This window comes from Microcoleus sp. S13_B4 (genome assembly GCF_036700885.1).
Classification (GTDB): domain Bacteria; phylum Cyanobacteriota; class Cyanobacteriia; order Cyanobacteriales; family Microcoleaceae; genus Microcoleus.
In genome coordinates this window covers 1-47,265 of sequence record NZ_JAUBPU010000045.1, presented here as the reverse complement: position 1 = coordinate 47,265, position 47,265 = coordinate 1, and the positions used below count along the sequence as shown (strand labels likewise).

The window sequence follows — 47,265 nt, the reverse complement described above, 5'->3', positions numbered from 1 at the left end:
GGTTTTTAGCTGGCATTTTTGTAGAGATTGACTAAACTCATTTTTTATTATACCCTATTTAAAGGCACAACAGCTTACTGTTTTGGTAGCGATCGACAATTCAGAGCTTGCAGAACGGGTTTTGCAAGTTGTAGGACAATTTCAGCTAGAACCGACGGCAAAGGTGATTTTAGTTCATGTTGTGAGTTCTGGTACCTCGGATTTTGACGCGGTTGTCGATCGACCTCACGCTCAGGGAAATGAGATTGCTTACCGAGAAGTGGAGAAGTTGCTGCAATCTTATCAGGAAAAGTTGCCTTGCGAAAGCGAATTGGAGATTGTGTCCGGGGAGCCAGCGCCGGAAATTTTGCGTTTGGCTAATATTTATAAGGCGGATTTAATTGCGATCGGCTGTCGGGGTTTGACTGGTTTAAAGCGGATTTTGGAGGGTTCGGTGAGTGCGGAGGTTGTGGCTGAGGCTCCTTGTTCGGTGTTGGTGGTGCGCGCGAGATGACGGGGAAAACCGCATAACCGCTGCAATCGGTAGAGTAAATATTAACCCTATTGCTGCAATCCCTTACTGTGCAAATTCTCCTCGATGTGCTCCATATCCTTCATATCCTCACCAGCAATTATCCCGTAAATTTCCGTGTAGATTTTCCCGTATTTAACCTTCTCTAAAGCCGACAAGATTATCAAGTCCTTGCGATCGAGTTCTGGTTTCAGCGTGACAAGAATCGATTCCAAAGTCCCATCCATTCGCCAGTTACTGGAATATTGAGCCACCTCCTTTCCCAGCCCCAGTAAGGTATGGCGCTGTAAGCAAAGCGGAGTGGAGCCATTAACTCGGAAATTGGCATCAATGGCATAAAACTGTCCCTCAGAGTCTTCCAGCACGTCGAAGCCAATAACGCCGAAATAACCCTGTTGGTGAGCATATTTACCAATAGCCGCAATCATCTCAAAAAACCTACTCATGTCGGTTTCGCGGTAGTGAATCAGTCCCCCTAAATAGCTGCCCTCTGGGGTGACAAGTTGGCTGGTAGTGCCGATGAGCGTGATATTTCCCGTTTTGCTTACATAGAACTGCACGCAATAGTTCTGCACTTCATTCTTGACAAATTCCGAGACAATAATCGTATCCAGCAACTTAATATCGAGATATTTCTTCACTTCCTGCAAGCAGTAGTTCAGATCGCTGGCGCTTTTGATAATATAAGTGCCTTCTCCAGAAAGTCCGTGGGATGTTTTAATCAAGTAGGGGAATTGCTCTGGTAACTGAATGCTTTCGAGATTGACTTCGTGCAGATTGTAGCTTTCGTATTTCGGACATTGCACGCCTAATTCTGCTAGCGTTGGTTTGCTGAGCAAGTGGTAGTGGATGTCGGGATGGACGGCGTGTTTTTCTGGTTTGAGATTGTCGAAGGGAAATAGAGTCAGGAGTTTGTCAAAGCGATCGCTTACGCTGAGATCTTCGAGATAAGTTGAGCAGTCTATCATCTCCATACTGCTGTTGCTGAAGCCCAAATGCTCCCGCCAATAGTCAATCAGCGAGTTCGGCGGCTGATTAATCACAATTCCTGGGATGGCATCGCCTAACACTGCCAGATTTTTCCAAGGTTCCTTCTGGCCAATCTTGTCGAAAGAAGTTTTGGTGGCTTCACTGCTGCCGTCTTGAATAAAGTATTTTTCCCTGTTGGGGTAAGCAGCCCAACTGGCAGTTGCAGGGTAATTTAGGATGAACGCATAACGTGCATCTGTGATGTCTGGAGCAAACAAATGGGAAAGAGAATTACCCTGAAAGTAAGGAAAGTCGTAGGTTGAGTTCATAAGAAACCTTCAAGTCGAGTTTGAATTGAATTGTTTTCCCGGCAAGTAAGTAGCTCGACATAATTAAACGTAGGGTGGGCAATGCCCGCCCTACAAATTGAAAGACTGTTTATTGATGTCAAGCTACTTAATACCTAGGAAATAAGATATTAGTTGAGGAATTTTAACTCTCTCCAACTAGAGAGAATGCAGCCTCAATAATTGCAATGATGGACGAGTTGTTTTTTCTTAGTGAACACAGCCACCTTGTCCATTTCTGAGGTTCTAAGCTGATACGCAGCTAGATTGTATAATATAAATATAGAATAAGCGCTCATTAGTTATAATGTATGCCAGCCAAAAACCATCTATCTCAAAATCAAAAACAGAGACTCGTTAAACTACTAAAAGAGTCTGACGATAATTACGTGAGGGAAAAGGTTCTAATTTTATTGCTAATAAATGACGGAAAAACTTATCGAGAAATTAGTGAATTTATGGAGATTGCTTACACAACAGTAGCTTATTGGTCAGTTCATGGCGACCCAGATAATTTGGAGAGCTTGTTAGATAAAAGAAGCCCAGGAAATTTTCGCAAAGTCACTCCAGAGTATGAAAAAATATTGATAGATACAATCGACAAAGATCCTGAAGAATATGGATATGAATTTGGGAGATGGACAGCAGCCAGGCTAGCAACATATTTAGAAAAAGTCACAGGAATTAAATTGAGTAGTTCCCAAATATCTAGGATACTACATAAAAAAAAATACGTTTATATTTGGGCTAAATATAGTTTAGAGGATAAACAAAATCAAATTGAAAGAGAAGCATTTAAACAGAAGCTATCGGAGTATTTAAGAATAACTAAACAAACACCAGAGCTTTTACAGGTATGGTTTTGGGATGAGAGTGGATTTAGCTTGAGAGTGATAAGAAGAAAAACTTGGGGTAAAAAAGGTAGTAGAAAAAAAATCACAGGTCAAAGGAGAAGAGGCAGAGTAAATATCATGGGTGGATTGAGATATCATGACAAAAAAAGGTTAAATTTTGTCATAAAGAAAGGAGACTCGAATACGTTTTATGAGCAAATTAATGCCTTAAATGATTCGCTAGTTCAAGAATGGAGAGAACTGGGTAATCAAGCTGAAACTTTTGCCGCATCAGGAATAAAGATTGTAATTATTTTAGACAATGCTAGTTTTCATAAAAAGAAAGATATTCTGAACCAAATATCAGCCGAAATGCCTCATATTATTTTAGAATTTTTGCCACCTTACAGCCCCGATTATAATTTGATTGAATTGGTCTGGCATTCAGCGAAAGAATATATAGCACATCGACTGTTTAAGTCAGTAGAAGAATTGTCAGAATTACTACATAGATTATTAAATGAAGGAGAAATGGTTATCAAATGGGAGCGAAAAATCAAAAATAAAGGCAATGCTATTTTATCCGGTTTAGCTGCGTAGCAGCTTATAAGCACAAGCCATGTCGGTTGAGTTATGCGCCCAGCCAACCCGCCCTTTAGGGTCTATGAGGATGCAGCCAGCTTCTCCTGCCACCTTAGATGCCAGAGTCTCAATTGCCATCTTCGCTGCTTCGTCTGGGTGCTTGCCGGAGGCTAGAAAGTCGATCGCCGTCTTAGCTAGAACTACTGGCATAATGGACTCGCCATCACCTGTGGTCGAGCAAGCGCCCTGTTGACTGTCAGCAAACAAGCCTGAGCCGATAATGGCGCTGTCGCCGACGCGACCGGCGGGCTTATTCATAGTGCCGCCTGTTGAGGTACCGGCCACTAAGGTGCCACTACTATCCAAAGCTACACAACCAACGGTATTGGGACGGTCAATAACTTCTTTTTCCTCCTCCCACTCTTCCTGTTGCTCGTCAGCGATTAAGTCTTCTTTTGCAGACATCTCGGCTCCATTTTCTGCTGCAAAATGTTCTGCGTGATCCGCTACTAAGAACATGGGTTTTTTATCCATAATCTTTCGCGCCACAGAGATGGGATGGCGCACGCCTTGAACATTTGCGAGCGCTCCCCAAGCTAATGAACCGCCTTCCATGATCGCTGCGTCTAGCTCTACTTCTCCCTGGTTGTTGAGAACCGATCCAAAGCCTGCGTTGAATGTCTGGTCAGCTTCCAGAACCCGGATAGCTGCCTCAACAGCTTCTGCTGCGGAACCCCCGCTTGTGAGCACTGCCCAACCCGCTTCTGCTGCTGCGGTACAGCCTGCATTGTTGGCTGCAACCTTCTCTTCTGTGATGGTTTTTGCTCCACCGTGAACAATAATGCTTAGTACCATAAATTTCCTTTTTTTAATCTTAATATCTACTTAAAAACTTCTTACATTAATCAATTTTTAAGTAGTTTTTTCTCCCTCATAGTTTTATAGATTAGCGGTGTTTAATTATGGGTTCTTCTATCTTCAGAGATAATTATTTTTGTCGAGCTTGGTGTTCCTTCAGACCTAGCTATTTACGAATTATTAATAAATATCTGAGCAAAGTTATGTCAATAGTGTGAGGCAATTTGGCTTCGAGTTAGTTAAAGAAATTGAAAGAGTTAGGGAGTAAAGAGGGGGTAAAATTTAAGGCGAGGCACTACACATTAACAGGCAAAATGGGTAAACCTGAAGAATGAGACTTTGAGAGAAAATAAGTGCGATCGCGCTTCACATCAGTCTGAGCCTTTATGCTTATCCGCCAAAAACTCCCGCAGCCGCCACAAACTAGCCGTTTGCCCCAAATTCAGTGGCAGCAGCCACACTCCCTCCAACCGAGACTGCACCCAACCGTCGCCCCAATACCACTGGTGACAAATGAAAATGATCTGCCCCTCAAAGAATGTAGCGATCGAGCTTTGGACTTTTATGATTAATCTAAATTGTGTGGCCGGTCTTTGATTTTTGTGCGATTTCTTAAAGTAGACTGACAGCGTTCCCAATAAATTTTAGAGACGGCATCGCCCGGATTCTGACGCCAACACTCGGCAAACAGCCGCGCCGCTTCAGCCAACTTGCCTTCCGAGTAAATGGCCAAAGCTTCGGCAAACAATTCTAGCGTCGCTAACTTGCCCTCTTTAATTTCTAGTGGGTCAACATAAAACACCTTATCTAGGTCACCTAACAGCCATTCCATCAATCATAGCTGACTGAATAATTGTATAAGCCTCTACCCAAGCTTTTTCAGTTTCAGGTGTCCACTCTAAACCCATCTGCGTCTTCAGGGCTTGAATGAGGGCCTTAGCGACAACAGGATAATGTTCTACTACAACGCCATATTTGGCATGAGTTGCACCTAATCCTTTAGCCAAAACATTAATTAACTTAGGTTTTCGTAAATTTTCAATAATTACTTCTAAGCTTTGCCAAATTTTTTCTTTTTGGTGTGCCATATTTGTATTCATAAAAAGAGTCTTAATCTGAGAAGAATTATTGAAAAGTATTTCATAAAAATTACTGACAAATTCATCAGAGTGAGGCTTAATTAATACTAAAGTTCTCTCTAATAGATCGATGTTTAAAGTTATAGTTTTTTGTTCACACCAGTCTAAATAAATTTGGGCAACTTGATCGGAAGGGCAGAAGCTTAAACATTGAACAAAAAATTCTGTAGCTTCGATAAATTTTTGTTGGCGGTATAAGCTTAAACCTCGATCAAATAAATTTTTTGTTGCTAATTTGCCTCGCTTTGTTTCAGGAAGATCTGCATCAAAAACTTCATAAATTGTAGATAACTTTACTTTTCCCTTAACACTAATTTGGGCAATCATCCGCATAGCATAATTGCTAGGATTAGCTAATTTGTTAAAAGTTTGCTGTGTAATCAGTAAAGCAACACCATAATTTTTTGTTAATCCTTCCACACGAGAAGCTAAATTCACTGCATCACTAATTACCGTCGTATCCATGCGATTTTGTCCGCCCACCGTGCCTAACATTAAATTCCCAGTATTAATGCCAATGCCAATCTTAATCGGGGCATAACCATAATTAACCCGCTCTTGATTGTATACTTGAAGTTGATTCAGCATGGCAATACTGGCATTTACTGCATTATCAGCATTACCGCTAAATAGGGCCATAATCGCATCACCAATATATTTATCAATAAACCCATAATTTTCAATAATCGCTGATTCCATCCGAGATAAATAAGCATTAATAAATTGAAAATTGTCCTCCGGAGTCATACTTTCCGAAAGCGTGGTGAAGTCGCGAATGTCGGAAAATAGCACCGACATTTCTAACTGCACTTGGTCGCCCAATTCGACATCGACAATGCTTGATTTCTCTAAAAAATGGAGAAACTGATTGGGGACGAAGCGCTCGTAAGCTTTGTTGAGTTGAAAAAGTTCATTGGTGAACCTGATCTGCTCTGTTTCGGCTTTTTTGCGATCGGTTATATCTTGAAATGCTGCTATGCCGTAGGCAATATTGTTCTGATTATCATAGATAGGCGTTCCCCAAACTTCGAGGGGTACAACCTTGTCAGTCTGGTAGATTTCCATATCATTAACAGTGGAACTTTCACCATTTAATGCCCGCACTCCAGGCATTTTTTCAGCAGGATACGGATTGGAAGTGTCCGCAGCATAAACTTGATAAACCTCTGCCAATTGCTCGCGTGTGGCATCAGGCGCAACTCCTTTTCCCAGAAGCTGCTGCGCCTTCTGATTAACGTAGTAAGGTGTACCAGTGGGTTTGAGTACAACTATCCCTACTGGCATAGCTTCTAGGAATTGAGTCAGCCTCGTTTCATTTTGGCGTACTTCTGTATAGAGTTGAGAATTTTGAAGTGAGATAGCCGCTTGTCCAGATAACACTTTTAATAGTTCCACTCTTTCTGGAGTAAAAGCTCCGGCAGTCAGATTGTTTTCTAGATAAACAATACTAACGATTTGAGATTGGTTAATCAGCGGCACACATAAAATTGATTTGGGCTGATTTTTTCGGATGTAGGGGTCGTTGGTAAATTGTCCCGATCGGGCAGCATCATCTAGTACCACGCTTTCTTGAGTGCGGGCGACATAATTAACAATTGCCGAGGAAAGTTCTTGACAATCTTCAACGGGGAGTGACTGCAACACGGTGATTTGTTCGGAGTTTATGACTCCTTCAGCTTCAACCAGTAGCTTTCCCTGACTTGATAAAATGAGATAGCCTCTTTGCGCCCCCGCATTCTCCATCAAAATTTTCATCAAGCTAGACAGTAGCTTATCTAGCATTATTTGACCTGAAATCGCCTGAGAAGCTTTCATTACTGTGCTGATATCTAAGTGATTCACCAAACCCGTAGTCGTCACGGTTGCGGTAGTTTTAGTGTTTTTTATTCCCGCTTGAATTGGTCTTAATAACTGGGGATATCGCGTTTCTAAATCTTTTACCTTAGCAGTGGCTCCCCATTGGATATAACAATAATACGCCTCAATCATGTATAGTTGGGCAAATTTTTCTTTATCCCATTCTCGGTAAAATTTGGCTGCTAGTTCATTAGCTAATGCTTCTTCGTTGAGGAATTGATTCTCTTTTGCTCCAGCAATGGCGCGATCGTACATTTCAATCGCCTCAGCTTTATTGCCCAAAACTCGATAGCGTTCTGCCTCCACTAAATACCATTTATGTAGATGATTCATGGGAGCATTTTGCGCCCACTGTTGCAGCGTGCTTTGATGGGTTTCCACCTCAGCAAGAATGGAAGCTTGCTCCAGCTCTGGGTGGGTGGGAAAAAGTGCTAGGTGTGTCAGGGCTGCATAGAAATGGAAAATGGGAACAAAAACCGATCCCGATACTCCCATCAAATAGGGCTTGACTTGGGCAATGTAGTCTAGGGCAGCCCTGTAATTACTAAAGTAGTAAGCAAGCAGCAGTTTGTAGATGTAAGCACGGGCGATCGCCGAGAGGTAATTATCCTGCTTGTGCTTTGGAAGCATCACTGTTTCATCGTAGGCAGTTCCAATTAAGCAATATGGTTGACTTATTATGGTTGCTTTCAAGTTCTGCACTATCTGGTGCTTCATATCCAAATAAATCTGGGCAGTATATTGCTTTACCTTTGCCATAACAGCGCTGTATACTGCTATTTCGGCTTCGTAAGTCTCTAGTTCTACCCCACTGAAAAAGTTGGCAGTAAAGTAAGCATCTATGCTGTAACCAGCAGATAGAAAATCGCCAGTTTCCATGCCAGCGGTAAAGCCATCTTTCTGCTTCGGTATCGCTGCCCTCAGAGCTTCTTGGCGATGCTGAATAAAGGCCCCAAATACGAATAAAATTCTGGACTTTAATTCCCGCAAATTAAACTGATCTAGTAAGTTTAGTGCTAATTTACCAAAGCCATAGCCAGTTTCAACATCTCCCAAAAAGGCACACAGCACTATACCATGAATTGCATACCCCAGTGTCGATGCGGGTGCATTCCCAAAACGGAGCGATAAACTCACCATTGTAGAGCTAAGGAGAGGCAATAAACCGGGGATTCCCTGAAAAATGGGTGCACATAGCATTCCTAACAGTTGCATGGCTGCCTGAGTCTGGGCATTGGTCATCACAGGCAGCTCAACCAGTTTCTCAATCTGTCTACCCTGGAGTTGGTTGGCAAGGTTTTGTAACGCTTTGCCAATTAAAGCTTCGTCAGGTTCAGTGGGGAGTCCAACCCCTAATTGTTCTAGTGCCTTTCTACCAACTGCGATCGCCGCCAACATCTTGCCCTGGGCTGTCTGGGCGGCGATTTTAATTTCGTAAATTTTAATTTTGTCTAAAATCGTCTGAGCATTCTGCAATACCTGTGCTGCCATCTGTTCCATACCCTCAAGGTCAGCATTCAAATAGGCAGCTTCGGCAGCAGCAATATAGAGATTCAGGGTCAACTCATACTGAAGAAGCCAGCAGTTGGCTGTCAGTAGCTCAATCCCTGTTTGCAGATAGACCATTGCGGCTGCGTAGGCGGTAGAATTTCTTGCCTTACCTCCCGCTTCTAAGTTGAGTAGGGCTAAGGCTTCTCGTTCGCTTAATTGATTGATTAACTCAATTCCTTGATTTAAATGCCCCACAATCTCAAAGAGTTTTTCCTCTCTTTCTAGTTCCGAATATTTTTGTAGGAGTAACTGTCCGATTTTGAGATGGCTGGCTTGTTTTTGGTTTTCACGAATTAGGGAATAAGACGCTTGCTGGACGCGATCGTGCAGAAACCGATAAGCTGGATTAGCAATAGAATAATTGGGAGATTGAACATCTGTTTGAATGAGGTCATAGCCGGTTGTAATCTGTAAAATAAGTCCTTCTTGCAAAGCTTTCTGTAATGCTGCTGCTGTTTGTTCGGGTAATTCTTCGCTGACTACTGCCAATGTATCTAAATCAAACTGCGCTCCAATGCAAGCGGCAAGCTTGACGATATCCTGAGTTTTTATAGGCAACTTCTGCAATTGCGCCGCCATAAACTCCACCACATCCGAGGCGTGCGTAAGTCTAACTTGGGCAATATCGCACTGCCAATACCCTACATCCCAGTTAAAAATAATTTGACCATCTTCATACAACGCCTTGAGGAATTGAGTTGAGAAAAAGGGATTACCTTGGGTTTTTTGATAAACCAACTCAGTCAAAGGTTGAGCCAAGGATAAATTACAAATCAGCGTATCTGCCACCAACTGATTCATATCTGCTAAACTCAACGGTTGCAGGTTAATAGTATTTACCACTGCCCCAGACTTAATAATCTCATTCACTGTCAACATAAACGGATGAACAGGGGAAACTTCATTATCCCGATAAGCACCCAGTACCAACAGATGCCCCCTATCTTCCATCAACAGTTCTAGCAATTTCAGCGAGGCTGAATCTGCCCACTGCAAATCGTCCAAAAATATCACTAATGGATGTTCGGCGGTGGTAAATACTTGCACGAATTTCTGCATCAACAGATTGAATCGATTCTGGGCCGCACTCCCCGAAAGTTCTAGTGCAGCCGGTTGAGCGCCAATGATGCCTTCTAATTCAGGAATTACCTCAATTAGCACTTGCCCGCTATCACCCAATGCTGTCATAATTTGGGTTTTCCAGGTTTGTACCTGAGCATCACTTTCTGATAATAATTGCCCCATCAATTCCCGAAATGCTTGCACAAACGCACTGAAAGGAATATTGCGCTGGAATTGGTCGTATTTGCCTTTTATAAAATAGCTCCGCTGTCTGGCTATAGGCTTGTGGACTTCGTTAACTACGGCGGTTTTACCAATCCCAGATAAGCCAGCCACCAGCATCATTTCGGCGCTACCTGTACTCACTCGTTCAAAGGCTGCTAATAGATGATCAACTTCAGTTTCTCTGCCGTAGAGTTTTTCGGGAATCAGGAAACGGTCTGTAATATCCCGCGTTCCCAAAGCAAACGGCTCAATGTTAGCCGTTCCTTGTAATTGAACCAGACAACTCTCCAAATCGTGCTTTAGCCCCCCCGCCGTTTGATAGCGGTTTTCGGCATTCTTCCCCATCAGCTTGCTGACAATTTGCGAGAGAATTAGGGGAATTTCTGGATTGATTTCATGCGGTGAAAGTGGGTGTCTGGCAATGTGGCCGTGAACCAGTTCTAAAGCATCTTCTGTCTCAAAAGGTAGTTTTCCTGTCAGCAATTCGTAGAAGGTGACACCGAGGGAGTAAAAGTCAGTGCGGTAATCGAGAGTGCGATTCATTCTCCCCGTTTGTTCGGGTGAAATATACGCTAATGTGGCTTCTAAAATATTCGGGTTTTTTAGGGTTGGCGTTTCTCGCGTTAACTGGGTAGAAATGCCAAAGTCGATAATTTTTAATTGTTTCGTTTCCGGGTTGTAAACAATATTTGAGGGGTTAATATCTTTGTGGATGATGTTGGCGCTGTGAATTTTTCCTAAAACTTTAGTGGTAGCGATCGCAATTTGTAAAAATTCCTCCAGAGTAAACTTTCGCTGCTGCATCCAAATTGTCAAGGATTCGCCGCCAAAGTCCTCCACAAACATCACGAGGCTGTTTTGGTATTTTTGCAAGTCATAAACCCGCACGACTCCTGGCTCTTTTAGCTCTTGGGTGATGCGGTATTCGGTGCGGTAGCGCACCAATTCTTGAGGTGTGGGGTAGCTTTCTTTGAGGAGTTTGAGGATAATCGGCTGGTTATTTGCTTCCCGAATCGCCCGGTAAACCAGAGAGTTGACACTTTCGTAAAGCAGCGTCTGGACAGCAACGCCTGGAATAGAGAGCATATTGATTTTTATGGTAAAAATTAACGCTAAGTCAAAAGGCACCAGCTTTGTCTAGAGCATAGCGCGTTAGAAAGGAAAAAATTTTGTTTTTGTAACAAATGTTGAGTTTTTCCGGTAGTAGCCTGCAAATACTTTGTGGTAGCCCCGATCGTGATCGCCTAATTTGTATGGTGTACCAACACTCGATCGCACTTTTGCTGTGATTTTCAGCCCACATTACGCAGCCTGGGGTGTAACACAGCATAATTACGCAGAAAACTCTATTTTTAAAATAATAAATTATCGCTTTAAAACGTTTTTTATCAGTCAATATACGGTATAAAACTATAAATTATAGCTTTATTGCTGGATAAAAGTAAGTAAAAACCGATTGTGGCAGTTGAGGGTGCGGAATGTGGGTTTCAGGTAAAGCAACCACCCTGATGGTGACGAGGTTCTTAATCGCTAAGTCAGTGTCGCAGTTGACCGCACTGAGCAGCCAATACCTTAAAGTTATAATTGTCAGATACGTGATCGGCCAGCTAAAAGCTAATGAAACTAGCCTTCTTTTCTATACAGGGTGCTGCAATGCTAGCGATCGCAGCCACTATTTTGAGTACAGGGGTGGTACAAGGACAACCCATTGTTCCCGCACCCGATCGCACTGGCACTACTGTCACACCCGACGGCGATCGCTTGAATATTACAGGCGGTCAAACTTCTAGAGATGGAGTGAATCTTTTCCACAGTTTTCAACAGTTTGGCCTTACCGAAGGGCAGAGTGCTAATTTTATTTCTAATCCCGCTATTCGCAACATTCTGGGTCGGGTAGTAGGCGGCAATCCTTCTATTATTAATGGTTTAATTCAAGTAAGTGGCGGCAATTCCAACCTGTTTTTAATAAATCCTTCGGGCATTATCTTTGGCCCTAATGCGAGCTTGAATCTTCCTGCTGCATTTACAGCTACTACTGCTACTAACATCGGTTTTGATTCCGGTTTGTTCAATATGGCTGGAGCGAATGATTACAGTAAGCTGATAGGAACTCCGAACACTTTTTACTTTAATCTCAGCCAAGCGGGAAGTATTCTCAATGCAGGTAATTTAGCTGTTGTGCCGGGACAAAGTATAACTTTAATTGGCGGCACAGTTGTCAGCACGGGTTCCCTTCATGCTCCCCAAGGTAATATTATTGTCGCTGCTGTCCCCGGTAAAAATGCTTTTCGTATTAGTCAAGAAGGACATTTATTAAGTTTAGAAATAGGGGCTATTGACGGGGAATTTTTGGCACAGAATGGGCAATTATCTCTGCCTTTGTCTCTTCCGCAATTGCTTGCTGGCGCAGGTGAGAACTCTGCTACTGGTATCTCCGTTAACGGTGCAGGAGAAGTAGTTTTGACGGCGGGTTTGAGGGTGGAAAGCGGAGATGTGGCGATCGCTAGTTCTACTGTTAATAGTCAGAATGCTACACTCTCGGCAGCACGTAATCTCACTTTGGTAGAAAGCCAGCTACTTACTGAGAACAATTTGTTTCTGTTGGCAGGAGATACTGTGCGGGTGAGGGATGGAAGTTATCCTTTCAGGGCGATCGCAGGCGGCAATCTTACTATACAAGGTAATCAAAATATTGATATCTTCGCCCTAAATTACCCTAGCCCTGCATTCCAATCCTCCGGGGATATCACATTATTGAGCAATGGCACTGTTTCCGGTGATGCTCACTTCGCTGCGAGTGGTAATTTTTCTATTCTCACATTGTCTGGCAACGGCGGCAGTTTTGTGAGTTTGTTCGACCCGATTATTAGCTCCGAGGGAGATGTGAGATTTGGGGATTATACTGGAACCTCACTTAAGGTAGAAGCAAAAGGCGCGATCGCGGCGGGAGATATTACTATCACTGGGCCAGATACTACTTTGTCAGGTTCCGTCGATCCAGATGCGGCGGTGCTTTCAGGTAGTGCAGCTTTAATTCTGCGATCGGGCGTTGCGAGTCTGGCGAATCCTGCGAATCTGCCGCCGAATGTCACCGCAGGGGAGACATTTTTTGCTTCTGGGGGTGTTGCTTCGGGCAATAACATCGGAGTGGGAGCGATTTCGACAGCAGGCGGGCCTGTGATTTTGGAATCAGCAGGGGACATTGCGCTGGATGCGATCGCCACTTCTGGGGGTAATATTACTCTCCAAGCTGCCAGCGACATCGCCGTTACAGGCACTCTTCAGTCTACTGGCGGGACTATTGACCTCACGGCTGGCAATCTTCTCACAGTCAGCGGCACTTTTACAGATAGTAACGGTGTAAATGCGAGCATTTCCAGCGCTAATAATGGCACGCGTGGCGGCGCTATTACTATTCGCCACGCGGGGAGCACGACTACACCCTTTATTGTCGGCGATGCGACAACGAATGGGACGACGGGAGCCATTACATCAGGTTCCGAGACAATTTCGCCACAGTTTGCGGTGCCAGTGTCGCCCAGCAGTTACACTCAGGGCAATATTGCGCTCAGTTCTGCCGCGCCATCTCCAACGCCGGAACCGACACCAACACCGGAACCGACGCCGGAACCAACGCCGGAACCAACGCCGGAACCAACACCACAACCAACACCACCACCAACACCACCACCAACACCACCAACACCACCAACACCACCAACACCATCTCCAACACCACAACCAACACCATCTCCAACCCCACAACCAACACCACAACCAACACCACAACCGACACCATCTCCAACCCCACAACCGACACCATCTCCAACCCCACAACCAGCGCCGGAACCTACACCACCACCAACCCCACAACCAACGCCGGAACCTACACCACCACCAACCCCACAACCAACGCCGGAACCACCAACACCATCTCCAACACCACCACCAACACCGGAACCTACACCACCACCAATATCAGAACAAACGACATTACCGGATATCTCAATTACCAATGCGATCGCCCAATCTGACAACCTGAATATCATTAATAGAATTGAATCTCTTTTTAACTACAGATCCGATTGGGTAAGCGAAGTTGTCCAAACGGCATCGCCTCTAAATATAGTTAGCCTTAGCGATATCACACGACTGATCGATAAAGGCGATATCCCACAAGCCACTTTCTTTATCGATATCTTCTATAGCGAAAAAGTGGGGTCATACATTAACCAGGAAATCAGCCGGGACTTGCAATCTTTTACGGCCATACAGCAAAGAACTAGAATCATCGCCAGCCAAACTGGTAAAAAACCAGCCATTATCTACGCCTTATCCCGCCCTGAACAATTAGACCTGATCGTAGTCCCCCCTAGCGGCATCCCTATTCATAAAGCCATCCCCGCAGCTAAGCGCAAAGCTTTGATGCAAGTTGTCGCCAAATTGAGGGATGAACTCCTTAATCTCAGAAATATCAATACTGAGAGCTATTTGCCAGCATCCCAACAACTTTACCAGTGGATAATTGCGCCCTTGGAAGCTGATTTGAAAGCTCAGGGCATCGATACGCTAGTTTTTAGTATGGATGCGGGGTTGCGATTGCTTCCCTTAGCCGCCCTCCATGACGGTTCCCAATTTCTAGTAGAAAAGTACAGCCTGGGACTCATTCCCAGCGTCAACTTAACCGATACTAGCTATGCAAGTGTTAAAAATGCTGAAGTTTTAGCAATGGGAGCCTCACAATTTACTAATAACCCACCCTTGCTAGCAGTGCCTGCAGAACTTAACGCTATTGCCTCCGAATGGAAAGGCAAATCCTTCCTCAACCAAACCTTTACTCTCAACAATCTTAGGTCACAGCGCCAAGACAGACCCTATCGGATTATTCACCTCGCTACTCACGGATACTTTAAGCCAGGATCACCAAGTAATTCTTACATTCAGTTATCAGATAGCAGGTTAACACTCGATCGCGTGCGCCAACTAGGGTGGAATCAGCCGCCTAAAGTTGAGCTATTGGTGTTGAGCGCTTGTAAAACTGCTGTGGGTGATGATGACACCGAATTAGGTTTTGCGGGGTTAGCTGTGCAAGCGGGGGTGAAGTCAGTTTTGGCGAGTCTTTGGAACGTCAGCGATGAAGGTACTTTAGGGTTAATGGCTGAATTTTACGATCAGTTAAAAGTCGCGCCTATTAAAGCTGAAGCTTTGCGACAGGCTCAAATTGCTATGCTCAGAGGTCAAGTTCGCATTGAAAATGGTCGTTTAATTTTGTCAAACTCAAATAAGGATTTAGAATTGCCGCCAGAATTAGGTAAACTGACTAATGAAAACCTCTCCCACCCTTATTATTGGTCGGGCTTTACGATGATTGGGAGTCCTTGGTAATGTCATTGTGAGGGAAGCGAAGCAATCTCAAAATCTGGCGATTGCTTCGTTCCTCGCAATGACAGAAAATTGCTTTGTTCCTCGTAATGACATAGTAGTAAGTGCATAAATACTCACCAAGTCATTCGAGCGAAGCGAAGCAATCGCAATGACTTTAGGCGTGACTCGCAATCAGATGCTAGTAAGTGCATAAGTGCTATTTGAGTGATACATATAAACTTTGAAAAGTAAAGAGGTTGCATAATGATACAGCAAAAATTTGTTTCAACTCTAGTTTTTATTGACTCAAATGTTGAAGATTACCAGAGTTTAATTAGCGGCGTTTACCCAAATGCTGAAGTAATTATCCTAGAGGAAACGCGGGATGGTATTGAGCAAATTACCGAAAGGTTAGCAATTGAAAAAAATATAGAAGCAATCCACATCATCTCTCATGGGAGTCCAGGTGCTGTACAACTCGGTGCAAATACACTTAATAGCAGCAATATAGAAAGTTTTAGCCCTCAACTCAAACAGTGGCGCAAAGCATTAACAAACGGTGCAGATATTCTCCTTTATGGGTGTAATGTCGCCGCCGATGTATCGGTGAAAATTGACAGCCTCGACATTTCCCACATTCCCCACATTCACCACATCCGCCAGGGGTTAAAACCCCTGTCTCATAGCTTAAGTCGGTTGAAACCGACTGAAGACAATCAAGACAATTCATTTATTCAGTCCTTGACCGAGGACTTTCGCTATCAGACGGGGGTTTTAACCTCCGGCGGGACTGGTGTTAAGCCGACTGGTGTTAAGCCCACAAAACCTAACCAATTCCTCCAACACCTGAGTGAATTAACAGGTGCCAACATCGCCGCCTCCGCCAACCTTACTGGCAATGCCACACTAGGGGGAGACTGGGAACTGGAAGTACAAACAGGCCACATCGAAACACTCATACCCTTTAATGCCAAGGCCCTCAAAACCTACAGCGGCGTACTAGGACTCGCCCCCCAAGTCACCTTCCCTACTGGCAGTGGCCCCAAAAGCGTCAGCATCGGTGACTTCAACGGTGACGGTTCACCTGACTTAGCAACGGCGAACTACACCAGTTACACCACCTCCATCCTGCTCAACACCACCCCCGCTCTCGCCGCCACCCCCACTTTCGCCACCAAAGTTGACTTCCCTACTGGCGTTAATCCCTACTCCATCAGCATCGGCGATATCAACGGCGACGGGAAACCTGACTTAGCAACGGCGAACCGCGGCAGCAACACCGCCTCCATCCTACTCAACACCACCGCCACCAACGCCACCACCCCCACTTTCGCCACAAAAGTTGACTTTCCTACTGGCGTTAATCCCGGCTCCGTCAGCATGGGCGACATCAACGGCGACGGCAAACCTGATTTAGCTGTGGCGAACAGCGGCCTTAGCAGTGACACCGCCTCCATCCTGCTCAACACCACCGCCACCAACGCCACCATCCCCACTTTCGCCCCCAAAGTAGACTTCCCTACTGGCAGTGTGCCCGGCTCCGTCAGCATGGGCGACATCAACGGCGACGGCAAACCTGATTTAGCTGTGGGGAATGCCGGCAGTGACACCGCCTCCATCCTGCTCAACATCACAGCCACCAACGCCGCCACCCCCGCTTTCGCCACCAAAGTAGACTTCCCTACTGGCAGTGGGCCCAACTCCGTCAGCATGGGCGACATCAACGGCGACGGCAAACCTGATTTAGCTGTGGCGAACGCCGGCAGTGACACCGCCTCCATCCTGCTCAACATCACAGCCACCAACGCCGCCACCCCCGCTTTCGCCACCAAAGTAGACTTCCCTACTGGCAGTGGGCCCAACTCCGTCAGCATGGGCGACATCAACGGCGACGGCAAACCTGATTTAGCTGTGGCGAACCGCGACAGCAGCAACGCCTCCATCCTGCTCAACATCACAGCCACCAACGCCGCCACCCCCGCTTTCGCCACCAAAGTTGATTTCTATGCTGGCAGTGTTTATCCCTACTCTGTCAGCATCGGCGACTTCAACGGCGACGGCCTCCCTGACTTAGCAACGGCGAACTTTAGCAACAGCCCTTTCATCAAGGGCAATGATGTCTCCATCCTGCTCAACACCACGATCAAAGTTATTGCTGTCACCGCCACCACCCCTGACGGCAGCTACGGCATTGGTGCCACCATCGCCATTACCGTCACCTTCGATCAAGCCGTCACCGTCACCGGCACACCCCAACTGCAACTAGAAACCGGTACAAATGACCAATTTGCCAACTACGCCTCTGGTAGTGGCACTACAGCCCTCACCTTCAACTATGTAGTCCAAGCCGGAGACACTTCCGGTGACTTAGAATACCTCGCCACCACCGCCCTCACCCTCAACGGTGGCACAATTCAAGATAATTTGGCTGTGAATGCCATCTTGACCCTCCCCGCTACCGCTTCAGCTAACTCCCTCGGCGGTAGCAAAGCCATAGTTATTGATGGCATTGCACCCACAGTTGCCTTAACATCCCCATCAGCAACAACAGTAAATGGTTTATTTAGCGTAACTGCTACCTTTAGTGAAAATATCACCGGGTTTGATAATACTGATATCACCATTGCCAATGCTACTGTCAGTAACTTTGTCACAGTTGATGCCAAAACCTACACCTTTGATGTCACTCCCACTGCTGATGGTAATGTCACAGTTGATGTACTTGCGACTAAAGCTACGGATACGGCAAGTAATAACAATACCGCTGCCACTCAACTGGTTCGTACTGCTGATATTACACCGCCAACAGTTGCCTTAACATCAACTTCAGCAACAACAATCAACGCAGCATTTAGCGTCACAGCAACATTCAGTGAAAATGTCACCGGGTTTGATAATACTGATATCACAGTCGCCAATGCGACTGTCGGTAACTTGGTCACAGTTGATGCCAAAACCTACACATTTGATGTCACACCGAATGCTGATGGCGCTATCACAGTTGATGTACCTGCAGCTAAAGCTACTGATACTGCCACTAATAACAATACCGCTGCAAATCAACTGACTCGTACTGCGGATTTGACCGCACCAACTGTTGCCTTAACATCCGCATCACCCACAACAATAAATGCACCATTTTTAGTCACAGCAACTTTTAGTGAAACTGTGACCGGATTTACTTCGAGTGGCATTAATGTTACTAACGGTACGGTTAGCGGCTTTACAGGTAGCGGCACGACTTATAATTTTACAGTCACACCGAATGCTGATGGCGCTGTCACAGTTGATGTACCTGCGGCTAAAGCTACTGATACTGCCAGTAATAACAATACCGCTGCCACTCAACTTGTTCGTACTGCTGATGTTACCGCACCAACTGTTGCCTTAACATCCGCATCACCCACAACAATAAATGCACCATTTTTAGTCACAGCAACTTTTAGTGAAACTGTGACCGGATTTACTTCGAGTGGCATTAATGTTACTAACGGTACGGTTAGTGGCTTTACAGGTAGCGGCACGACTTATAATTTTACAGTCACACCGAATGCTGATGGCGCTATCACAGTTGATGTACCTGCGGCTAAAGCTACTGATACTGCCAGTAATAACAATACAGCAGCCCCTCAACTTGTTCGTACTGCTGATGTTACCGCACCTAGTGCTAGCTTGGGTACAATTTCTAACATTACTATAGCGGGTGGTACAAGTCAGACATTGACAGTTACTATCGCTGATAGTAGTGGAGTTGATGTTAGCAGTTTAGATAATTCTGACCTGGTAGTAAATTGGTCAGGTGGTACAATTCCCGCTACATTTGTCAGCGTCGATACTAATAGTAATGGCACACCTCGCACCGGAACTTATTCTATAACTCCGCCTGGGGGAAGTTGGGATGATACAGATAATGGCAGTTACGCTGTTAATTTGCAAGCCTCGCAAGTAAAAGATACTTTTGGCAATCAAGTTGTAGGTAGCAATTTAGGCAGTTTTACTGTTAACATTGCCACCCCAACTCCAACTCCAACTCCAACTCCAACTCCAACTCCAACTCCAACTCCAACGCCAACTCCAACGCCAACTCCAACTCCGACTCCAACTCCAACTCCAACGCCAACTCCAACTCCAACGCCAACTCCAACGCCAACTCCAACGCCAACTCCAACGCCAACACCGACAACAACTCCGACTCCGACAATAACTCCGACTCCGACAACAACGCCAACACCGACAACAACTCCGACTCCGACAACAACGCCAACACCGACAACAACGCCAACACCGACAACAACGCCAACTCCGACAACAACGCCAACACCGACAACAACGCCAACACCGACAACAACTCCAACTCCGACAACAACTCCGACTCTGACAACAACACCGACTCCGACAACAACTCCGACTCTGACAACAACACCGACTCCCCCAACAACTTCAGGGACTCCCGCTGTCATTTTCATTCAACCACTTGGCAGTACCGAGGTACTCGAAAGCTTGGGCAGCGATATATACAAAGTGCGACTAAATACTCAGCCAACTGCTAATGTCACCGTCGCCATTACCCCTGAAACTCAAGTTACTGTCAGCCTACCTGTCCTTACTTTTACTCCCGCCAATTGGAATGTCACTCAAACGGTAACGGTGACTGCGGTTGACGATGCGGTTGTTGAGGGCGATCATCTAAGCCCAATTAGCCACGCCACTACCAGCAATGACACATTGTATAATAATCTCGTCGCCCCTCTCACAGTCAATATCAGCGATAACGATAACTTAGGCGATGTCACAACCTTGTTGAAAAAGTCAGTAATCGGTTTGACAGATAAGGACGATCGCATCACAGGATCGGCATTGAATGATATTATCTACGCACGCCCCGGCAATGACTATCTTCATGGCAAAGCAGGGGATGACTTGCTTTACGGACAAAAAGGCGATGACGGTATCAGCGGCGGTGACGGGAATGACATTATTTTTGGTGGTAAGGGGATTGATTTTATTCAGGGCGATCGCGGTACGGACTTGATTTATGGAGGTAAGGAAAGCGATCGCATTTACAGCGGCGATGGCGACGATATATTGTTTGGCGACGGGGGCAATGACTACTTATTTGGAGAAATTGGTGCCGACACTTTGACAGGCGGATTGGGTAATGATGTGTTTGCGATCGCGATCGGCACTGGTGGAACAGACGCTTCCGCTGCCGATGTGATTACTGATTTTACCCTCAATCAAGATAAAATTGATTTAATTAGCCCCCTTGCTTTTAGCGAGTTAAATATTTATCAAGGGACGGGGGCTTTTGTTAGCGATACTATAATTCAGTATCAGGTAACAGGGGAATATTTAGCTGTCTTGAAAGGAGTCACTGCCAGCAGTATAGTTCAGGCAGTAACTTTTTAGACTTCGTAAGTTGTTGCGCTTTAGCGCTAAAGCGCAACAACTTACCTACCCCATTTCGATCGCCTAATTTGTATGGTGCACCAACAGTCGATCGCACTTTTGCTGTAATTTTCAGGTATAGCAACCGCTTAATGTAAATTGTGTAGCCTGTCTTTGATTTTTGTGCGAGTCACCAATGCAGACTCACAGCGTTCCCAGTAAATTTTAGCCACGCGATCGCCCTGATTCTGACGCCAACACTCGGAAAACAGCCGCGCCGCTTCAAATAACTTCCCTTCCGAGTAAAGTGCCCTAGCTTCTGCAAACAATTCCAGCGTAGCTAACTTGGCTTGTTTAATTTCTGGCGGATCTGCATCAAACACCTCATAAATCGTCACAGCTTCGGATTTTCCCTTGACTTTTACCGTGTCTAGAGTGCGGATTGCGTACTGAGATGGATTTTTCAGGCGCGCATAAGTTGGCTGAGTAATTAACAGCGAAACGCCATAATTTTTTGTCAAACTTTCCACACGAGAAGCTAAATTCACCGCATCGCTGATTACCGTCCCATCCATGCGATTTGGTCCTCCCACAGTTCCCAGCATCAAAGAACCCGTATTAATCCCAATTCCAATCTGAATCGGCGCACAGCCAGCGTTAGCGCAGTATTCATTGTATTCAGCGAGACGGTGCAGCATAGCAATTCCCGCTTTCACCGCATTATCCGCCTCACCGCTAAATAGCGCCATAATCGCATCGCCAATATATTTGTCGATAAACCCCTTATTTTGATTAATCACGGGTTCCATGCGACTAAGATAAGAATTGATAAATTTGAAATTATCCTCCGGCGTCATAGTTTCCGAAAGCGTGGTGAAGTCGCGAATGTCGGAAAATAACACCGACATTTCTAACTGCACTTGGTCGCCCAATTCTACATCAATGATGCTTGATTTCTCTAAAAACTGGAGGAATTGATGGGGAACAAATCGCTCGTAAGCTTTGTTTAGTTGAGCCAGCCTGCTTTCATTTTCACGGACTTCTGTATAAAGCTTAGAATTTTGAATTGAGATCGCCGCTTGTCCAGATAAAACTTTTAATATTTCCACTCTTTCGGGGGTAAAAGCTCCCGCTGTTAAATTATTTTCTAAGTAAACAATACTAATGATTTGAGATTGATTAATCAACGGCACACATAAAATTGATTTGGGCTGATGCTTTCGGATGTGGGCGTCGTTGGTAAATTGTCCCGATCGCGCAGCATCATCCAGTACCACGCTTTCTTGAGTGCGGCTCACATAATTGACAATCGCGGTAGAAAGTTCTTGACAGGTTTCAACGGGGATTGACTGTAACACGGTGACGAGTTCGTCATCGATTGTCCCTTCAGCTTCAATGAACAGTTGTCCCTGGCTTAACAAAATCAGATAGCCTCGTTGCGCCCCTGCATTTTCTATCAAAATTTTCATCAAGCTAGACAGTAGCTTATCTAGCATGATTTCTCCAGAAATCGCCTGAGAAGCCTTCATTACTGCGGTGATATCTAGGTGATTCCCAGAACCAGTCGTTGTCATTGCTACGGTAGTTTGAGTGTTTTTCCTTCCCGGTTGAGTTACCGCGAATAAGTGGGGATATCGCGTTTCTAAATCCGTTACCTTAGCAGTAGCTCCCCATTCAACATAACAATAATAGGCCTCAAATATGTAGGCTTGAGCAACTTTTGTTTTGCCCCATTCCGAGTAGAATTTGGCTGCTAGTTCGTTTGCCAGGGCTTCGTCATTAACATATTTGTTTTGTTTGGCTCCAGATATGGCGCGATCGTACATTTCAATCGCCTCGGCTTTATTGCCCAACACCCGTTGCCGTTCTGCTTCCACTAAATACCATTTATGCAGATAATTCATGGGAGCATTTTGCGCCCACTTTTGCAGCGTGCTTTGATGGGTTCCCACTAAGGCAATAATTTCAGTTTGCTCAACTGCTGGCTGTGCGGGAAAAAGTGCCAGGTGCGTCAGGGCGGCATAAAAATGAAAAATTGGAACAAAAGCCGATCCAGATACTCCCATCAAATACTGTTTGACTTGGGTAATGTGGTCTAGGGCAGCCGTATAATTGCCATAGCAGTAAGCAAGCAGCAGTTTGTAGATGCAGGCACAGGCGATCGCCGTGAATTCATTATCCTCATAGTGCTTGGGAATCATCACCGTTTCATCGTAGGCAGAGCCTATTAACAAATCCGGCCGAATACGGGTTTCCCTTAAGTTTTGCACCGTCTGCTGAATCATATCCAAATAAACCCGAGCAGAATATTGTTTCAACTGCGCCATGACAGCCCTGTAATTTGCTATTTCTGGTTCCCAAGTGTCTAGTTCTACCCCAGCGAATAAATAAGTATAAAAGCAAATATATATGTTGTAGCCAGCGTTTACAAAGTCGCCTGTTTCCATGCCCAACCTATAGCCCTCTTTCAGCGTCGGTATCGTTGCCAAAAGAGATTCTTGGCGATGCTGAATCCAGCCACCAAACAAAAGTAGAACTGTGGACTTGAATTCGGGCACATTCAACCGATCGAGCAATGAGAGTGCCAATTGCCCAAAGTCATAGCCCGTTTCCACCTCTTGTAAAAAGGCACAGAACACCATCCCGTGCATCGCATAACCCACCGTCGATGCGGGCGCATTCCCAAAGGAGAGCGATAAACTCACCATCGTTGAGCTAAGCAGGGGCAGCAAACCGGGCATTCCCTGGAAAATGGGTGGAAACAACATACCAGACAGTTGCATAGCTGCCTGAGTCTGTGGATTTGTCATCACAGGTAGGTCAACCAGTTCCTCAATCTTTCTGCCGCCGAGGAGGGCCGCAAGGGCTTGTAGCGCTTTGCCAATCTTGGCTTCATCAGGTTCGGCAGGGAGTTCAATCCCCAATTGTAAGAGTGCCTCTCTTGCTACTGCGATCGTTTCTAACACCTTGCTCTGGGCTGTCTGAGCGGCAATTTTAATTTCGTAAATTTTAACTCGATCTAAAATTGTTTGGGCTTCTTGCAAAACCAGTGCTGCCATCTGTTCCATACGATCAAAGTCACCATTCAAATAGGCAATTTCAGCAGCAGCAACATAAAGATTTAGCGCCAATTCATATTGAGTTTGCCAGCATTGAGGTGTCAATAGCTCAATTCCCGTTTGTAGATAGATATTGGCTGCAGCGTAGGCGGTAGAATTTCTAGCCTTACGTCCAGCTTCTAAGTTGAGTTGGGCTAAGTCTGAGCGTTCACTTAATTGATTGATTAACTCAATTCCTTGATTTAAATGCCCCACAATATCAAATAGTTTTTCTTCTGTTTCTATCTCGGAAGAACTTTGTAGCAGTAACTGTCCAATTTTGAGATGAGTGGCTTGTTTTTGGTCGTCGGGAATCAATGAATAGGCCGCTTGCTGGACGCGATCGTGCAGGAACTTATAAGTGAGATTAGCAACAGATTGATTGGGGGATTGAGCATCTGCTTGAATGAAGTTATAGCCTTCTGAAATTACTAAAATGAGTCCTTCTTGCAAGGCTTTCCACAGCGCTGATTCCGTTTGTTCTGGTAATTCTTCGCTGACTACTGCCAATGTATCTAAATCAAACTGCGCCCCAATGCAAGCCGCCAGTTTTAGAACATCCTGAGTTTCTTTCGGCAACTTCTGCAATTGCGTCGCCATAAACTCCACCACATCCGAGGCGTCGGCAAATGTAACTTGATTAATATCGCACTGCCACCCCCCTTGACTGCCCCCCTTACTAAGAGGGGATTGAGGGGGGTTAAAAATAATTTGACCATCTTCATGCAACGCCTTGAGGAATTGAGTAGAGAAAAAGGGATTACCTTGGGTTTTTTGATAAACCAATTCTGTCAAGGGCCCGGCCAAGGATAAATCGCAAATCAGCGTATCTGCTACCAACTGATTGAGATCTGCTAAACTCAATGGTTGCAGGGTAATCGTATTCACCGTGGCTCCCGACTTCACAATCTCATCCACCGTCAACATAAACGGATGAGCCGGTGATACCTCATTATCCCGATAAGCACCCAATACTAACAGATGCCCCGTATCCTCCATTAACAGTTGTAGCAATTTCAGCGATGCCGAATCTGCCCACTGCAAATCGTCCAAAAACATCACTAAGGGATGTTCTGCTTGGGTAAATACTTGCACAAATTTCTGCATCAGCAGATTGAAGCGATTTTGGGCGGCACTCCCCGACAATTCTAGTGCAGGACTTTGAGCGCCAATGATGTGTTCTAATTCAGGAATTACATCAATCAAGACTTGCCCACTCTCACCTACTGCGGTGAGAATCAGGGTTTTCCATCTGTGTAACTGAGCGTCACTTTCTGATAATAATTGTCCCATCAATTCCCGAAATGCTTGCACAAATGCACTGAAAGGAATATTGCGTTGGAATTGGTCGTACTTGCCTTTGATAAAATAGCCCCGCTGTCTGGCGATCGGCTTGTGGACTTCGTTCACCACTGCGGTTTTACCAATCCCAGAGAAGCCAGCTACCAACATCATTTCGGCGCTAGCATTACGAACTCTTTCAAAGGCCGCTAATAGATGAAAAACTTCTGTTTCTCTGCCGTATAACTTTTCGGGAATCAGGAAATGGTCTGTAAGATCCAGCGTTCCCAGGTCAAATTCTTCTATGCTATCGGTTTCTTGTAATTGAACCAGACACATTTCTAAGTCCTGCTTGAGCCCCAAGGCAGTTTGATAGCGATTTTCCGCATTTTTTGCCATCAGCTTGCTGACTATTTGAGACACAATTACGGGAATTTCTGGCTTGATTTCGTGCGGGGGAACTGGTTGTCTGGCAATGTGGCAGTGAACTAGCTCTAAAGCGTCTTCTGTCTCAAAAGGCAGTTTTCCTGTCAGCAATTCGTAGAAGGTGACCCCGAGCGAGTAAAAGTCAGTGCGGTAATCGATAGAGCGATTCATCCTACCCGTTTGTTCCGGCGAGATGTAAGCGAGAGTTCCTTCTAAAACGTTGGGATTTTTCAGGGTTGGCATTTCTCGCGTTAGCTGAGTGGAAATGCCAAAGTCGATAATTTTGAGCTGCCCCGTCGTTGGATTGAATACTATATTAGAAGGGTTAATATCTTTGTGAATTATATTTGCGCTGTGAATTTGTCCTAAAGTTTCAGTGGCAGCGATCGCCAGAAGCAGAAATTCCTTTAGACTAAACTTTCGCTGCTGCATCCATATTTTCAAGGATTCGCCGCCAAAGTCCTCCACAAAAATCACGAGACTGTTTTGGTATTTTTGCAAGTCATAAACTTGCACGACTCCCGCCTCTTTCAGCTCTCGGGTGATTCGGTATTCGGTGCGGTAGCGTAGCAATTCTTGAGGTGTGGGGTAGCTCTCTTTGAGAAGTTTGAGGATGAGCGGTTGGCGATCCGCTTCCCGAAGAGCCCGGTAAACCAGAGAGTTGGCACTTTCGTAAAGCAGCTTCTGGACGGCAATACCTGGAATGGAGAGCATATTTATTTTTCTGGTAAAAATTAACGCGAAGTCGAAACACACGGGGTTCGTTGTGTCGAGAATAGCGCTTTAGAAAGGAACAAATTATGTTCTTATAACACACTCTTAGTTTTTCGGCAGCGAAGTGGCTTTCAGGTAGTCTGGCAGAGTAAGGGTAAGGAGTTATCATGCGATGTACCTAAGCCTTGTTAATTCTCAACTCCATGAATTGTCACCGTTTCGGTTATCCAAACATCGTTAAAAATTGTCCCACCCCCAGCGCTCAGCAAAACTTTAAATGTATATATTGTCACAGGCAGTTTGTTTAAAACCCGAGACATCAAAGGATTTCAGAAGAAACAAAAAAATTGAGAGATCAGCTTTTATTAGAAAAAATATCTTGAGTTGCGATTGTCAAAGTCACGAGGGTGTCCCCCCGCTGATTCCAATACTATGTGTTTTTCAACAATTAGCATCAGTCCCCCGGAAAGTTCAAGGAAAGTCAAAAAACCAAGGCAAGCTAACGATCCAACGTGATGAAATGTAATCGTTTTTAGGCAATAAGGGGAACAAGCAGTGGAAAGAGCGGCCAATTGATGCCTTAAGCAAAGAAATTCTAGGGGTGTATATACGAAGTTGAGTTGAGATGGGTGCTAAAGGTTTTTGGGATTCCCTCTCAGTAGTTGACAGACAATGTGCCGTCTATTATACAGATTTTTGGGCAGGGTCTAAAAAAAATCTTTCCCCAGCGACACAAATCTCTGGAGAAAGATACTGGCAAAACTTCTGATATCGAAAGATTCAATAACACCCTTCAGCAAAGGATATCTCGGTTGGTAAGAAAGACTTTGTTCTCATCTATCTATAAAGATATCCAATCATGTGGGGGCTTTCTGGTATTTTATCCATCATTACAACGCTTCTTTACCCCTAAAAGTGTTTAGGATTTTTGGTTGCTATGCAGGACTACCCGACTTTGTTCTCATGATTTTGGAGAGTCATTTATCTACTTCCCCTTGCGGGCTACAAACTCCCGCAGCCGGAGTAAACTAGCGGTTTGCCCCAAATTCAGCGGCAGCAGCGACACTCCCTCCAACCGAGACTGCACCCAACCATCGCCCCAATACCACTCGTGAAATCCGTCAATTCCCTGACTCAATAACAGCCGCAGACAATTGTGCTCAGCAATATCAACGTGATGCTGAACTGCCACGGGGCCCAGCCAACTTGTAAAGGTCAAACCTTGAGCAAATTCTTCCGGCAAACCGCTAGACAACTGCTGCGGCCACAGCCACTGCTGCAATTGAGTTGGACGCAACAAGCTGTCTCTAATCGCTGTTTCGGAAGCTTCAAGCTCAATCCGCAGGTTGCTTTGTTGAAAATTACCGAGCATAGCAATTTGAAATTTTATATAGGAACTTTACGTAACTTAAATGTAACTTATTGCACCGCGTTCGATCGACAATCGCGATCGCACCCTCTGAAAATTCCCCTACATTTAGTAAAAAAAAATTTACCTATTTGGAGAGCGGTTGGGGAGTAAAACTAGAAACAACTGCCACAATCCGCGCAGCCACAATCGAGCCCCGAACAATCCGCGCCGCTACAATCGAGCCCCGAACAATCCGCGCCGCTACAATCGAGCCCCGAACAATCCGCACCGCTACAATCGAGTCCAGAACAATCCGCGCCACTACAATCGAGTCCAGAACAATCCGCGCCACTACAATCGATCCCGGAAAAACATTCCGAGATTCCACAATCTAGCCCTTCAATACAGTAATTTTCACCCTGAGAGCTTCTGCGAGGAGTTCCCCCCTGAGATTTTGGTCGATCGGATTTTGGTTCATCGTTACCCTCGAAATTGGGGTCGTCACTGCCCGATTCACTGCTAAACCGGGCTTTCAAGATTTGATTCGCGCGCTTGCAAGCCGCAAATCGGCGGCGCGATGCTTTGATCGCCCCAAACAAGCCGAATTTGGCGATCGCGCCCTTGATATACTGCGAGCAAGACTCCCCCCCGTACAGCACTCGGTGAGCGCAAGAGAACCCTTTTCTCGGGGAGATGTGTTTCTGGTATCCGCTAATAGAAGCTACAGCTAATTGTCGGAGGGCTGCATCAAAAATAGGCGTTTGCATTGGTTTCCCATACGTTAGATATTTCCTTCCTGCTAAAAACTACAACCAACAGCTCAACAATTCCCGCGCCCCATCCCTCGCGCGATGCCTATTTTCGTATCGAACTGTTAAGCTCTGTTTCATTTCATTGAAATCTCCCCTGCTTCACGCCACTGCATCCAAACTCCGTGATACCATCACACCTGAGTAATGCCTATAGTAAAAAACTGGAGAGAAAAGCTTTGACACTAAGGGTTGCAGTAGTAGGTTCAGGCCCTGCGGGTTCTTCCGCCGCCGAAACATTGGTAAAAGCAGGCATCGAAACATACCTATTCGAGCGTAAATTAGACAACGCCAAACCCTGCGGTGGGGCGATTCCCCTGTGCATGGTCAGCGAATTTGACTTGCCGCAAAGTATTATTGACCGCCAAGTCAGAAAAATGAAAATGATCTCCCCCTCCAACGTCGAGGTGGACATCAATATTGAAAACGCACACGAATACATCGGTATGTGCCGGCGGGAAGTGCTCGATGGCTTCATGCGCGATCGGGCGGCTTCGTTGGGTGCGAAACTGATTAACGGCACCGTTCACACATTAGAGATTCCCGCCAACAATACTGACCCCTACACACTCCACTATGCCGACCACTCCAACGGCACCGCTGTGGGAACTCAGAAAACTCTGAAAGTGGATTTGGTGATTGGGGCCGACGGCGCTAACTCCCGCGTAGCAAAGGCGATCGACGCTGGCGACTACAATTATGCGATCGCCTTCCAAGAACGCATCCGCCTGCCGGAAGATAAAATGGCTTACTACCAAGACTTAGCCGAAATGTACGTCGGCGACGACGTATCTACCGATTTCTACGCTTGGGTGTTCCCCAAATACGACCACGTAGCCGTCGGTACTGGCACGATGAAAGTCAATCAAGCCAGTATCAAAAAGCTGCAAGCAGGAGTCCGCGCCCGCGCTGCCAAAAAACTGATGGGCGGTGAGATTATTAAAGTGGAAGCTCACCCCATCCCCGAACATCCGCGTCCCCGCCGGGTTGTCGGCCGAGTTGCTCTCGTAGGCGACGCCGCAGGTTATGTTACCAAGTCTTCCGGCGAGGGAATCTACTTTGCTGCCAAGTCTGGCCGGATGTGCGCCGAAACTATTGTGGAGATTTCCAATAAAGGCGCGCGCATTCCGACTGAAGAGGAAATTAAGCTTTACCTGAAGCGGTGGGATAAAGCCTACGGCATTACTTACAAAGTTCTCGACATTTTGCAGCGCGTGTTCTATCGTTCCGACGCTACTCGCGAAGCTTTTGTGGAAATGTGTGCCGATCGCGACGTGCAGAAACTCACATTCGATAGCTATTTGTATAAGACTGTAGTACCCGCTAATCCCTTCATCCAGATGAAGATTACCGCCAAAACCATTGGTAGCTTGTTGCGTGGCAATGCTTTAGCGCCTTAAAATTCCCTGCGGCTAAGCGTACTTTGTATAAAAAAGCGGGCAGTCACAAAACTGCTCGCTTTTTTTTTAGCTAAGGTAACAAACCGCGAAGGCGCTAAGGGCGCGAAGGAAGAGAAAAAAGAAGAATTGTTAGTTCAAGTTCAACTGCACTAAGGTATCGGGGGCGAGGAAGTGGGAAATGTGATAAGCTCGCTCTTCTGTTTTTAGCAGGATTTTTTCGTAGAGGTAGCGCGTAGCTCGATCGCCCAAACTTTCTGCTTGTCCTGCTTGACGCCGCAGCAAACCGAGGATAGCTTGCTCGGCAATTAAATCGTGTTCCAGCATTTGGCGGCAAGAATACACGCCGTCTGGTTCCGGCTCGAAACAGCACAGTTCGGCTAACTTGCTAAAACCCGCTGCCGGTATGCCGCCCAACCCGTTTAACCGTTCGCCCAACTCGTGGACGCTATCTTGAGCTTCTGCGTAGCTTTCTTGAAAGAATTGGTGCAAGGAGTAGAATTCTGCCCCTTCCACCACAAAATGATGTTTTTGATATTGCAGGTATAAAGCCTGAAAACTGGCCAGCAGCGCGTTCATCCCTTCACAAATCGGTGCTGTGACTGAATGTTCAAGTAGAACAGGGTTTTCGGCTATGTGGCCAAATGGTCTCAATGCACTCTGAGTCTGGGCCATGGGTGTTCTCCTCTCAATAGGCAGTTTTGTTGCCAATAGAGTCAGTTTAGCACCCTAGATTTACCCGTCAAGCAGCGTCTGCCTCGATAGTGGAAGATTTTATAGAGTAAGAATTTTTTTTTGTAAACCTATTGAGAATAATTAGCAGTTGGGTTATGCTTAAAAAAGATTCTCGTTCTGAACACTTCCTGAAAGTGGGGCGCACCTTCGGAAGGCAGAAGGCAGAAGGCAAAAGGCAGAATTTTTCAGGAAGGGCTGTCGATCATCTTTGATGTTCTGCTGCAATCTGGCTTTTAACTTCTACCCGCTACCAGTCAGGGAAAAAATTAATGCAAATTATTACTGTTGTCAAAAAATGAATCCAGCAGATGCAGAATTAGAAGTTTGTGACATTGTGCAAGTTAGTTGGCTAGATAGGTGGCAAGTTTACAAACGCTTGCAAGAACTAGAAATTCCCTGCTGGTGTGCCGTTGACCAACCTTTGCGGGCAAAAATCAACACTATTAAGCAAGCTGCTCAGCTAATCAGCGTGTTGAAACAAGTCAGCGCTTCTAGGGCAGAACAGGTGCAGTGGCTGGAGTGCTGCTGGCAAATGAGCTCAAGCTAGAAGGAAGTTTGGCCACGAGCAGTGTACAAGATGTAACGGATGTAACCGATTTAAAGGAGTCATAACAATGTATAAATCTGGCAAGCAAGTTTCCGAATTCAGTTTAGAGGGAGAAATCCTCGGCCTGATTATTGAAGATGGCTGCAAACTTAAATATTTGCGAATTAGCAATGCTCGCGGAGTAGAATTTCTTGTTAAACTTTCCAAGGAATTGCGGTCATTTCTGTTACCTGTTTTGACGCCCGGGTTGAAAGTTCAAGTTGTAGGTGAGAAAGAACTCAATTTAAAAAACGGTAAAATAAAACTTAAAGCTCGCAGCCTTAAGCTGGCTCAAGGTCAAAACGATCGATCGCCAGAACTGCTCGACTCCACCAATGGGTCTGTTGCGGTAGGGACATCCGACGATCGCGCGATCGGCAAAAGCGAATTCTCCTCTTCCACAGCAGCTCAAACTGTAAAATCTCCGGCAAAAACCCAAACCAAAATATTAATATGTCAAAAATCAGACTGCCAGAAGCGGGGCGCTGGAGGAGTCTGTAAAGCTTTAGAAAATGCTTTGAATTCGCGCGGTTTAGAAGACCAAGTTACAGTTCAGGGAACCGGATGTCTCAAACAGTGCAAAGCGGGCCCAGTTATAGTTGTGATGCCGGACAAAACTCGCTACAGCCGCATTGCACCGGCAGAAGTTCCAGCAATCATTGACAAACATTTTGCAGTTGTTAAAGCTTAGGCGATCGAATCGCTGCTGAATACAGTGCGCTAGACATCGGGAAAAATTATTCCGATCGGACTGGCGGCCAAAAACTCAAGTCTTCTGAGTGCTGGTGCGCGAACCTTACGCCTTAATTTGAGTTTGGCTTGTAGTTCGATCGCGCGACTCGATTCAGAGGCTATTGTCCGAAAAAACAGAAAAAATGACAACAACTATTACTTAGGGGCTTCCTTCGGGAGAATATCTAAGGATAGACTGTATCTGAGACACTGTGAGTATTGGGATAAAAAGCCATGTCAGAAGCTGATCTTCGAGCCCATCAGCACCAACCGCACCCTGCTGTTCCATCCGATACCGAACCATTGCAATCAAATTTTGCTGCTGCTGGGGGTTTTGAGCCGATCGCCTCCGATGCGACAGACACTCCTGCAACCGTTCCCCAACAGCCAGAAGAAGACTGGCAAACAGTAGATTTTCCCAACGCCATCAGTGTAGATGCAATTCCCACAAAACCTGAAACAAAAAATTCGCAATCTCCGACACAGCCGACTGAGGTGGGATCGCCCCCGATTTCAGAGAATCTAAAAAATATGCTTGGGAATGCCGAACAGGCTAAGGGCAAAGGATCAACCCCAGTCACCCTCATGCAAGCGCTGCACGAATGCAACCGCGACCTTTTGCAGCGCATCGCGCAGCTAGAAACAGCTCTCGAAGAGTCCCAAAACACCTTGCAGAATCGCGAAACTTTGCTAGAACAGCGGACTGCAGAACTCGAAAATACTCAAGAACAATTGACGCGGCTGTTTGGCAAAGTGGAAGTTTCCCATCAAACCCTCCAAAGTCAAGAAATTTTAGTCGAAAATTTAAGAAGTCAGTTGGCAACCAGCCAAGTCAGGCTAGCGACTGTTGAGCGAGAATGTGCGTCTACTGTGCAGCGCTACAACGAACAGTTGCACCAGTTAGTCGCCACAGAAAATATTTGCAGGGAATTGCGAGCTCGCTTGCACCGGCAGCAGCGCCACACCCTGCAATTCAAAGCTGCCTTGGAAAGAAGTTTGGACAGGCCACAGGTAAAGTCACCGAGGATCGAGTCGCCTGACAATGCAGAGGATAGCGCCAGCGCGCAATTAGAATCATTGCTCGCGGCGGTCAAAAGCTCTCAAGTTCCGCTGCCGCCAGCCTTTAACGCTTCCCCTGTCCAACCTTGGTCGGAAACCGAAGAGCATCCAGAGGTAGCCGCTGTTGTCGAGGCGATCGAGCCTGAATCCCCAGCCCCTCTAGAACTCAACAAATTAGCCCAAGTATCCGCCATTCAATTACAGGAGACCGAAACCTACCAGCCTCATGAGCCGGCACCTGACTCGGCCCCTGCGGTTGCGGAACCTGAACTGCCGGTGGCGGAGTCGGAACCCGAAACTGCTGCTACCAAAGTAGACACCCAAGAATTGGCCAGGGCTTTTCAAATTTTGAATTCAGTTGAAACCTTTGGCATTCAAGAAGTGCGATCGAGTGTGGCAAAAGCTACAGCAGTTGCCCAACCCGACTGGCTGAGCTTGATTGCCAGTCCGCTGCGGGCTTCTAAAAAACGTCGATCGCTAGCTGAAATTGAATTGCCGAGTTTTCGATAGTGAACGGAAGTTGCTAGTGTTGAGTTTTAACTCAAAACTCAACACTCTTTTCTCCCTTTTCCCATCCCGTAGGTGAGAGCATAGCTGGTAGCCAACAGCCACAGCCAAACAGCCGGATACCGGGGCTCCAACCAAGGCTGTACTCTGCGGGCGAAGCTGGGAAGCCATCCGAACAGCCAACTAGCCAAAGCCAGCAGAGTAAAACTCAAGTAACTTCCCAGCCAGCGCCAAATATCTCCCAAGGTGACAAAATCTAAAATCCACAAGAGGAGAGAAGGGTTTTTTCCGGCTGCTTCGATCGCCAGTCGATTGAAAGTTAGCCAGTCGGTTCTGTCTTTAATAAAAGTTTCGGCTACGGTGAGTTTTTGTCCTGCCAAAATACCGAAAAAGGTATTGAGAATTGAATTAATTCTTTGGGGTGGCAAACTGCTGCCGGTAGGAACCATCATGCCTTTAGAAAATAGCCAAGTCACGGAAACATTGCTCTGGTAGGCGCGAATTTGGTTTAAGTGATTTGCCGTCAACAAATTGTGCTTTAATGCTGTATCCAAAAGGTCTGTTAAGCGAAAAAGATTGCGGATAAGAGAGCCGAAGCCGGTGAAAACGAGGGGAGATTGCAAGGATGCTGCGTCGCCGATCGAGATTAGGCGATCGATCGCCACGGAGCGATCGCTGCTGTTGCTGCTAAAATGCCCGGGAATATAACCAAAGGTCGGTTTTTTCCACACCAATTTATCGACATCGCAGCGGCGGTATTCTGGTAAAATTGCGAAAAAATCCTCGTACATTTCCAGCAAAGAACCGGGATTCTCTGGATGTACTTGGTGGTAGTGAAATAGATAAACTGTCAGTTCTGTGCCGGCGCCGGGAAACAACTCCCAAATGAGCTGGCGTCCGCGAGAAATGTCCCCGTGAGTGTAAAGCACATCCCCGTACTCGGAATCCCACACTCCCGGCTCAAATCCTGCGTCGATGACTGCTCCCACCGTCGGACAAACGCTGTCAAAAGCCCGCCCTTCGTTCAATTGCCAAGCGATGGGAGAAGCCGAACCCATTGCATCCACCAGCAGCCGTCCTAATGCAGTGCGATCGGCTTTGGTCGGCAAGTGGTGGCCTTGAAATACTACTTTTTCTGCTTCAACATCCGCTCGGATAAACTCAGTTTCGTCCCAGATTTCCCCACCAGCTACTGTTAGCTTAACTCCTGCTAAATACAGCAATTTCTCCCCGTCCAAAGCTACATTTAGTACCTTCGGTGTGTGCAGAACTGGCGCTTTAGCAACGGGCGGATTGTTAGCATCAAAAAACTTGTTGTAGCCATCTTTGTATTCTCTGGCAATCAAAGTTTCGATTTCTGCAGCAGTAAATAAACCCAAATCAATTAAGCTTTGAATTTCATCCCGCGAAATATTCCACTCGCGATTCATCCGCCCGAAAGGCATTCGTTCAACTAGCAGCACCCGGTAGCCTAATCTCGCCATGACTGCGGCGTGAATCACTCCCAAGGCCCCGCCAATATAAATTAAATCGTAAAAAGTATCGCCAGAATCAGACACCGAAATTGTACCTTCTCCCCTCTTCCCTGTTCCCTCTTCCTTCTTCCCTCTTCCTCCTTCCTTCTTCCCTGTTCCCTCTTCCTTCAAAAACACTACTTGTTTTGGCTTTTGAGGATTGCGAGTGCCTTCGCGCCAACGTTGCTCCCACCAGTAGACGCGCTTGAGGTCGTATTCGCCTTCAGGCATTTTTTGGAAGTATTTGACGGTCAGGGGGTAATAGGGGGCAAGAGCGTCAAAAATTGACTGTTTGGAGAGGTCTATGACAGGGGGCTCGGGGTAGCGATCGGGAAACTTGTTTCTCACAGCAAGATTCAGAGCTTCCAGGAACTTTTTTTCTCCCGCAGGCGCCTCTTCTAGACGAAAGACTTTTAAATAAGTGGTGCGCTGCAGTGACCAGACAAAGGTGGAAAGTTCTGTCGATCGCCAATTTTGGTTTCCTGAATTGCTGTCAGCGAAGGAGGGTTTGGGATTGGCATTTTGAGTGCCCGACAACATAACCTCGGCTGCTGTTACGTTTGAAAGCAGGCGAAAACCGTCAGGAGTAATAATTTTTTCTCCGATTCCGGGATCGAATTCGTGCTGCAACCAAGTGCAGACGGCTGCTGTATCTGGTGTGGGGACTTCTAGATAAAGAATTTCTTGCATGATTACGGTGTCAATTCTGAATAAATTAATAAAGATGGGGGAGTTGACAAGGGAGCAAAGTAGGCTATACTCCCGAATACTTATCTAGTTTTAAATAAGTTTACAATGTTCTCAGATTTTTAGGTTTTTGATCGCTCTTGCTCTCGGTTGGCCCGCAGTGGCTGAACATCTACTCCTTTCGGTATGCACTTTTATGAATTATCCCATTCCTACGAATCCTCAAGAAATGATTGCTTTGCGACAGCAGCCACTGAATGAAGAATTGGTGGCGTCGGCGATCGCGGGTGTGATTCAAATAGCTCGATCGCGATCTCAGTCTTTGGATGAATTGAAGGCTGAGGTACTCGCGGACGACAATCTGCTCGATTTTGCTCAGAGGCTATGGCTGAGCGACATTGTGGCTCAAGCTTGGAACAATTTGCCCTAAATTGTCAACATCCAAAGCATTCTTCCCAACGTGATCGAGCTGACGACAATAAGCTGATGACAGCTATATTGTCCGGTAGAATTTGCGATCGTGTAAAAATTATAGACTTATTGCATAAATCTGCGATCGGGAAACCCCAGATAAACGCAGATAAACGCAGATGCGTTTCAAGATAGCTTGAGTTTCAGATGTTCGCCGCATTTATTAAATATTTTAAAATGCCAATAATTTGACTAATATTATCAATGAAATAATCATTTAGATCGACTTCCATAATTTGATTGCTAAGTCGTAAAAATTTCCAATTTGTCCCTGTTGTGACCACCCCATATATTTCGGAAATATTATTGTTTCTTCTTTCATTAAATATTTGAGCGGCAATCATTTCTGCCATACATTGTGGAAGTCCAGCTTGGATATTATCATTTTTAGCTTCAACCAAGGCGACAACCGGGGCTTTTATTAGCAGTTGTTCGGGAGAACGACTAATCAGAAAGTCACAGAAACCAGTTAATCCTTTTTCTAAATCTACATTAAACTCTTTTCCCGAGAAAAAGCTAATTTGATACTTAAACTGCTTTCTAACTTCAACTAAAATAGGTGTAACAATTAATTCGGAGCGAGCTTTTTCAGTATTAATTGCTAAAGCCAAAGAAATATTTTCTTGCAGAGTTTGACTGAGAAGGTCGCTATACTCGGATTCGGGTAAATTGGCAAAAATACCAACTTTGTCAGCAATGGTAATGCCAAAGTTGGTTTCAATCATTTCTAGGTTGGTGAATTGACTGTATGACATTCTTAAGGTTTTGTGTATTGAGTTTTGATTTTTAGGGCGGGCTCGCGTGCCCACCCCACAAGAGTTTAAATTAACCGGGACTCACTTAAACGTCTCGATTTCCTACCTTGAATACATCTGCGTTTATCTGTGTTTATCTGCCTTACATCTGCGGTTTGTGTATCAATGAAAGATTTATGCAATTGCTCGTCTATGGTAGAACTTATCCACTACCGCAACTCAACTTCTCGCTTGACTTCTGCTAAAACTCGATCGCCCCGCGTCAACCTATATTCGGCCCGCCAAACTCCGGGAGTCAGAGGAGAATTCGTACTGTTTCTTTTGCCGACATAACCCAACCAAGTGCGGCTGGGGGCTTTAATTTCATTGGTCTGATCGGCAATGTTTGTGCCGTTGGGTGCAAATAATTTGTATTGTTCGCGATCGCCCTTGAGCACTCCGTAACTTTGCACCCAAAACAACAAAGCTGGACTGTTTGCAGGGAGTTGAGTCTCGGAAAATTGTCCTTCCCAGACAGCGTTAATATCGGGTGGCTTATTGGCAAAACCAGCCCGGATTAAACCTGTGGAAATATAGTTGATCGGCTTGTCCCAAATTGGATTGCGGGCGGTGTTGCAGCCTACCTTCGCGTCTGGCCCGACAAACGGATCTACGGGTTTGCCTTGATAGCGAAAAGTTACGTGTACGTGGGGGAAAGAGGCCATCCCAGAGTTTCCCACCATGCCCAAAACTGTGCCTTTTTGTACCTGCGTACCCGGTTTGACGGCAACGCTGCCTTTGCGGAGGTGGCAGTATTGGGCTTCCCAACCACCGCCGTGGTCGATTACCATGCCGTTGCCGCATTCTGTGCCTGCGATGCTGGCTTTGTCTGTATCGTTTTGTAAACGCCGATCGACCACACCATCTCGCGATCGCAAAACTTTGCCTGCAGCGGAGGCAATAACTGGAACTCCTTTTGCCATTGCTTTGGCGTCGGGAATGGCAAAGTCTGTGCCGTCGTGCCCGTCGTAGGTTTGGCGCCCACAGCCAAAATCGAGGGCGGTGGGGCCGGGTTCTCGATCGAAATACAGCAATACAAAACAGTCTTTGCCTAGGGTACAGTCTATCGGTTGACCGAATTGCGGGTTGTTCGGCTTTTGGGCGACTGCGGTCGAAACGAGACGCTGGGCGATCGTGTGGGCTTCGGCGATCGGCGCACTTACTCCGCTCTCACTATCACAACTAGAAAGACTTGTCAACCCCAAGACCAACAAAATTGCAGAAATGTATTTTTTTGATAGTATAGTCATTCGCTGGTTAGATGTAAAAGCTGAGGTGGGTAGTGAAAAATCAATTAATGATTCAGAATAGAGGGGAGCAAGAATCTAGACGATTGGTAAGGCTTTTTCGTTTCCTATATTTGTTATATTATTTTGAGTTTGAACTTTTAAAATTTTAATTACTTCAAGAATGCGCTCTAAAATTCGATCGCTCATTTCGATCATTCGGCTGTCCGGGCTTGCTGTTGCTGCTTTGGCGATGTGGGGATTTGCCACCCTTGCCCAAGAGGTTTTGGAAAAGGAAACCTACGCTTTCGATAAATCTATTTTACTATATCTTAGGAGCCTTCACACTCCGCTGCGCGATCGCATCATGCTCGCCTTTACATTTTTGGGGGAGCCAAATTTGCTGCTAGCCCTGAGCGTGAGTTTGGGTATTATCTTGTGGTGGCGCAAACATAACTCCGAAGCCACAACTATTGCAGTTACGGGCGCAGGGGCGCTCGGTTTAAATATACTCTTAAAACAACTGTTTGCACGCGCTCGACCTCAACTTTGGGAGCGCGCGGTTGAGGTGAAATTTTACAGTTTTCCTAGCGGACACGCCATGATTTCAATGGTTGTTTACGGTTTGCTGGGATATTTATTGGGTTCCCGTTTTCCCAAGCAGCGCTGGTGGATTTACAGCTTGACAGTTGTATTAATTGCTGCTATTGGTTTGAGCCGGCTTTATCTCGGAGTTCACTGGCCTACCGATGTTATTGCTGGTTATATGGCTGGTTTTATATGGCTGATTGCCTGCATTTTAAGTTTGGAAGTATGGAAGCAGTTTCATGATTCTCGTCCAGTTCCTGAAGAGAATTTTTTGTCGCCTGACTCCCATAATTTAACCGATCAAGAACAATAAATAAGCTTTGTAGTGAGGACTTCAGTCCTCATAAACTTCCGATTAATTGCATTCCTTACACCCAACAATAAACAAGGTTCAATCCTTCGGACTTCAGTTTTTTTTCAATCCGAAAAATTACATTCCTTACTATCACCCATAAAAATAAACAAGGTTCGATCGTTCGGACTTCAGTCCTCTTACAAATCCGAGGACTTGCATTCCTCACTACAAACTATTAAGAACAATTTGCTTTTGGGTCAAACACATGGCAATTCCTTTTTCGTAGTAAGCCGCCTCGTTAATAAAAATTGGATATACCGTCGATTTACCTTCATACCAGACAGACTCGCCATCAAAGGTCAAAAACATCGGATCGCCGGGATTCAGGGCTTCATAATCTCTGGATTGTAGCTGAGGATGAATCATTGCCTGAATTTCTCCCTTTTCGTTTCTGGGATAGTCGATCGCCCCAATGGTGTGATAAATAGTCAGGGGATTCTTTGCAGCAGGCATTGTGCCTTGATTGTAGGCTTCTACGCCGTCTAAGATTCGGCAGACAACTTGCTCAGTTTGCTGAAATAAAGACGCATCTAATACCCCTTGCGGGACTGCACCAACTTCCAGCGTACCGCCTAATTCGGAAAGCGATCGCAGCAAAGGACTATCATGATTCTTGGTTGTAGAAGCGAGTACCTTGAGGTGGGGATAGACAGAGGTTAAATAAGCTGCTAGTTGCAGGTTAAATGGATGATGGCTGGCGAGAATAAATGTTAGCCCCATGTTGGACGTGGTGCTGTGCAAATCGATAATTACGTTGGGCAGATGAGTGTTTTTTGAGCTAAAAATGCCGTAGATTTCTTTCGCCCGCTGCGCTTCATAGCTGGAGAGATGGGGATTTTCTAAATCTTGCTTTCTAAAGCAGCGGTTGAGGTCGATATCGATGTAGCGTGTCCCGATTTCGCAAGCTTTGGGATTGGCTAGCAGGGTGATAGTTTCAAAAGTCGATCGCCCAATTAACTCTGGCGCGCGATCGAATTTCTTCACGAGGTAAATTCCTGTGAGTTCGTTTCCGTGGGTTCCTCCCACTATGGCAACACGTTTAATTTGGTTCATAAACAAATAACTTCCTATTCCAACGGCAACAATATCTCTCAAAGTCTGTTGACTTGAGATTAATAAGGTCTTACTATCCAGATTAGCTAAGGTCTTAGTATATGTCCAATATTGGATTAAGTAGTAAGCTATATTTAAAAGATATAGTAGTAGCTAATTAATGGAACTTCGACATTTGCGGTATTTCATTGCAGTAGCAGAAGAGTTGAACTTCAGTCGGGCTGCGGAGCGTTTACACATGGCGCAACCTCCTCTCAGCCAGCAAATTCGGGCGCTGGAAGACGAGATTAAGGTGCAGTTGTTCGATCGTACCAAGCGACCCCTTGAGTTAACTTGGGCAGGACAGGTTTTTTTAGAAGAAACTCGTTTGGCCCTCGCGCAGGTGGACAATGCTGTCAAAACCGCAAAACGCGCCAGTCGCGGAGAAATCGGGCGTTTGATTGTGGGTTTTAACAGTTCTATGGCAAACTGTTTGTTGCCTGATATTTTGCGAGTTTATCGATCTCGATTTCCGAAAGTGGAACTGACTTGGCGGGAGTTAGCAACATCGCTGCAATTGCAAGCACTGCGCGATCGGCATTTGGATGTTGGGTTTTTCCATTTAATGTCATCAATGGTTCAAGAATCAGATTTATGTTCAGTGACGATTTGGCAAGAACCTTTGATTGCGGCACTACCAGAAAATCATCGGTTAGTTAATGAAATTCAAGTTTCTTTAAAAGAACTTGCACAGGAATCGTTTATTCTTCCGTCTCGTCAATTTGCACCCGGTTTGTCCGAACAAATAGAACATTTGTGCCAACAATTTGGTTTCTCTCCTAATGTTATTCAAGAAGGGACAATGATGCTGACAATACTCGGCTTAGTCGCGGGCGGCGTGGGAATTGCTTTGCTGCCGGCCAATGCTCAAAATATTCAACGGAAGGGCGTTATTTATAAAAGTATTGCGGAATCTACGCCAACTGTTCCGATGGCAGCGGTATGGAGGGCAGACGATAATTCGCCGATTTTGCGCGAGTTTTTGGAAGTGACAAGGGCGATCGCCAAATAGGTGAGATACAGCCGATAAATTACAAATTACCAAAAGGTACCTCCGACTCCAGAAAACTGCTGTAGTATTATAAACTATCTGTATAGCATTTATCGAGGTGTTGCCATGCGTAAAGTTGTACTATTCATTGCATCTAGTCTGGACGGTTATATCGCCCGATCGAACGGCGATATTGACTGGCTGTTTACAGACCAAAATTACGGTTATAGTAAATTCTTAAATAGCATCGATACGGTTCTCATGGGTCGGAAAACATACGAACAAGTTCTAACTTTTGGCGAGTATCCGTACCAGGAAAAAAAGAGTTATGTTTTTACGAAAAATCTAGATTTTCAAGCTACTTCGGATGTCGAAATGGCAACAGATTTAGAGATTTTTGTCAATGATTTGCGCTTGCTTGAGGGCAAGAATATTTGGTTGGTGGGAGGTTCTCTGCTGATTCGCGATTTCCTGAATCAAAATTTTGTTGACGAGCTAATTCTCTCGGTGCACCCGGTTATTTTGGGCGAGGGAATCCCTTTATTTGTTAATCCCATAAATACTACAGTTTTGCAGTTAACTGGATGTCAGACATACAGTTCTGGTATGGTTCAGCTATCTTATGATGTGGCGACTTGAGGGCGCGCCCAATTGCTAAGTCGCTTGCAAAAATAGGGCCAGTTGGTTATCAAAATAAGTTGGTAATGGAAAAATTAATCACATATCGACAAATTGTGCAGCAAATGTTACTGGAGTACGGCAAGCGCAAACCTGCTCACGGAGACATTGAAGTCGAGACAATTCTTGATACAGAACGAGATCATTACCAAATCTTCTATGTTGGCTGGGACAAGCAGACTAGGGTGCATCACTGTAGCATTCACATTGATATCAAGGGCGGCAAAATTTGGCTTCAATGGAATGCCACTGAAGATGATATTGCTGAAGATTTAGTAATAGCCGGAGTTCCCAAAGAGGATATAGTTTGGGGATTTCAGCCGCCCTTTATGCGGCAGTATACGGGTTATGCAGTGGAATAGATAGCAGATGATGAAATGTGTTTGCTGCTTGTTGCTATTAATATTTTTTGTCTGGGTCGCGCTTCCTGCTGATGCCTCTATATGCCGCAATTATCAAGGAAGCGAGATTTGCATTGTCGATATCAAACGCAGTGCGAAAAACTATTGGGAATACAGGGTAATTCTTAGTGTTGATGGAGTGAAAAAGCCTCTAGAAGTCTACAATTGCCGCGATCGCACTACAGTTAAGAAAGATGGAACTGTTTTGGCGTTTGGACAAAACAACACTGGTGAAATCGTCTGCGGTTTTTTTAATCAGAAATAAGTAAATGAAGTTATTGTAGGGTGCGCTTCGGGGTGAATGTGGCTACCACAAACTCAATAATTTTTCCCGAAGCGCACCCTACGTTAGAATTTGCCGTCTACTGCTGAAACGCAGCGTTCGCAAATTAGCGGATGTTCGATCGACTCGCTGACGTGAGTCGAGTAATTCCAGCAGCGATCGCATTTTTCCCCGTCTGCTTTCACTACACCAATCGCCAACTCGGGAGACTGATAACTGTACGGCAATTCTTGCAGGATTGCATTCGATTCTACCAGTTCCACTTCCGAAGTAATGAACAAATACCGCAGTTCGTCTACACCGTTGGCGATCATTGTAGAATCGTGCGTTACAGCTATGGAAGCAGGAATTTCTGGTTTGGGTGCGATCGCAACTAATTCTGCTTTCGGGATTTCAAGTGTTTCTACAAGCGCCGTTTCTATTGGGGCTGTTGGTACGATCGCCTGTGTTTCTACAAGCACAAGCGCTGTCTCTACTGGCGGTGCGAGTACCATCGCCTGTGTTTCTGCAAGCACAAGCGTGTTTGTCCGGCCCACCACATCTGCTGTCATAAAATCAATTTTTTGAGCCAGTTGTTGACGGTTGGCGGCAAACAGCAAGTGACGGAAAGCAAACCAGATTGTAAATAAGATGCCGATGACTTCTAATAAGCCTCCCAAAAGCGGAATCTGATTCATCGTATCCAAAATCGCCAGCGTTACTCTACCCGTTATCACTACAGAGGCTAACAGCCCCAGTGTGACCAGCACTTTTTGGTATTCTGTGACAAAGTTGCCCGCGTATTCAGGCAAATTAGCCACAAATTGGACCGCTTGATCTAAGATTGGCTGCGAATCTGAAGCCGACAGTTCAGGGGCGGAATACTCTACTATCTCAGAAGATCGATCGCTCTTTTGTGCGATCGTTTCCGCCTCAACATAAACTGTGTTTTCTGTCAACACTTTGGCAACTTTTGCCGCTTGTTCTTCCTGTTTATCTTGTGCTGCTTTTGCTTTCTCCTCTGCGGCTAACTCTATGACGGAATTTTGCGATCGCACATAATCCACCAATCCTTCGCTGCTGGGATTCAAAGCTTGCAATTGCTGTCTTTTCTCAACATCGGGAACATACAATAAAACCTTAGCTTCCAAAGAAGAACCGATCGCCTTTTCAATCCGGGCTTTTTCCAAAACCTTGTTAACTTCGCCGCGCACTTGCCGCAAATACTGCCAGCGAGTAGCCAATTCTGGATTATGCCACGAAGCATCAATTTGCACCCAGCCGGCTTCAAATACTGACTTGTAAGGAGTCGGATAGGGAAGGTACTGCCAAATATCCTCAGCCATGTGACACAACACAGGTGCGATCGCCCTTGCTAAATTCTCCACAGCAATTGCAATCACCGTCTGACAACTCCGGCGGCGACGGGTATCTGTCGCGCTGATGTAAAGTCTATCTTTGGCAATATCCAAGTAAAAATTAGACAAATCCACCGTGCAGAAATTCTGCACAGTTTGGAAGAATCGGGAAAATTGGAAGCTGTCAAAAGCATCTTGAACTTCCGCAAATACTTCGCCCATTCTGTGCAGCATATAGCGGTCGAGTTCCGGCAATTCCTCGTAAGCAACGGCATCTTTTGCCGGATCGAAGTCGTGCAAATTGCCCAGCAAAAACTTAGCTGTATTGCGAATTTTGCGGTAAACATCCGATTGCTGTTTGAGAATGTTTTTGCCCAAAGGCACGTCTGCCGAGTAGTCTACGGAAGACACCCACAACCGCAAAACATCGGCTCCATATTCCTTAATTACGGCTGCTGGATCGACGACATTACCTTCAGATTTGCTCATCTTCCGGCCTTTTTCATCGAGTACAAAACCGTGAGTCAAAACTGTTTTGTAAGGAGCAACGCCGTTAGTTGCTACGCTGGTAAGCAAGCTGGATTGAAACCAGCCGCGGTGTTGGTCTGAACCTTCCAAATAGATATCAGCAGGATAGTTTAATTCCGATCGACCTTGGGCAACTGCGGCCCAGGAAGAACCCGAGTCAAACCACACATCCATCGTGTCGGTTCCCTTGCGGTAAGTGCGGCCGTTATTGCGGTAAGATTCCGGCAGCAATTCATCGATCGACAATTCCCACCAAGCATCGGAACCCTTCTCGGCAAAAAGGGCTTGCACATGGGCGATCGTTTCTTCATTTAACAGCGGTTCGTTGGTTTCTTCGTCGTAGAATACGGGAATCGGAACGCCCCAAGTCCGCTGGCGAGAAATACACCAATCCGATCGATCGCTAACCATTGCCGTGATTCTATTTTCCCCTTGGGCGGGAATCCAATTCACCTCGGCGATCGCTTTTAGCGCTTCATCTCGGAACCCTTCAACGGAGGCAAACCACTGTTCCGTCGCCCGAAAAATGGTCGGCTTTTTCGTGCGCCAATCGTAAGGATAAGAGTGAGGGTAACTTTCCTCTTTAATCAAACAATTTGCTTCGGCAAGGGCATCAATCACTGCGGCATTGCCATTTCCGAGGACATTTAAACCTGCGAACTGTCCTGCTTCTGCGGTAAAATTTCCGTTCTCATCTACGGGGGTTAAAACTGGCAAACCGCAGCGTTTTCCGACGATAAAGTCTTCTTGTCCGTGGCCGGGTGCGGTGTGCACCAATCCCGTACCAGAATCAGCGGTAATGTAGTCACCGCCGGCAACAATTGGACTTTCGCGATCGAACAGGGGGTGTTTGTAGCTGCAACCTTCTAATTCTTTGCCTTTGAAGGTAGCAAGTATTTTTAATTCAGTGTTAAAAGTTGCCGACAGCCGATCGACCGCATCGACAGCTACTAACATAAATTGTTGTGCGATGTGGGAATTTGCCGGCGGTTCCACCACCGCATAAGTCAGTTCGGGATTAACTGCGATCGCCAAGTTTGCCGGAATTGTCCAGGGAGTAGTCGTCCAAATCGCTGCCCAGAGGCTCGGCATATAGCGTTTGAGCTTCGACTGCAAAGATTTTGACAATTTTCTCACATGAAAGCCGACGTAGATGCTGCGCGACGTGTGGCCTTCGGGATATTCCAATTCCGCTTCGGCGAGGGCTGTTTTCGAGCTCGGGCTCCAGTGAACAGGTTTGAAGCCGCGGTAGATGTAGCCTTTGAGCACCATTTGACCGAAAACGCCGATTTGAGCGGCTTCGTATTCGGGTTTCAGAGTTAAATACGGGTGTTCCCAGTCGCCCCAAACGCCGTAGCGCTGGAAGGATTCGCGCTGCTGTTCCATTGTTTGCTGCGCGAAGGCGGAGGCTTTGCGGCGGAGTTCGATCGGCGTAAGATTTAGCCGCTCCTCCGATTTCATGTTCTGCAATACTTTAAGTTCGATCGGCAATCCGTGACAATCCCAACCGGGAACGTACCGGACTTTTTTGCCGCGCAGCATTTGGTAGCGGTTGATAAAGTCTTTGAGGATTTTGTTGAGGGCGTGGCCGATGTGGAGTTGTCCGTTGGCGTAGGGTGGGCCGTCGTGGAGGATGAACAAATCGCCTGGGTTATTTTCCGAAAGGCGATCGTAGATTTCTTGATCTGCCCAAAATTGTTGCAATTCTGGTTCCCGTTTGACGGCGTTGGCGCGCATATCAAACTTGGTTTTGGGCAGGTTTACCGTGTCTTTGTAAGATTTAGCTTCCATTTTTGAGAAACGTTTTATGTAGTTAGTTGTTAGTAGTTAGCGGTTATTTGAAAGATGATATCAAGTCCGGTTAAATAATCATAATTAATTTTGTAGTGACAACTTTAGTCATCTCTCGTCATTGAAGAGCTGACAACCAGATATTTTAGTATAAGCGATCGACCGCACATTCGCTCGAAGCAAATCCGTAGAGATCTCTCTCTTCTCTTCCTCTGCGCCCTCTGCGCCCTCTGCGGTTAAATCATTCATAAACCGAGGTGGCGCTACTCAGTCAGCCAACTGAACATTTCACCGACGGTGAGATTAAAGGATTCGGCAAACGGGGGAACGGGGATGCGATCGCCCGGTTCTTCAAAAACTGCTATGGTGCGATCGGCAAAATAGACAAATACCAGTTCTTCTTCCGGGTCAATCAACCAGCCCATCTGGGTTCCGTGGCCGAGACTGTGGAGAATGTTGCGGACGACTTTAGTTTGACTTTGGTCGGGGGAAAGAATTTCGATTGTGCAGTCGGGGGCGATGGCGAAAGTGTTGGCTACTTCGCCGTTTTCATCGCGGGCAATGCGTTCCCAGGTAAAGACTGCAAGATCGAGTCGATCGACCTCCAAAGGTACAGCGCAATTCTGGATAGGCGCGGGCGATGCGTTGGGGTTTGAGTATCCGGTTAATGTCAGCACCCAAATCGCTTTGAATTGTGCTGTGTTTTCCTTGGGGCATAGGTTTTTGGATAATTTGACCATCGATGAATTCGCTGGCGGGTTTGGTTTCCGACAGTTGGAGAAATTCATCGAGATTCAAAGGTTTAGCCGGGCTTTGAACCATTATTTTTATTTAATTTAAGTTTAATTTGTATTAGTTAAGCGATCGTGCATTTAATTTATCCAGAAAATGGGTCTAAAACCCCGTCCTTCGCTTGACGGCTTTAAGGGGTCTAACTCGTTTGACGGCGAGTCCGACAGGGATTGAAATCCCTGTCTCATAGCGCAAGTCCTCTGCAAGAGGACTGAGGAGGTTGATTAACGTGAAATGCGAAACTAAACATCAAGTTGAATTTAGACTTGCAGTCGGTTTTAACTGAGATCTTGCACCATTCTCAATAAGCCCTTGCATCCTGTACCAAAATGTGAAATAAAGGGCGTATAAACAAT

General features: G+C 45.8%; 28 protein-coding genes and 2 pseudogenes. 16 read left to right on the top strand and 14 right to left on the bottom strand.

Translation table 11 applies throughout. The features are described 5' to 3' along the window. Window positions 1–82 precede the first annotated feature (82 nt). Window positions 83–493, top strand: a complete 411-nt coding sequence (locus QT994_RS20275) for a universal stress protein (RefSeq protein WP_333177537.1) — start codon at window positions 83–85, stop codon at window positions 491–493. Window positions 494–540: 47 nt separating this feature from the next. Here QT994_RS20275 and QT994_RS20270 read toward each other — a convergent pair whose 3' ends face one another. Beyond that, the gene (locus tag QT994_RS20270) at window positions 541–1,809 is read right to left on the bottom strand and encodes a carbamoylphosphate synthase large subunit (protein ID WP_333177535.1); all 1,269 of its coding nucleotides are present in this window, start codon (window positions 1,807–1,809) and stop codon (window positions 541–543) included. A gap of 329 nt (window positions 1,810–2,138) precedes the next feature. On the opposite strand from QT994_RS20270, the gene QT994_RS20265 reads away from it, so the two are divergent. Further along, window positions 2,139–3,260 carry an IS630 family transposase gene (locus tag QT994_RS20265; protein WP_333177532.1) on the top strand — a complete coding sequence of 374 codons (1,122 nt, stop codon included), beginning with the start codon at window positions 2,139–2,141 and terminating at the stop codon, window positions 3,258–3,260. Here QT994_RS20265 and QT994_RS20260 read toward each other — a convergent pair. Beyond that, window positions 3,249–4,097: an isoaspartyl peptidase/L-asparaginase family protein gene (locus QT994_RS20260; protein ID WP_333177530.1), complete on the bottom strand. Its 849-nt coding sequence runs from the start codon at window positions 4,095–4,097 to the stop codon at window positions 3,249–3,251. The two genes, QT994_RS20265 and QT994_RS20260, sit on opposite strands and share 12 nt — an antisense overlap. A 389-nt stretch (window positions 4,098–4,486) precedes the next feature. Here QT994_RS20260 and QT994_RS20255 point away from each other — a divergent pair, with 389 nt between their 5' ends. Further along, window positions 4,487–4,672, top strand: coding sequence for a hypothetical protein (locus QT994_RS20255; protein ID WP_333177539.1), 186 nt, complete (start codon window positions 4,487–4,489; stop codon window positions 4,670–4,672). Here the strand turns inward: QT994_RS20255 and QT994_RS20250 are convergent. Together QT994_RS20250 and QT994_RS20245 are read right to left on the bottom strand one after the other, a co-directional pair. After that, entirely contained in the window at window positions 4,669–4,932 is a 264-nt protein-coding gene (locus QT994_RS20250) for a hypothetical protein (RefSeq protein WP_333177528.1), read from the bottom strand. The genes QT994_RS20255 and QT994_RS20250 overlap by 4 nt on opposite strands. After that, window positions 4,913–11,020, bottom strand: a complete 6,108-nt coding sequence (locus QT994_RS20245; protein ID WP_333177525.1) for an AAA family ATPase — start codon at window positions 11,018–11,020, stop codon at window positions 4,913–4,915. Before QT994_RS20245 ends, QT994_RS20250 begins: the two co-directional genes overlap by 20 nt. A 567-nt stretch (window positions 11,021–11,587) precedes the next feature. Here QT994_RS20245 and QT994_RS20240 point away from each other — a divergent pair. Next, complete coding sequence (locus QT994_RS20240; RefSeq protein ID WP_445243927.1) at window positions 11,588–15,319, top strand: CHAT domain-containing protein; 3,732 nt, start codon at window positions 11,588–11,590, stop codon at window positions 15,317–15,319. Between the two features lie 243 nt (window positions 15,320–15,562). Next, on the top strand, window positions 15,563–20,707 hold the full coding sequence (locus tag QT994_RS20235) for a DUF4347 domain-containing protein (RefSeq protein ID WP_333177521.1): 5,145 nt from the start codon (window positions 15,563–15,565) through the stop codon (window positions 20,705–20,707). 128 nt (window positions 20,708–20,835) lie between these two features. Here the strand turns inward: QT994_RS20235 and QT994_RS20230 are convergent, their stop codons facing one another. Then, window positions 20,836–26,205, bottom strand: a complete 5,370-nt coding sequence (locus QT994_RS20230) for an AAA family ATPase (RefSeq protein ID WP_333177518.1) — start codon at window positions 26,203–26,205, stop codon at window positions 20,836–20,838. A 203-nt stretch (window positions 26,206–26,408) separates the two neighbouring features. Between QT994_RS20230 and QT994_RS20225 the strand changes: the two are divergent. Next, window positions 26,409–27,111, top strand: a pseudogene (locus QT994_RS20225) (IS1 family transposase); the annotation flags it as partial. Window positions 27,112–27,190: 79 nt separating this feature from the next. Here QT994_RS20225 and QT994_RS20220 read toward each other — a convergent pair. Together QT994_RS20220 and yidD are read right to left on the bottom strand one after the other, a co-directional pair. Continuing rightward, window positions 27,191–27,577 carry a hypothetical protein gene (locus QT994_RS20220; protein WP_333177516.1) on the bottom strand — a complete coding sequence of 129 codons (387 nt, stop codon included), beginning with the start codon at window positions 27,575–27,577 and terminating at the stop codon, window positions 27,191–27,193. A 152-nt stretch (window positions 27,578–27,729) separates the two neighbouring features. After that, entirely contained in the window at window positions 27,730–28,323 is a 594-nt protein-coding gene (yidD, locus tag QT994_RS20215; RefSeq protein WP_333177514.1) for a membrane protein insertion efficiency factor YidD, read from the bottom strand. Between the two features lie 221 nt (window positions 28,324–28,544). Between yidD and chlP the strand changes: the two genes are divergently transcribed. After that, a complete protein-coding gene (chlP, locus tag QT994_RS20210) occupies window positions 28,545–29,765 on the top strand; it encodes a geranylgeranyl reductase (protein ID WP_333050110.1) in 1,221 nt (406 codons plus the stop codon). 129 nt (window positions 29,766–29,894) lie between these two features. Here chlP and QT994_RS20205 read toward each other — a convergent pair whose 3' ends face one another. Further along, window positions 29,895–30,437, bottom strand: coding sequence for a Dps family protein (locus QT994_RS20205; RefSeq protein WP_333177512.1), 543 nt, complete (start codon window positions 30,435–30,437; stop codon window positions 29,895–29,897). Between the two features lie 355 nt (window positions 30,438–30,792). Here QT994_RS20205 and QT994_RS20200 point away from each other — a divergent pair, with 355 nt between their 5' ends. From QT994_RS20200 to QT994_RS20190, 3 genes are all read left to right on the top strand, one after another. After that, window positions 30,793–31,044, top strand: a complete 252-nt coding sequence (locus QT994_RS20200; RefSeq protein ID WP_333177510.1) for an Asr1405/Asl0597 family protein — start codon at window positions 30,793–30,795, stop codon at window positions 31,042–31,044. A gap of 67 nt (window positions 31,045–31,111) precedes the next feature. Next, the gene (locus QT994_RS20195; RefSeq protein ID WP_333050114.1) at window positions 31,112–31,774 is read left to right on the top strand and encodes a (2Fe-2S) ferredoxin domain-containing protein; all 663 of its coding nucleotides are present in this window, start codon (window positions 31,112–31,114) and stop codon (window positions 31,772–31,774) included. A 275-nt stretch (window positions 31,775–32,049) separates the two neighbouring features. Further along, complete coding sequence (locus tag QT994_RS20190; protein ID WP_333177506.1) at window positions 32,050–33,384, top strand: hypothetical protein; 1,335 nt, start codon at window positions 32,050–32,052, stop codon at window positions 33,382–33,384. Between the two features lie 38 nt (window positions 33,385–33,422). On the opposite strand, the gene QT994_RS20185 is transcribed toward QT994_RS20190, so the two are convergent. Continuing rightward, window positions 33,423–35,585, bottom strand: a complete 2,163-nt coding sequence (locus tag QT994_RS20185; protein ID WP_333177505.1) for a flavin-dependent dehydrogenase — start codon at window positions 35,583–35,585, stop codon at window positions 33,423–33,425. Between the two features lie 193 nt (window positions 35,586–35,778). Here QT994_RS20185 and QT994_RS20180 point away from each other — a divergent pair, with 193 nt between their 5' ends. Beyond that, on the top strand, window positions 35,779–36,012 hold the full coding sequence (locus tag QT994_RS20180) for a hypothetical protein (protein ID WP_190662685.1): 234 nt from the start codon (window positions 35,779–35,781) through the stop codon (window positions 36,010–36,012). A gap of 184 nt (window positions 36,013–36,196) precedes the next feature. On the opposite strand, the gene QT994_RS20175 is transcribed toward QT994_RS20180, so the two are convergent. Together QT994_RS20175 and QT994_RS20170 are read right to left on the bottom strand one after the other, a co-directional pair. Next, window positions 36,197–36,808: a hypothetical protein gene (locus QT994_RS20175; RefSeq protein WP_333177502.1), complete on the bottom strand. Its 612-nt coding sequence runs from the start codon at window positions 36,806–36,808 to the stop codon at window positions 36,197–36,199. Between the two features lie 209 nt (window positions 36,809–37,017). Continuing rightward, window positions 37,018–38,097 (bottom strand): M23 family metallopeptidase, encoded by a 1,080-nt coding sequence (locus tag QT994_RS20170; protein ID WP_333177499.1) that lies wholly within the window; start codon window positions 38,095–38,097, stop codon window positions 37,018–37,020. Between the two features lie 160 nt (window positions 38,098–38,257). Between QT994_RS20170 and QT994_RS20165 the strand changes: the two genes are divergently transcribed. Continuing rightward, entirely contained in the window at window positions 38,258–38,974 is a 717-nt protein-coding gene (locus tag QT994_RS20165; RefSeq protein ID WP_333050123.1) for a phosphatase PAP2 family protein, read from the top strand. 207 nt (window positions 38,975–39,181) lie between these two features. On the opposite strand, the gene QT994_RS20160 is transcribed toward QT994_RS20165, so the two are convergent. Then, on the bottom strand, window positions 39,182–40,069 hold the full coding sequence (locus tag QT994_RS20160) for an aspartoacylase (protein WP_333177496.1): 888 nt from the start codon (window positions 40,067–40,069) through the stop codon (window positions 39,182–39,184). A 160-nt stretch (window positions 40,070–40,229) separates the two neighbouring features. On the opposite strand from QT994_RS20160, the gene QT994_RS20155 reads away from it, so the two are divergent. From QT994_RS20155 to QT994_RS20140, 4 genes are all read left to right on the top strand, one after another. After that, window positions 40,230–41,120: a LysR substrate-binding domain-containing protein gene (locus QT994_RS20155; RefSeq protein ID WP_333177493.1), complete on the top strand. Its 891-nt coding sequence runs from the start codon at window positions 40,230–40,232 to the stop codon at window positions 41,118–41,120. A gap of 105 nt (window positions 41,121–41,225) precedes the next feature. Beyond that, window positions 41,226–41,738 (top strand): dihydrofolate reductase family protein, encoded by a 513-nt coding sequence (locus tag QT994_RS20150; RefSeq protein WP_333177492.1) that lies wholly within the window; start codon window positions 41,226–41,228, stop codon window positions 41,736–41,738. Between the two features lie 65 nt (window positions 41,739–41,803). Continuing rightward, on the top strand, window positions 41,804–42,139 hold the full coding sequence (locus tag QT994_RS20145) for a XisI protein (RefSeq protein WP_333177490.1): 336 nt from the start codon (window positions 41,804–41,806) through the stop codon (window positions 42,137–42,139). Between the two features lie 7 nt (window positions 42,140–42,146). Continuing rightward, window positions 42,147–42,443, top strand: coding sequence for a hypothetical protein (locus QT994_RS20140; RefSeq protein WP_333177487.1), 297 nt, complete (start codon window positions 42,147–42,149; stop codon window positions 42,441–42,443). 83 nt (window positions 42,444–42,526) lie between these two features. Here QT994_RS20140 and ileS read toward each other — a convergent pair whose 3' ends face one another. Both ileS and QT994_RS20130 read right to left on the bottom strand, forming a co-directional pair. Next, complete coding sequence (gene ileS / locus QT994_RS20135) at window positions 42,527–46,117, bottom strand: isoleucine--tRNA ligase (protein ID WP_333177484.1); 3,591 nt, start codon at window positions 46,115–46,117, stop codon at window positions 42,527–42,529. 263 nt (window positions 46,118–46,380) lie between these two features. Next, a pseudogene (locus QT994_RS20130) lies at window positions 46,381–46,939 on the bottom strand (Uma2 family endonuclease). Window positions 46,940–47,265 lie beyond the last annotated feature (326 nt).

Coding starts and splice junctions, on each gene's coding strand:
- QT994_RS20270 (WP_333177535.1), bottom strand. CDS start 1,809: ATGAACTCAACCTACGACTTTCCTTACTTTCAGGGTAATTCTCTTTCC.
- QT994_RS20265 (WP_333177532.1), top strand. CDS start 2,139: ATGCCAGCCAAAAACCATCTATCTCAAAATCAAAAACAGAGACTCGTT.
- QT994_RS20260 (WP_333177530.1), bottom strand. CDS start 4,097: ATGGTACTAAGCATTATTGTTCACGGTGGAGCAAAAACCATCACAGAA.
- QT994_RS20255 (WP_333177539.1), top strand. CDS start 4,487: ATGCTTATCCGCCAAAAACTCCCGCAGCCGCCACAAACTAGCCGTTTG.
- QT994_RS20250 (WP_333177528.1), bottom strand. CDS start 4,932: ATGGAATGGCTGTTAGGTGACCTAGATAAGGTGTTTTATGTTGACCCA.
- QT994_RS20245 (WP_333177525.1), bottom strand. CDS start 11,020: ATGCTCTCTATTCCAGGCGTTGCTGTCCAGACGCTGCTTTACGAAAGT.
- QT994_RS20240 (WP_445243927.1), top strand. CDS start 11,588: ATGCTAGCGATCGCAGCCACTATTTTGAGTACAGGGGTGGTACAAGGA.
- QT994_RS20235 (WP_333177521.1), top strand. CDS start 15,563: ATGATACAGCAAAAATTTGTTTCAACTCTAGTTTTTATTGACTCAAAT.
- QT994_RS20230 (WP_333177518.1), bottom strand. CDS start 26,205: ATGCTCTCCATTCCAGGTATTGCCGTCCAGAAGCTGCTTTACGAAAGT.
- QT994_RS20220 (WP_333177516.1), bottom strand. CDS start 27,577: ATGCTCGGTAATTTTCAACAAAGCAACCTGCGGATTGAGCTTGAAGCT.
- yidD (WP_333177514.1), bottom strand. CDS start 28,323: ATGCAAACGCCTATTTTTGATGCAGCCCTCCGACAATTAGCTGTAGCT.
- QT994_RS20205 (WP_333177512.1), bottom strand. CDS start 30,437: ATGGCCCAGACTCAGAGTGCATTGAGACCATTTGGCCACATAGCCGAA.
- QT994_RS20200 (WP_333177510.1), top strand. CDS start 30,793: ATGAATCCAGCAGATGCAGAATTAGAAGTTTGTGACATTGTGCAAGTT.
- QT994_RS20195 (WP_333050114.1), top strand. CDS start 31,112: ATGTATAAATCTGGCAAGCAAGTTTCCGAATTCAGTTTAGAGGGAGAA.
- QT994_RS20190 (WP_333177506.1), top strand. CDS start 32,050: ATGTCAGAAGCTGATCTTCGAGCCCATCAGCACCAACCGCACCCTGCT.
- QT994_RS20185 (WP_333177505.1), bottom strand. CDS start 35,585: ATGCAAGAAATTCTTTATCTAGAAGTCCCCACACCAGATACAGCAGCC.
- QT994_RS20180 (WP_190662685.1), top strand. CDS start 35,779: ATGAATTATCCCATTCCTACGAATCCTCAAGAAATGATTGCTTTGCGA.
- QT994_RS20175 (WP_333177502.1), bottom strand. CDS start 36,808: ATGTCATACAGTCAATTCACCAACCTAGAAATGATTGAAACCAACTTT.
- QT994_RS20170 (WP_333177499.1), bottom strand. CDS start 38,097: ATGACTATACTATCAAAAAAATACATTTCTGCAATTTTGTTGGTCTTG.
- QT994_RS20165 (WP_333050123.1), top strand. CDS start 38,258: ATGCGCTCTAAAATTCGATCGCTCATTTCGATCATTCGGCTGTCCGGG.
- QT994_RS20160 (WP_333177496.1), bottom strand. CDS start 40,069: ATGAACCAAATTAAACGTGTTGCCATAGTGGGAGGAACCCACGGAAAC.
- QT994_RS20155 (WP_333177493.1), top strand. CDS start 40,230: ATGGAACTTCGACATTTGCGGTATTTCATTGCAGTAGCAGAAGAGTTG.
- QT994_RS20150 (WP_333177492.1), top strand. CDS start 41,226: ATGCGTAAAGTTGTACTATTCATTGCATCTAGTCTGGACGGTTATATC.
- QT994_RS20145 (WP_333177490.1), top strand. CDS start 41,804: ATGGAAAAATTAATCACATATCGACAAATTGTGCAGCAAATGTTACTG.
- QT994_RS20140 (WP_333177487.1), top strand. CDS start 42,147: ATGATGAAATGTGTTTGCTGCTTGTTGCTATTAATATTTTTTGTCTGG.
- ileS (WP_333177484.1), bottom strand. CDS start 46,117: ATGGAAGCTAAATCTTACAAAGACACGGTAAACCTGCCCAAAACCAAG.